At 52.9% G+C, this 57,671-nt stretch carries 53 protein-coding genes and 2 pseudogenes (1 of these 55 running past the window's edge); 30 read left to right on the forward strand and 25 right to left on the reverse strand.

Going from position 1 to position 57,671, the window contains the following annotated elements; translation table 11 throughout:
* The 4 genes from NBA72_RS20740 to ybiB all read left to right on the forward strand — a co-directional run.
* Window positions 1-140 (forward strand): hypothetical protein (locus NBA72_RS20740; protein ID WP_164525752.1); only part of this gene is annotated, 140 nt, incomplete at its 5' end.
* Between the two features lie 181 nt (window positions 141-321).
* A complete protein-coding gene (gene rhlE, locus NBA72_RS20745) occupies window positions 322-1,686 on the forward strand; it encodes an ATP-dependent RNA helicase RhlE (protein WP_000007059.1) in 1,365 nt (454 codons plus the stop codon).
* A gap of 207 nt (window positions 1,687-1,893) precedes the next feature.
* Window positions 1,894-4,038 carry an ATP-dependent DNA helicase DinG gene (gene dinG, locus NBA72_RS20750; RefSeq protein WP_024157307.1) on the forward strand — a complete coding sequence of 715 codons (2,145 nt, stop codon included), beginning with the start codon at window positions 1,894-1,896 and terminating at the stop codon, window positions 4,036-4,038.
* A 29-nt stretch (window positions 4,039-4,067) separates the two neighbouring features.
* Window positions 4,068-5,042, forward strand: a complete 975-nt coding sequence (ybiB, locus tag NBA72_RS20755; RefSeq protein ID WP_023138452.1) for a DNA-binding protein YbiB — start codon at window positions 4,068-4,070, stop codon at window positions 5,040-5,042.
* 155 nt (window positions 5,043-5,197) lie between these two features.
* Here ybiB and ybiJ read toward each other — a convergent pair whose 3' ends face one another.
* Window positions 5,198-5,458: a DUF1471 family protein YbiJ gene (gene ybiJ, locus NBA72_RS20760; RefSeq protein WP_000849089.1), complete on the reverse strand. Its 261-nt coding sequence runs from the start codon at window positions 5,456-5,458 to the stop codon at window positions 5,198-5,200.
* Window positions 5,459-5,742: 284 nt separating this feature from the next.
* Window positions 5,743-6,009 (reverse strand): DksA/TraR family C4-type zinc finger protein, encoded by a 267-nt coding sequence (locus NBA72_RS20765; protein WP_000146328.1) that lies wholly within the window; start codon window positions 6,007-6,009, stop codon window positions 5,743-5,745.
* A gap of 204 nt (window positions 6,010-6,213) precedes the next feature.
* Between NBA72_RS20765 and rlmF the strand changes: the two genes are divergently transcribed.
* Window positions 6,214-7,140: a 23S rRNA (adenine(1618)-N(6))-methyltransferase RlmF gene (rlmF, locus tag NBA72_RS20770; RefSeq protein WP_001275964.1), complete on the forward strand. Its 927-nt coding sequence runs from the start codon at window positions 6,214-6,216 to the stop codon at window positions 7,138-7,140.
* On the opposite strand, the gene ybiO is transcribed toward rlmF, so the two are convergent.
* The 6 genes from ybiO to rhtA form a co-directional block, all read right to left on the reverse strand.
* Complete coding sequence (gene ybiO, locus NBA72_RS20775; RefSeq protein ID WP_023201443.1) at window positions 7,137-9,356, reverse strand: mechanosensitive channel protein; 2,220 nt, start codon at window positions 9,354-9,356, stop codon at window positions 7,137-7,139. The two genes, rlmF and ybiO, sit on opposite strands and share 4 nt — an antisense overlap.
* Window positions 9,357-9,474: 118 nt before the next feature.
* Complete coding sequence (glnQ, locus tag NBA72_RS20780) at window positions 9,475-10,197, reverse strand: glutamine ABC transporter ATP-binding protein GlnQ (protein ID WP_000569093.1); 723 nt, start codon at window positions 10,195-10,197, stop codon at window positions 9,475-9,477.
* Window positions 10,194-10,853 carry a glutamine ABC transporter permease GlnP gene (gene glnP, locus NBA72_RS20785; protein ID WP_001159076.1) on the reverse strand — a complete coding sequence of 220 codons (660 nt, stop codon included), beginning with the start codon at window positions 10,851-10,853 and terminating at the stop codon, window positions 10,194-10,196. The genes glnQ and glnP overlap by 4 nt, the downstream gene beginning before the upstream one ends.
* A gap of 145 nt (window positions 10,854-10,998) precedes the next feature.
* Window positions 10,999-11,745: a glutamine ABC transporter substrate-binding protein GlnH gene (gene glnH, locus NBA72_RS20790; protein WP_000838671.1), complete on the reverse strand. Its 747-nt coding sequence runs from the start codon at window positions 11,743-11,745 to the stop codon at window positions 10,999-11,001.
* Window positions 11,746-12,221: 476 nt separating this feature from the next.
* Entirely contained in the window at window positions 12,222-12,725 is a 504-nt protein-coding gene (dps, locus tag NBA72_RS20795; protein ID WP_000100805.1) for a DNA starvation/stationary phase protection protein Dps, read from the reverse strand.
* Between the two features lie 302 nt (window positions 12,726-13,027).
* Window positions 13,028-13,915: a threonine/homoserine exporter RhtA gene (gene rhtA, locus NBA72_RS20800; RefSeq protein WP_001119554.1), complete on the reverse strand. Its 888-nt coding sequence runs from the start codon at window positions 13,913-13,915 to the stop codon at window positions 13,028-13,030.
* A gap of 353 nt (window positions 13,916-14,268) precedes the next feature.
* On the opposite strand from rhtA, the gene ompX reads away from it, so the two are divergent.
* Window positions 14,269-14,784, forward strand: a complete 516-nt coding sequence (ompX, locus tag NBA72_RS20805; protein WP_000716763.1) for an outer membrane protein OmpX — start codon at window positions 14,269-14,271, stop codon at window positions 14,782-14,784.
* Window positions 14,785-14,846: 62 nt separating this feature from the next.
* Here the strand turns inward: ompX and NBA72_RS20810 are convergent, their stop codons facing one another.
* Together NBA72_RS20810 and mntS are read right to left on the reverse strand one after the other, a co-directional pair.
* Window positions 14,847-16,427, reverse strand: a complete 1,581-nt coding sequence (locus tag NBA72_RS20810) for a phosphoethanolamine transferase (RefSeq protein ID WP_042949803.1) — start codon at window positions 16,425-16,427, stop codon at window positions 14,847-14,849.
* 264 nt (window positions 16,428-16,691) lie between these two features.
* Window positions 16,692-16,820: a manganase accumulation protein MntS gene (mntS, locus tag NBA72_RS20815; RefSeq protein WP_001001755.1), complete on the reverse strand. Its 129-nt coding sequence runs from the start codon at window positions 16,818-16,820 to the stop codon at window positions 16,692-16,694.
* 185 nt (window positions 16,821-17,005) lie between these two features.
* On the opposite strand from mntS, the gene mntR reads away from it, so the two are divergent.
* Together mntR and NBA72_RS20825 are read left to right on the forward strand one after the other, a co-directional pair.
* A complete protein-coding gene (gene mntR, locus NBA72_RS20820; RefSeq protein WP_000533542.1) occupies window positions 17,006-17,479 on the forward strand; it encodes a manganese-binding transcriptional regulator MntR in 474 nt (157 codons plus the stop codon).
* Window positions 17,476-18,588, forward strand: a complete 1,113-nt coding sequence (locus tag NBA72_RS20825; RefSeq protein WP_023181375.1) for an anion transporter — start codon at window positions 17,476-17,478, stop codon at window positions 18,586-18,588. Before mntR ends, NBA72_RS20825 begins: the two co-directional genes overlap by 4 nt.
* A 43-nt stretch (window positions 18,589-18,631) precedes the next feature.
* On the opposite strand, the gene ldtB is transcribed toward NBA72_RS20825, so the two are convergent.
* On the reverse strand, window positions 18,632-19,552 hold the full coding sequence (gene ldtB / locus NBA72_RS20830; protein ID WP_001056404.1) for a L,D-transpeptidase: 921 nt from the start codon (window positions 19,550-19,552) through the stop codon (window positions 18,632-18,634).
* Between the two features lie 217 nt (window positions 19,553-19,769).
* Between ldtB and NBA72_RS20835 the strand changes: the two genes are divergently transcribed.
* Both NBA72_RS20835 and NBA72_RS20840 read left to right on the forward strand, forming a co-directional pair.
* Window positions 19,770-21,362: an ABC-F family ATPase gene (locus NBA72_RS20835; RefSeq protein WP_000961479.1), complete on the forward strand. Its 1,593-nt coding sequence runs from the start codon at window positions 19,770-19,772 to the stop codon at window positions 21,360-21,362.
* Window positions 21,363-21,761: 399 nt separating this feature from the next.
* Window positions 21,762-22,505, forward strand: a complete 744-nt coding sequence (locus NBA72_RS20840) for a DUF4261 domain-containing protein (protein ID WP_010988985.1) — start codon at window positions 21,762-21,764, stop codon at window positions 22,503-22,505.
* A gap of 28 nt (window positions 22,506-22,533) precedes the next feature.
* Here NBA72_RS20840 and NBA72_RS20845 read toward each other — a convergent pair.
* Window positions 22,534-23,258, reverse strand: a pseudogene (locus NBA72_RS20845) (Cof-type HAD-IIB family hydrolase); the annotation flags it as partial.
* On the opposite strand from NBA72_RS20845, the pseudogene NBA72_RS20850 reads away from it, so the two are divergent.
* A pseudogene (locus NBA72_RS20850) lies at window positions 23,249-23,332 on the forward strand (hypothetical protein); the annotation flags it as partial. The pseudogenes NBA72_RS20845 and NBA72_RS20850 sit on opposite strands and share 10 nt — an antisense overlap.
* Before the next feature lie 121 nt (window positions 23,333-23,453).
* Here the strand turns inward: NBA72_RS20850 and NBA72_RS20855 are convergent.
* On the reverse strand, window positions 23,454-24,719 hold the full coding sequence (locus NBA72_RS20855; protein ID WP_001586229.1) for a DUF1479 domain-containing protein: 1,266 nt from the start codon (window positions 24,717-24,719) through the stop codon (window positions 23,454-23,456).
* Window positions 24,720-24,980: 261 nt separating this feature from the next.
* Between NBA72_RS20855 and NBA72_RS20860 the strand changes: the two genes are divergently transcribed.
* Window positions 24,981-25,790, forward strand: coding sequence for a Cof-type HAD-IIB family hydrolase (locus NBA72_RS20860; RefSeq protein ID WP_000217910.1), 810 nt, complete (start codon window positions 24,981-24,983; stop codon window positions 25,788-25,790).
* A 77-nt stretch (window positions 25,791-25,867) separates the two neighbouring features.
* Here the strand turns inward: NBA72_RS20860 and NBA72_RS20865 are convergent, their stop codons facing one another.
* The 4 genes from NBA72_RS20865 to moeA form a co-directional block, all read right to left on the reverse strand.
* Complete coding sequence (locus NBA72_RS20865; protein ID WP_000192661.1) at window positions 25,868-28,300, reverse strand: glycyl radical protein; 2,433 nt, start codon at window positions 28,298-28,300, stop codon at window positions 25,868-25,870.
* Window positions 28,301-28,305: 5 nt separating this feature from the next.
* A complete protein-coding gene (locus NBA72_RS20870) occupies window positions 28,306-29,205 on the reverse strand; it encodes a glycyl-radical enzyme activating protein (RefSeq protein WP_000576947.1) in 900 nt (299 codons plus the stop codon).
* 277 nt (window positions 29,206-29,482) lie between these two features.
* Window positions 29,483-30,232 (reverse strand): molybdopterin-synthase adenylyltransferase MoeB, encoded by a 750-nt coding sequence (moeB, locus tag NBA72_RS20875; RefSeq protein ID WP_000829286.1) that lies wholly within the window; start codon window positions 30,230-30,232, stop codon window positions 29,483-29,485.
* Entirely contained in the window at window positions 30,232-31,467 is a 1,236-nt protein-coding gene (gene moeA / locus NBA72_RS20880) for a molybdopterin molybdotransferase MoeA (protein WP_000395784.1), read from the reverse strand. The genes moeB and moeA overlap by 1 nt, the downstream gene beginning before the upstream one ends.
* A 203-nt stretch (window positions 31,468-31,670) precedes the next feature.
* On the opposite strand from moeA, the gene iaaA reads away from it, so the two are divergent.
* The 5 genes from iaaA to gsiD are packed head-to-tail and all read left to right on the forward strand — an operon-like array spanning window position 31,671 to window position 37,960.
* Window positions 31,671-32,612 carry a beta-aspartyl-peptidase gene (gene iaaA / locus NBA72_RS20885; protein ID WP_001030490.1) on the forward strand — a complete coding sequence of 314 codons (942 nt, stop codon included), beginning with the start codon at window positions 31,671-31,673 and terminating at the stop codon, window positions 32,610-32,612.
* Window positions 32,613-32,622: 10 nt separating this feature from the next.
* Window positions 32,623-34,494 carry a glutathione ABC transporter ATP-binding protein GsiA gene (gene gsiA / locus NBA72_RS20890; RefSeq protein WP_001120594.1) on the forward strand — a complete coding sequence of 624 codons (1,872 nt, stop codon included), beginning with the start codon at window positions 32,623-32,625 and terminating at the stop codon, window positions 34,492-34,494.
* 32 nt (window positions 34,495-34,526) lie between these two features.
* Complete coding sequence (gene gsiB / locus NBA72_RS20895) at window positions 34,527-36,065, forward strand: glutathione ABC transporter substrate-binding protein GsiB (RefSeq protein ID WP_000191440.1); 1,539 nt, start codon at window positions 34,527-34,529, stop codon at window positions 36,063-36,065.
* Between the two features lie 60 nt (window positions 36,066-36,125).
* Window positions 36,126-37,046 carry a glutathione ABC transporter permease GsiC gene (gene gsiC, locus NBA72_RS20900; protein ID WP_000936066.1) on the forward strand — a complete coding sequence of 307 codons (921 nt, stop codon included), beginning with the start codon at window positions 36,126-36,128 and terminating at the stop codon, window positions 37,044-37,046.
* 2 nt (window positions 37,047-37,048) lie between these two features.
* Window positions 37,049-37,960 (forward strand): glutathione ABC transporter permease GsiD, encoded by a 912-nt coding sequence (gsiD, locus tag NBA72_RS20905; protein ID WP_001236020.1) that lies wholly within the window; start codon window positions 37,049-37,051, stop codon window positions 37,958-37,960.
* A 90-nt stretch (window positions 37,961-38,050) separates the two neighbouring features.
* Here gsiD and rimO read toward each other — a convergent pair whose 3' ends face one another.
* A complete protein-coding gene (rimO, locus tag NBA72_RS20910; RefSeq protein ID WP_000073317.1) occupies window positions 38,051-39,376 on the reverse strand; it encodes a 30S ribosomal protein S12 methylthiotransferase RimO in 1,326 nt (441 codons plus the stop codon).
* A gap of 230 nt (window positions 39,377-39,606) precedes the next feature.
* Here rimO and bssR point away from each other — a divergent pair, with 230 nt between their 5' ends.
* Window positions 39,607-39,990, forward strand: a complete 384-nt coding sequence (gene bssR, locus NBA72_RS20915; protein WP_000259651.1) for a biofilm formation regulator BssR — start codon at window positions 39,607-39,609, stop codon at window positions 39,988-39,990.
* A gap of 117 nt (window positions 39,991-40,107) precedes the next feature.
* Window positions 40,108-41,229, forward strand: a complete 1,122-nt coding sequence (locus tag NBA72_RS20920; RefSeq protein ID WP_024157309.1) for a PQQ-dependent sugar dehydrogenase — start codon at window positions 40,108-40,110, stop codon at window positions 41,227-41,229.
* On the opposite strand, the gene NBA72_RS20925 is transcribed toward NBA72_RS20920, so the two are convergent.
* Window positions 41,226-41,852: a glutathione S-transferase family protein gene (locus NBA72_RS20925; protein WP_000631907.1), complete on the reverse strand. Its 627-nt coding sequence runs from the start codon at window positions 41,850-41,852 to the stop codon at window positions 41,226-41,228. The genes NBA72_RS20920 and NBA72_RS20925 overlap by 4 nt on opposite strands.
* Window positions 41,853-42,095: 243 nt before the next feature.
* On the opposite strand from NBA72_RS20925, the gene dacC reads away from it, so the two are divergent.
* A complete protein-coding gene (dacC, locus tag NBA72_RS20930) occupies window positions 42,096-43,298 on the forward strand; it encodes a serine-type D-Ala-D-Ala carboxypeptidase (protein ID WP_000195712.1) in 1,203 nt (400 codons plus the stop codon).
* Between the two features lie 44 nt (window positions 43,299-43,342).
* Here dacC and deoR read toward each other — a convergent pair whose 3' ends face one another.
* Together deoR and ybjG are read right to left on the reverse strand one after the other, a co-directional pair.
* The gene (deoR, locus tag NBA72_RS20935) at window positions 43,343-44,101 is read right to left on the reverse strand and encodes a DNA-binding transcriptional repressor DeoR (protein WP_000450103.1); all 759 of its coding nucleotides are present in this window, start codon (window positions 44,099-44,101) and stop codon (window positions 43,343-43,345) included.
* A gap of 71 nt (window positions 44,102-44,172) precedes the next feature.
* Window positions 44,173-44,781, reverse strand: coding sequence for an undecaprenyl-diphosphate phosphatase (gene ybjG, locus NBA72_RS20940; protein WP_024157310.1), 609 nt, complete (start codon window positions 44,779-44,781; stop codon window positions 44,173-44,175).
* 312 nt (window positions 44,782-45,093) lie between these two features.
* Here ybjG and NBA72_RS20945 point away from each other — a divergent pair, with 312 nt between their 5' ends.
* On the forward strand, window positions 45,094-46,326 hold the full coding sequence (locus NBA72_RS20945) for an MFS transporter (RefSeq protein WP_001181284.1): 1,233 nt from the start codon (window positions 45,094-45,096) through the stop codon (window positions 46,324-46,326).
* 53 nt (window positions 46,327-46,379) lie between these two features.
* Here NBA72_RS20945 and NBA72_RS20950 read toward each other — a convergent pair whose 3' ends face one another.
* Complete coding sequence (locus NBA72_RS20950) at window positions 46,380-47,195, reverse strand: Cof-type HAD-IIB family hydrolase (protein WP_024157311.1); 816 nt, start codon at window positions 47,193-47,195, stop codon at window positions 46,380-46,382.
* Window positions 47,192-48,403, reverse strand: coding sequence for an MFS transporter (locus NBA72_RS20955; RefSeq protein ID WP_024157312.1), 1,212 nt, complete (start codon window positions 48,401-48,403; stop codon window positions 47,192-47,194). The genes NBA72_RS20950 and NBA72_RS20955 overlap by 4 nt, the downstream gene beginning before the upstream one ends.
* A gap of 167 nt (window positions 48,404-48,570) precedes the next feature.
* Between NBA72_RS20955 and NBA72_RS20960 the strand changes: the two genes are divergently transcribed.
* Window positions 48,571-49,191 carry a TetR/AcrR family transcriptional regulator gene (locus NBA72_RS20960; protein WP_024157313.1) on the forward strand — a complete coding sequence of 207 codons (621 nt, stop codon included), beginning with the start codon at window positions 48,571-48,573 and terminating at the stop codon, window positions 49,189-49,191.
* Window positions 49,192-49,307: 116 nt separating this feature from the next.
* Here NBA72_RS20960 and NBA72_RS20965 read toward each other — a convergent pair whose 3' ends face one another.
* Window positions 49,308-50,993 (reverse strand): aspartate:alanine antiporter, encoded by a 1,686-nt coding sequence (locus NBA72_RS20965; protein ID WP_001024852.1) that lies wholly within the window; start codon window positions 50,991-50,993, stop codon window positions 49,308-49,310.
* Window positions 50,994-51,263: 270 nt separating this feature from the next.
* On the opposite strand from NBA72_RS20965, the gene NBA72_RS20970 reads away from it, so the two are divergent.
* Window positions 51,264-51,641 carry an inner membrane protein YbjM gene (locus NBA72_RS20970; RefSeq protein WP_000680850.1) on the forward strand — a complete coding sequence of 126 codons (378 nt, stop codon included), beginning with the start codon at window positions 51,264-51,266 and terminating at the stop codon, window positions 51,639-51,641.
* A gap of 31 nt (window positions 51,642-51,672) precedes the next feature.
* On the opposite strand, the gene NBA72_RS20975 is transcribed toward NBA72_RS20970, so the two are convergent.
* A complete protein-coding gene (locus NBA72_RS20975) occupies window positions 51,673-51,936 on the reverse strand; it encodes a GrxA family glutaredoxin (protein WP_000495513.1) in 264 nt (87 codons plus the stop codon).
* Window positions 51,937-52,105: 169 nt separating this feature from the next.
* Between NBA72_RS20975 and NBA72_RS20980 the strand changes: the two genes are divergently transcribed.
* From NBA72_RS20980 to potH, 7 genes are all read left to right on the forward strand, one after another.
* On the forward strand, window positions 52,106-52,396 hold the full coding sequence (locus tag NBA72_RS20980) for a YbjC family protein (protein WP_001259137.1): 291 nt from the start codon (window positions 52,106-52,108) through the stop codon (window positions 52,394-52,396).
* Entirely contained in the window at window positions 52,380-53,102 is a 723-nt protein-coding gene (gene nfsA, locus NBA72_RS20985; protein WP_024157314.1) for a nitroreductase NfsA, read from the forward strand. Before NBA72_RS20980 ends, nfsA begins: the two co-directional genes overlap by 17 nt.
* Before the next feature lie 57 nt (window positions 53,103-53,159).
* A complete protein-coding gene (gene rimK / locus NBA72_RS20990) occupies window positions 53,160-54,062 on the forward strand; it encodes a 30S ribosomal protein S6--L-glutamate ligase (RefSeq protein ID WP_000684361.1) in 903 nt (300 codons plus the stop codon).
* A 96-nt stretch (window positions 54,063-54,158) separates the two neighbouring features.
* Window positions 54,159-54,635, forward strand: coding sequence for a YbjN domain-containing protein (locus NBA72_RS20995; RefSeq protein WP_000624814.1), 477 nt, complete (start codon window positions 54,159-54,161; stop codon window positions 54,633-54,635).
* 348 nt (window positions 54,636-54,983) lie between these two features.
* Complete coding sequence (potF, locus tag NBA72_RS21000) at window positions 54,984-56,096, forward strand: spermidine/putrescine ABC transporter substrate-binding protein PotF (protein ID WP_000125769.1); 1,113 nt, start codon at window positions 54,984-54,986, stop codon at window positions 56,094-56,096.
* Window positions 56,097-56,183: 87 nt separating this feature from the next.
* A complete protein-coding gene (gene potG / locus NBA72_RS21005) occupies window positions 56,184-57,317 on the forward strand; it encodes a putrescine ABC transporter ATP-binding subunit PotG (RefSeq protein ID WP_001000698.1) in 1,134 nt (377 codons plus the stop codon).
* A 9-nt stretch (window positions 57,318-57,326) separates the two neighbouring features.
* A protein-coding gene (gene potH / locus NBA72_RS21010; RefSeq protein ID WP_000105453.1) for a putrescine ABC transporter permease PotH crosses the window boundary here: on the forward strand, window positions 57,327-57,671 show its 5' portion. The gene runs 609 nt beyond the window's last position; the window shows 345 of its 954 coding nt (coding positions 1-345); the start codon lies at window positions 57,327-57,329; its stop codon lies off the right edge, out of view.

Raw genomic sequence — 57,671 nt, forward strand, 5'->3', positions numbered from 1 at the left:
TCCTGGCACACGTTGACAAACTGTCTGAAGATGCCTTCGATGACCAGTGCACCGGCGCTAACCCGCGTTATCCGCTGGTATCGGAACTGCGCCAACTGCTGCTGGCAAGTTTCTACGGCGAGGCGTTTGCTGAACAATAACGCATGGATCCCCGCCGCGGGGCGTCATTTTCCCCGCGGCTCACCGTAAGGATAATTTATGCGCCGCATCACAAAAACTGCTACACTCCGCCCCTTCATGACATTGTGGTTTTTGTCATTCCAAATTTGAGCATCTCCCTGAAAACTACACCGGCAACGGTCGGGGCGGTCCGGAGTAGTTATGTCTTTTGATTCCCTGGGATTAAACCCTGATATCCTGCGCGCCATTGCCGAGCAGGGTTACCGTGAACCTACCCCTATTCAGCAACAGGCGATTCCCGCCGTGCTGGAAGGCCGCGATCTGATGGCCAGCGCCCAGACCGGAACCGGTAAAACGGCGGGTTTTACCCTGCCATTGTTGCAGCATCTGATTACCCATCAGCCGCATGCTAAAGGTCGTCGCCCGGTGCGTGCGTTGATCCTCACGCCAACCCGCGAGCTGGCGGCGCAAATTGGCGAAAACGTCAGAGATTACAGTAAATATCTCAACATTCGCTCGCTGGTGGTATTTGGCGGCGTAAGCATCAATCCGCAGATGATGAAACTGCGCGGCGGCGTGGATGTGCTGGTGGCGACGCCGGGACGTCTGCTCGACCTGGAACATCAAAATGCCGTGAAGCTGGATCAGATTGAGATTCTGGTACTGGATGAAGCCGACCGTATGCTGGATATGGGCTTCATTCACGACATTCGTCGCGTGCTGGCGAAACTGCCGGCGAAGCGTCAGAATCTGCTGTTCTCCGCCACGTTCTCCGACGACATCAAAGCGCTCGCCGAAAAGCTGTTGCGCAACCCGCTGGAAATCGAAGTGGCGCGCCGCAACACGGCCTCAGAGCAGGTAACGCAGCACGTGCACTTTGTCGATAAAAAACGTAAGCGCGAACTGCTGTCACAAATGATTGGCCAGGGCAACTGGCAGCAGGTGTTGGTCTTCACCCGCACCAAGCATGGCGCGAACCATCTGGCGGAACAGCTTAATAAAGACGGTATTCGCAGCGCGGCGATCCACGGTAATAAATCGCAGGGCGCACGTACCCGCGCGCTGGCCGATTTTAAATCCGGCGATATTCGCGTGCTGGTAGCGACGGATATTGCAGCGCGTGGTCTGGATATTGAAGAGCTGCCGCACGTGGTCAACTATGAGCTGCCGAACGTGCCGGAAGATTATGTACACCGTATTGGCCGTACCGGTCGCGCGGCGGCAACTGGCGAGGCGCTGTCGCTGGTCTGTGTTGACGAGCATAAATTGTTGCGTGATATCGAAAAGTTGCTGAAAAAAGAGATCCCACGCATTACGACGCCGGGCTATGAGCCGGACCCGTCGATTAAAGCGGAGCCGATTCAGAATGGTCGTCAGCAGCGCGGCGGCGGCGGCGGTCGTGGACGTGGACAAAATCAGGGAGGAGCGGGGCGCAGTCAGCAGCCGCGACGTCAGGATAGCGGGGCGGCGAAGGCGAAACCAAAACCGCGCACAGGCGAGGGGAAACCCGCTGGCGACAAAGCACGTCCGCCGCGTCGCCCGCGCAGAATCACGCCTGCCCAGTAAATTTTATCCGGCAACATGCCCGGTAGCGCGACGCTTACCGGGCCTACGGACTATGCAAATACGTAGGCCGGATAAGGTGCTTGCACCGCCATCCGGCAAAATACACATCGCGTTGCGAGCCGCCTTCCAGAACCGGTAAAAAAGGTACTTCCCGCCCCTGAAATGTGACACAATAGTGGCTGTTTATACAGTACTTCAGGTTTTCTCATGGCATTGACCGCTGCGCTGAAAGCGCAAATCGCCGCCTGGTATAAGGCGCTTCAGGACCAGATTCCCGACTTTATTCCCCGTGCGCCGCAGCGGCAGATGATTGCTGACGTCGCCAGAACGCTGGCCGGGGAAGAAGGGAGACATCTGGCTATTGAAGCGCCGACCGGCGTCGGGAAAACCCTCTCCTATCTTATTCCCGGTATTGCCATTGCCCGGGAAGAGCAAAAAACACTGGTGGTCAGTACCGCTAACGTGGCGTTACAGGATCAGATCTTTAGCAAAGATTTGCCGCTGCTACGAAAAATCATCCCCGATCTGCGCTTTACCGCCGCCTTTGGCCGCGGGCGTTACGTGTGTCCGCGAAACCTGGCGGCGCTCGCCAGTAGCGAGCCTACGCAGCAGGATCTGCTCGCCTTTCTTGATGACGAACTGACGCCTAACAACCAGGAAGAGCAAAAGCGCTGCGCCAGGCTGAAAGGGGATCTTGACGGTTACAAATGGGATGGTCTGCGGGATCATACCGACATTGCTATTGACGACGATCTGTGGCGGCGATTAAGTACCGATAAAGCCAGTTGTCTGAACCGCAACTGTCACTATTACCGCGAATGTCCATTCTTTGTCGCCCGACGTGAAATACAGGAAGCGGAAGTCGTGGTGGCGAATCACGCGCTGGTAATGGCGGCGATGGAAAGTGAAGCCGTACTGCCGGAACCAAAGCATCTGCTGTTAGTACTGGATGAAGGTCATCATCTGCCCGATGTCGCTCGCGATGCGCTGGAGATGAGCGCGGAAATTACCGCCTCCTGGTATCGCTTGCAGCTGGATCTGTTCAGCAAACTGGTGGCGACCTGCATGGAGCAATTTCGCCCTAAAACCACGCCGCCGTTAGCGAATCCTGAGCGACTTAACGCCCATTGCGAGGAGGTGTACGAACTGATCGCCTCGCTCAATGCCATTCTTAATCTGTATATGCCCGCAGCGCAGGAGGCGGAGCACCGTTTTGCAATGGGCGAGTTGCCTGATGAGGTCATGGAAATCTGCCAGCGACTGGCGAAGCTGACCGAGACGTTGCGTGGGCTGGCGGAATCCTTTCTCAACGATCTCAGCGAAAAAACCGGGTCGCACGATATTGTGCGTTTGCATCGGGTGATTTTACAGATGAACCGGGCGCTGGGAATGTTCGAGGCGCAAAGTAAATTATGGCGGCTGGCTTCGATGGCGCAGTCTTCAGGCGCGCCGGTGTCCAAATGGGCGACGCGTGAAATACGCGAAGGGCAACTCCACGTCTGGTTCCATTGTGTCGGTATCCGCGTCAGCGAGCAGTTGGAAAGATTGTTATGGCGCAGCGTACCGCACATTATTGTCACCTCGGCGACACTGCGCTCGCTCAATAGCTTTTCGCGCCTGCAGGAAATGAGCGGCTTAAAAGAAAAAGCCGGCGACCGCTTTGTGGCGCTGGATTCGCCGTTTAATCATGTGGAACAGGGGAAACTGATGATTCCTCAGATGCGCTACGAACCCACCATTGATAACGAAGAGCAGCATATTGCCGAAATGGCGGCCTATTTTCGTGAGCAACTGGAGAGCAAAAAACATCATGGTATGCTGGTACTGTTCGCCAGCGGGCGGGCGATGCAGCGTTTTCTGGAGCATGTCGCTGATGTGCGCTTACTCCTCCTGGTCCAGGGTGACCAGCCGCGTTACCGGCTGGTAGAGCTGCACCGTAAACGGGTGGAGAGCGGCGAACGCAGCGTGCTGGTTGGGCTTCAGTCTTTTGCCGAAGGGCTGGATCTTAAAGGCGAGCTGCTTACGCAGGTCCATATCCATAAAATTGCCTTCCCGCCGATCGACAGCCCGGTCGTGATCACCGAAGGCGAATGGCTAAAAAGTCTGAATCGTTATCCGTTTGAGGTACAAAGTTTACCAAGCGCGTCTTTTAATTTAATTCAGCAGGTAGGGCGATTGATCCGTAGCCACGCCTGTCGGGGAGAAGTGGTCATTTATGATAAGCGTTTGTTGACCAAAAACTACGGACAGCGTTTACTGAATGCCTTACCTGTTTTTCCGATAGAGCAGCCTGCCGTGCCAGACGTTATAGTAAAACCAAAAGCAAAACCTGCACGCCGCCGACGGCGTTAATGCTGTGAGCACACTTCAAGGAGCTTTCAATGGATTATCGCAAGATCATCAAAGAGATCGGGCGAGGTAAAAATCACGCCCGCGATCTGGATCTGGATACCGCGCGCGGTTTGTATACCCGAATGCTGAATGGCGACGTCCCCGACCTGGAGATGGGCAGTATATTGATGGCGCTGCGTATTAAAGGCGAAGGCGAAGCCGAAATGCTGGGCTTTTATGAAGCCATGCAGAATCATACCATCAAACTGACACCGCCCGCAGATAGGCCGTTGCCGGTCGTTATTCCCAGCTATAACGGCGCGCGTAAACAGGCGAATTTAACGCCGTTGCTGGCTATCCTGCTGCATAAATTGGGCTTTCCAGTTGTAGTACACGGCGTCAGTGAAGATCCGACCCGCGTACTGACGGAAACAATATTTGAGCTGATGGGGATTGTGCCCACCCTACACGGCGGACAAGCACAGGCCAAACTGGACGGGCGCCAGCCGGTGTTTATCCCGGTGAGCGCGCTCTGCCCGCCGCTGGAAAAACAACTGGCGATGCGCTGGCGGATGGGCGTGCGCAACAGCGCGCATTCACTGGCCAAGCTGGCGACGCCATTTGCTGAGGATGCCGCGCTGCGTTTATCAAGCGTTTCTCACCCTGAATATGTCCCGCGTGTGGCGACCTTTTTTAGCCGCATTGGCGGGCGGGCTTTGCTGATGCATGGTACCGAAGGCGAAGTCTATGCCAACCCGCAACGCTGTCCGCAAATCAGCCTGATTGATAGCCGTGGCGTGCAGGTACTGCATGAGCGCCAGAGCGACACGTACGACGAGCCGCTTTCACTGCCTGCGACTAAAGATCCTGAAATCACCGCGCGCTGGATTGAGCGCTGCCTTGCCGGCCACGAGTCGGTGCCGCAATCATTAAAAACGCAAATGGCCTGTTGTCTGGTTGCGACGGGAGAGGCGGCGACGTTAGAAGACGGGCTTGCGCGCGTCGAACAGGCTTTTAGCGAATAAAAAAAGCCCGTCCAGTGGCGGACGGGCAAATAAGGGTAACAAACAGGGTTAATGAGGGTTGGAGCAGTGGGTCTGTTGGCAAACAGACGAGGGTAATACCCGTCAGAATTCAAACAACAGCGATGTTACAGCCTGAAATCTGGCGGGCAGGTAAATTATTTATAAATCACCGCAGTGCCGCTCATTTTGTCATTACCTACGGCGGAGGTGATGTTATAAGCGCTTGCGCCAGCAGCGGCGGCTTTTTCAGCCAATTTAGCTTCCAGGCCATCCAGCGTGGTGGCGCCATCGGCAGACACTACGCCGATTTTATGCAGGTTTTGCGTCTGAGACGCGCTAACCGGTTCTGCGGCAAAAGCGCCAAAAGAAAGGGTGGAAAGCGCGATGGCTGCAACAGCATATTTAATGGTTTTCATGATTAATCTCTCGCAGGTTATTCTGTTTATGGGACGATGTTCCGTCGATGTGATGAGTATCACGGTTTTTTGCGAAAGATAAAATCGAATAGAATTGACGGCCTTGCTCAAAATTTTTGAATGACAAATAACCTATTGATTATTAATTAATTCAACGGTTGAATTTACCTTTCTTGTCATCTGGCTTTACAGAGTCGAGGTTAACGGCACATTCTGCGACGCAGAACGCTAAAAAGCATGAGCGTAAAGGAATGGATAATACTGGCGGTTTCGGTAAAGAAAAGTCAGCGTAACTGGCTGTCTTTTGAACCTCTACGATTATATCCTGAAAATGTTGCGTTATGTAAATCTTTCTCCTGTTGGCAGGCTATGCATAACCGAACGCCCGGTACGGCTTTACGCCGCGCTTCAGGGATAGGGGCGCCGCAAGATTCGCATTCATCGCGACTTTCGCCGTGAGGAAGTTCGCCGCGAGCGCGGGCAACGGCATCTTCAATGGTATTGTTGATTTGTTCATTCACTGCGTCGTCATTTGCCCAGCCGGATGCCATCACGCTCTCCTGATTTTAGGGTACCTGAGGTTAAGTGTAGCGCCGTCAGGCGAAAAAATCGCATCGCGCGATCTTTTCAGACCATGAGCAGAGCCAATGTCATTCAGATATCCGATCAAACGAGCGAGGCAGGGAATTCGCGGTGGTATATTTACCCCGTGGCGTTATACGGGTATCTTACGCCGCTGCTAAAAGGAGAATGCCATGTCCGCCCAGAAACCGGGGTTACACCCGCGCAACCGCCATCAACACCGTTATGATCTCGCCGCACTGTGTCAGACCACGCCGGAATTGACGTCCTTTCTTATCCGCACGCCCGCCGGTGAACAGAGCGTTGATTTTGCTAATCCGCAAGCGGTAAAAGCGCTCAATAAGGCATTGCTGGCGCATTTTTATGCCGTCACACACTGGGACATTCCGCCAGGGTTTTTATGTCCGCCGGTGCCTGGTCGTGCGGATTATATCCATCATCTGGCGGATCTGCTTGGCGAAACGACAGGGAGTATTCCGGCGCAGGCAACTATTCTGGACGTGGGCGTGGGCGCCAATTGTATTTATCCGCTTATCGGCGTCCATGAATATGGCTGGCGATTTACCGGTAGTGAAGTCAGCGACGCAGCGATGTCCAGCGCGCAGGCTATCATTCAGGCTAATACGGGGTTAAGCCGCGCCATTCGTCTGCGTCGGCAAAAAGATCCGGCGGCCATTTTTACCGGTATTATTCATAAAAATGAATTTTATGACGCAACGCTTTGTAACCCGCCTTTTCACGACTCCGCCGCCGCAGCCCGCGCGGGCAGCGAGCGTAAGCGCCGCAATTTGGGGCAGAATAAAGATGATGCGCTGAACTTTGGCGGTCAACAGCAGGAGCTATGGTGCGAAGGCGGCGAAGTCGCCTTTATTAAAAAAATGATTGCTGAAAGCCAAACCTTCCGCCGTCAGGTGTTGTGGTTTACGACGTTGGTGTCGCGCGGCGAGAATTTACCGCCGCTTTACCGGGCGTTGACGGAGGCTGGCGCGGTGAAAGTGGTGAAAAAAGAGATGGCCCAGGGGCAAAAGCAAAGCCGCTTTATTGCCTGGACCTTTATGGATGACGACCAGCGTCGCCGTTTTATCACCCGTAAACGCTAAATCGTCGGTTCGCGCGGCGGCAGTGAATCAGGCGACGGGCCGCCAGCGGGGGCGGGTAGAACCTGATACGTTTGCACCGGCGCGCGCACATTGGCCAGATCAAAATGCTTTTTCACCTGGCTATCAAGGGCAAAACGCACCGTCCACTGCTTGAGCGGTAGGGTGGTGAACGATACGCGTAAAGTAAACGCTGTGTTCGTTAAACCGACAATACCGGCGAACGTGGGTTCGCCGATAATCAGCCCGCGAATATCCTCCGTCTCCATCAGCGCCGTTACCGCGTCTTTCAGCGCCTGATTCGCTTTATCCGCATCCTCATGGCGATCCACGTCATAGTTGGCGACAACTGAGCCGATACCGCGCACAAAGTTGGCGAAAGTGGTGATCGAGGACCACGGGATAATATGGTATGCCCCGGTATCCTGCCGCACGCCGACGGAACGAATCGACATTCTTTCGACCGTCCCCGTCAGCGGGCCTATGGTGACTAAGTCGCCGGTATTCATCCCGTTTTCAAACTGAATAAAGACGCCGGTAATAATATCTTTCACCAGGGTTTGCGAACCGAAAGAGATAGCCAGACCTAACGCCCCCGCGCCAGCCAGCAATGGCGCGATATTGACGCCGATTTCCGATAACACGATCATGATGGTTATGGTACTGATAATCACTGCCAGCGCATTGCGGAACAGCGTCAGCAGCGTGCGCGTGCGGGCGCTGGGTAGCGGGCGACCATGAATATCGGAGGCCAGGCGATTCTCAATCAGACTGGCGAGAATCGTCCATCCCACGGCGGAGAAGAATAAGATTAACGCGATACGGATGAGGATATCGACCATCTTTTCCCCCGCGCCATAATGTAGCCAGTGCCAGAAATCGAATAATCCCCAGGCGTTGAGCAACAGCATAACGGCGACGCAGACGGTCAAAAAGCGTGCGACTTTTAGCGCCGAGGAGAGCCAGCCGTTAAGCCGCTTTTGTAATTCCGGGTAATTGCGCTGCGTATGGGGCGACAGGGTGATGGTTTTCGCTATCCAGCGGGTAAACATACCGGAGATAAACGCGGCGATACCAATAATCGCCAGACTGCGCACGGTCGCGCCCATCATAAACTTCAGGCTATTGCCTGGGTCGAATAACGAGAAGAAAAACAGCACGATAAAGTAAGCGCTGGCCAGCCAGTGCCACACCAGCGCAAAGGCGCGGATAAACAGGCTAAAAAAGGCTAATGATCGTTCCGCCAGACTTAATAAATGTTGCGTAATCTCCGCTTTGTTTTTAAAGATCAGGTACAGCGCCCAGATGGTGATGCAGAGCATGATCGCCACATTAGCCATCGCGCCAACCTGAACATTCACCTGGTTGGAAATAATCGGAACGGCAACAATCAGCCCGTAGCCAATCAAACTGCTAAGGGAACTCATACGGCGATTCCAGTAACGCGCTGTCGCATCCTGAATCGCGAATGGGCGTAATTCCGGTACATTAGGGCAAAAAATAAGCCGCAGAATCGCTTTAAAGAACTCTATCAGCGCGAAGGCATTCAGGAACAGGCTTTGCTGAAAAGCGATAGTTCGACTTCCCGCATGGAAATTATCACTGAGCATCTGACCGATAAATAAGGTGAGCGCCAGTAGCAGCAGGTCGATAATAAACGCGCCGACGATCATCGCCGGGAGCTGTAACCAGTTGCTGCGTTCACGGTTTTTCTTGCGCGCCCACAGGCCCATTTTTCGATATAACGGCAGGGCGCAAAGCCGTATCACGCTATAAAAACCAAATACCGCGGCGGCCAGAAATAAAAAGTGGGTTAACGCGTTGGTGAAGGTTTGCGAGTTAAATGGCTTGTGCGGCGCATCGGTGATGTTGCGATAAAGCTGGGCGAAACGGGTAGCGAAAGCATCGCCGTACTGACGGGTAACGGTGGTGACGTTCTCCAGTACCGTTTTCTCATCTTTGGCCGCAGGCGGCGCAAGCGCTGGTGCCGGCTCGGTCGGCGTGGTTGATGCTTCGCGGAGTTGCGCTATCAATTCGTTACGTGAAGCCTCGTTCTCCAGTACGTCAGCCAGGGCCGCATAGGCCGCTTTTTTTTGTTCAGGACTGGGCTCTGGCGCTGCTTGCTGGCTGGTTGATGTCCCCGTGGTCACGCCGGGTATGGCGACCGCATGGGCAGGCGTGCCCAGTAGACAAAAAAGGATGAACAGGGTCCACCGCATGACTCCTCCAGTGAGAAAAGAGACGCAAAACACTAAGTATAGATGGCGCAGGGGAGGGAAAATGAAATGGGACTATTCTATGATGCCCTCCCTGCCGCAGGGCAGGAAGGGCGATATCTCAGGAGACGTGCTGTAAAAATTCCTGTAAACGTGGGCTTGGCGGGTTTTCGATCAACGCCTGCGGACTGCCATCTTCGGCAATACGGCCTTTATCGATGAAAATCAGCCGTGAGGCGACTTTTTCGGCAAAGCCGATTTCGTGAGTGACAATGACCATGGTCATGCCTTCTTCCGCCAGATCCTGCATGACTTTCAGCACTTCATGGCGCAGTTCAGGGTCCAGAGCGGAGGTTGGCTCGTCAAAGAGCATCATTTTCGGCTTCACTGCCAGCGCTCGGGCAATAGCGACGCGCTGTTGTTGACCGCCGGAAAGCTCGGAGGGGTAGTGGTGCGCACGTTCCGCCAGTCCAACTTTCGCTAACAGAGCTTTCGCCTGTTTTTCCGCTTCTTCTTTCTTTACGCCGCGCACGCGCAGAGGACCGAACATCACGTTTTCGAGCGCGGTCAGATGCGGGAACAGATAAAACTGTTGAAACACCATGCCGGCTTCCTGGCGAATCAGCCGTTCGTCTACTTTAGGATCGTTGACTTTCAGACCATCGACAATCAGATCGCCGGAGGTGATCTCTTCCAGTTTATTGATACAGCGTAATAACGTGGATTTACCCGAACCGGAAGGGCCGATAATCACAACCACTTCGCCCTGACGGATGTTTAAATCAATGTTATGCAGCACCTGGGTGGGGCCAAAGTGCTTGGAGACGTTTTTAAATTCAATCACAGGATTTTCATCCTTCTTTCAAGACGACGCAAAATAAAGCTCAGCACCAGCGTAATGATCAAATAGAAGACGGCCACGGCGCTCCAGATTTCCAGGGCGCGAAAGTTACCGGCAATAATTTCCTGGCCCTGACGGGTCAGCTCGGCTACGCCGATAACAATAAACAACGAGGTGTCTTTGATGCTAATGATCCACTGGTTGCCCAGCGGCGGCAGCATACGGCGCAGAGCAAGCGGTAAAATAACATGGCGGATGGTTTCCCGGCGAGAAAGGCCCAGCGCCAGACCCGCTTCGCGAAAACCTTTGTGAATGGATAGTACTGCGCCGCGAGTAATTTCCGCGATATAAGCGCCGGAGTTAATCATAATTGTCACGACCGCTGCGCTGAACGGATCAATACGCAAATCATTAAATGCCATCGGCAGGGCAAAGTAGATAAACATGACCTGGACAACGATGGGCGTGCCGCGAATAATTTCAATGAAAACCAGGGCGATGTGGTTAGCGAACCAGCCGCCAAACGTACGGGCAAAACCTGCCGCCAGTCCAATAACCAGGCCGCCAGCCAGACCGAGGACCGAGATCCACAGGGTCATTTTAGCGCCCTCAAGCAAAAGCGGAATGGCGGGCCAGATGGCGCTCCAGTCAAACTGCATATGTCGTTCCTGTTACCGTGGTGTAAATAGTCAAATGCTCTATCCGGCGCGGAAATGGCGTGAAAGTGTCTTATCCGTCACGGAAAAGAGCTGTAGGCCCGGTGAGCGTCATCACTACCGGGCCACAAGCCAACATCAGGTCGTTTTATTTAGGTTCTGTACCGAACCATTTTTTGTAGATTTCGTTATAGGTGCCATTCTCACGCAGCGTTTTCAGCGCGCCGTTGACTTTCTCGCGCAGTTCATCGCTGCCTTTCGGGAAGGCAACTCCGTATTGCTGTGCTTCCAGCGATTCGCCTACCGCCTTGAACTGGCCGTTGCCTGCGGTTTTGATAAAGTACAGGATGTTCGGCGTATCGTGCAGAACGGCGTCTGCGCGGTTGGTGCCTAATTCCATGTACGCGTTATCAATGTTCGGAAACTGACGCAGGTCTTTGGTTTTGATATTCGCTTTCGCGTAATCCACCGACCCGGTTCCGCTCTTCACGGCAACGACTTTGCCATCAAGGTCTTTAACGCTTTTAATATCGTTATTGTTGGCTTTCACCATCACGAGCAGACCGCTTTTGTAATAGCCATCGGAAAAGTCGATCGCTTTTTTACGCTCGTCCGTAATCGTAATACCCGCCAGCGCCAGATCGATATTTTTGGTTTGTAATGCCGGAATAATGCCGCTGAAATCCATCGGTTTCAGGGTGTAGTCCAGCTTCAGTTCTTTCGCGATAGCGTCCCACAGATCAACATCAAAACCGACGTATTTGTCGCCCTGTTTAAATTCAAACGGAACGAACGCCGTATCGGTTGCCACCACGAGTTTCTTATCCGCAGCGTGCGAAGACACCGCAAAAGCCAGGGTAAGTGCAGCCAGTGAAACTTTTAATAGAGACTTCATAGCATTTCCTTTTCTATCCACGGGGCGATCCCCTGCGAGAACATGTAGCGTAATGAAAAAATCATGCCAATTATGTAACTCATTGTTTTAACAGAAGCGTGAACCATTCCTGTGCACAATAAGTCGGGCAAAACCAGTATGCCGCACCGTTTTGGGGCACTGATTTAGTGCATGAATAACAAAGTAGAGATACAGGGTCTATTTAGCGTAAAAATTGTTGTTAAAACAATCTTTAATTAACGATTGTGTGATGTAATTATTACAAATAATTCACTTTTATCGGAGGGGAGTACAAGACGTGTGCACTATTTAAGTGCAAAACCCCTGTGCCAGGCAGGGGTATAGGGATGACTTATATACCTGTGTACATCAAGTTGCAGGTGCGTTCGCTTCAGTTACCGACGGAAGTCAGGCTTCTGCGGATTCGCTGCGTTTGTACCTTCCTGCAACTCGAAGTATTCAGGGTAGAGATAGATTTATTCGATGTTGGATTCGATAAACCACAGGAATTTATCGAGGTCGCGTGATGCGGCGGTAAAGATATCGGCAGTGTCTTCATCTTTGGCTTCACCGATAGCTTTGCGAACATCATTAGCGACAACAGCGTAGCGATCGGCCAGTTCTTTTAAGTGATCCTGCACGTTATGGATATCGAGCGGATAGCTTTTCAGTGGAGTTTTGCTGTTGATAACTTGCGTGGTGCCTAACGCCACACCGCCAAGCTGTACGGCGCGCTCGGCCATAGTATCCAGATGATCGGTCAGTGCGGTACGGAAGCCATCCAGCATCTCATGAACGGCAATAAAGTTAGCACCGCGCATGTTCCAGTGGGCCTGTTTCGTGATCAGCGACAGGTCAATGAACTGGATCACCTGACGATTAAGCAACTCAACCGTCGCTTTTTTATCGCTCTCTGATACATCGTTACGGGTATAAAGCAGATTAGACGCTTTTGTTTTTACCAGTTTAGCGGTACTCATAATCTCATATCCTCTTGATGTTTGTGTCCCAGGTAATTAACGAAAATAAGTATAGCACCGGTTTTTAACTTTGCTTTTTTGAATTTACCTATCACTTTAATAGTACAGACAAGATTTAATATTTATTTTGATTAAAAATCAATTGGTTAGACGAGTTTGCTGTTTGGTGGGTAATAATTCTCATTTTAATGTAAAAAATGAGAAAAAATATGACAAAAAATGACGAAGTAATAGCGCGATAATAAAAGGTGAATAACGAGGTGATATTCTGCATGATTATGCACATCATGCAGAATAAGAAACTATTTTACGTCAACTTGTTTAATTTGCGGTTCGCGGCGAATCGTTAGGGTAGAGCCCATTGAGGCGGCAATGATGGCGCACAGGGCCAGGATTTGTATGCCCGTAAGCGTTTCGCCCAGAAAAATCATCCCGGAAACGGCGGCCAGCGCGGGTTCCATGCTCATCAGCGTACCGAAGGTGCGGGTTGGCAGGCGCGTCAGCGCAATCATTTCCAGTGAATAAGGCAGCGCCGTAGAAAGCACAGCGACCGCTAACCCTAAGGGAAGAATCGACCAGTGCCATAGCGCGTCGCCAGCCTGAACTGCGCCAATCGGCACGAAAATGATGGCGGCAATCAGCGAGCCTACCGCCACCGTGGCCGGACCATGTTCCGCGCCTGCTCGCTGGCCGGTAAGAATATAGACAGCCCAACAGGCGCCAGCGCCGAGCGCTAACGCGGCCCCGGTAAGATCGACGTGAGACATATCTTGCCCTAATGGCAGCAGGAACCAGAGCCCAAGCACAGCCAGTACGACCCAAATAAAATCTACCGGCCGCCGGGATGAAAACAGCGCGACCGCCAGAGGACCGGTAAATTCCAGCGCGACCGCAATACCCAACGGCACCGTCTGAATCGACAGATAGAATAGATAGTTCATCCCGCCCAGCGACAGACCATAAAACAGTAAAGGCAGCCGCTGCTCTTTGGCAAAACGCAAACGCCAGGGTTTGAAAAAGGCGATAAGGATAAGCGTTCCCAACGCCAGACGAAGCGCCGTTACGCCCGGCGCGCCGACAAGAGGAAATAACGATTTCGCCAGTGAAGCGCCACTCTGAATAGAGGACATGGCAATGAGCAAAACCAAAATGGGCAACCAGACTGGTAGTTTACGTGTTGACCCCGGCATCCTTTCTCCTGTCAAAAAATGTCAGTACGAGTAAAGGTGGCAGTGTAATGGAAATTCCCCGTGGCGGTTGAGGATTCGTTGAAAAAAAATTTCCAGGATTCCATAAAATGAACTTAAATTGATGGATAAATAGACTGTTAGTTTAGGAATAATCTGGATGAATGTATCGCGTCGCACGCGCATTATTGGTGCAATCAGCCGGAAAAGTGATGTTAATTGAATAAGATAGCGCGATATGGAAACGTTCTGTTACATGAAAGGCGCCCTTAGACACCGTGAATCGCAAAGAGTTTCCCATTAATTTTTGATATATTTAAAACTTAGGACTTACTTGAAGCACATTTGAGGTGGTTATGAAAAAAATTGCATGTCTTTCAGCACTGGCCGCTGTTCTGGCTTTTTCCGCAGGTACTGCAGTAGCTGCTACTTCTACCGTTACCGGTGGTTACGCTCAGAGCGACGCGCAGGGCGTAGCGAATAAAATGAGCGGTTTCAACCTGAAGTATCGTTACGAGCAGGACGACAACCCGCTGGGCGTAATCGGTTCCTTCACCTACACCGAAAAAGATCGTACTAACGGTGCGGGCGATTACAACAAAGGTCAGTACTACGGCATCACTGCCGGCCCGGCTTACCGTCTGAACGATTGGGCGAGCATCTACGGTGTAGTCGGTGTGGGTTACGGTAAATTCCAGACGACCGATTACCCAACCTACAAACATGACACCAGCGATTATGGCTTCTCCTATGGCGCTGGTCTGCAATTCAACCCGATGGAAAATGTTGCTCTGGACTTCTCTTACGAGCAGAGCCGTATTCGTAGCGTTGACGTTGGCACCTGGATTGCTGGCGTGGGTTACCGCTTCTAATCACGTCGGTGAAAATGAAAAATCCGCCTTTCGGGGCGGATTTTTTTTGCCTGAAACATGCATTATTTTAGTGAAAAAATATCGCTGCCCAGATGGTTATAGTCCACTTTCTGTAATTTGAAATTGGTGATATAAACGGGCCCGGCTTTCTGCTCCGAAATAAAACGATAGCGATTTTTGATCTCTTTAGCGCTAATTCCTGTCCATTGCGAGAAAAAACTCAGAAAATCGTTCGCGGAACGGCGAGCTTTAATGATCCGATGCGCTTTACTGTCGCTTGATAGCACCATAAACGGCACCTGGAAGTTTTGCTGGAATTTGTCGTCATGCGCCAGGTACTGTACCGCTTTGCCGCGCTCTTTAAACGCCAGCCCGTGATCGGAGAAATAGACGAGCGAAAAACTGTCGCCGCTATGACGAAGCTGAGTATAGAGCTGACGGAGCAAATCGTCGGTTTGCGTCATGGTGTATAAATAACAAGACGTCTCTTTCGACTGGACAAACGTCGCGTATTTTCCCTGAGTACGGTCGCAGGCCTGGGGATGCGACCCCATTAAATGCAACACAATCAACTGCGGTTGCGTGCGTTCTGTCGCCAATACCTGCGCCGTCATGGTTAACAGCGCGTCGTCGCGAGTATTTTTATCCGCTTCAAAATCGCCGTTTTTCAGGAAATGCGCTTCATCGGCGCGTTTGGCGATACTGGCGATGGCCGTGTCGTATTCGCCGATTTGCCCCTGATTGGAAAACCACCATGTCTGAAAACCGGCGCGGTTAGCCAGCGTGACGAAGTTATCCTGATACTGCGGTTTGTTATCCACCACGCGATTGAGCGTTAAACCGAGCGATTTTTGCGTTGAGCCGCTGGCGGCGATGTAATCCATAAAGAAGTCGCCATTCACATGGCTGGCGAAGGGGGTATTATCCCAGTGGCCGCCGAAAGCGCCCATGGCATCCCGTCGCGCGCTTTCACCAATCACCACGACATAGATGTGATATCTGGGTTTCACCGCAGTAACCGTCCAGCTATCTTTTATGCCGGATAGCTGCGCCATACGGTGCTGCTCTTCAATGACTTCGTTGTTATTGACGATAACGTCTTTAGCGAAGCGAAAAACCGGATAGCCGGTATCAATAACCTTAAAAACGCCGCCCCACGCCAGATTTTGTACCGGCGCGACGAAAAATGCCGCGACGCTAATCAGCAGGCACAGGCTGTCGAGGCTATTCCAGCGCGGCCTGACCTCTTCTTTTCGGCGACGAAGCGCAATAATACCCAGCGCAAAAATAAAAAGTCCGGTCAGGTAGCTATACCACGGGAAGATGGTCAGGATTTCGCTCGACTCTTCCATATTGGTGGAGTGCAGCGCCAGCAGCGTATTAAAGTTCGGCGCGCCGTAAGCCTGTCCAAAGGGAAAATAGCAAGCGGCTACCAGCGAACAGATGCCGAGCAGCGCTTTTTGTCCGCAGGGCAGGTAGCGCCAGAGCAGCAGCAACAGGCAGGTAAACGCCGCGGTATAAAGCAGGCTAAAGGGGTAGCCGAGCGCGAGGTTAATCAGCAGCGACTGTAAAAAGTAGAGGCCCGCCCACGGGCTTACAGCCCGACGACGGGCCAGAAGTGAATCGATAAGGGTTGAATTCATATGCCACTATTGCAAAAACGCCATGTGCTAACCCTGGCGCGAAGGGTCATTACCTGCCTGATTATGCGTAAAAAAGGTATTGGGTTCGCAACAGCGAGTCGCAAAATATTCAGGGCTGCCAGAAGATAGAGCGTGCGGGTAAGAAGGTCAACCGCCGGAAAGAAAATGTTTTGCGAAGAGAATAGCAAAACCACAAAAAAACAGGGGAAATGGGCGCCATTTCCGTTGAGGATGCAAAATAAAGCGGCGTACCGCACCGCCGCGTTATTTCGTGGAAGGGTTATCCTGCTCCGGTTTGCCGTTGATCATATCGCACAACATAGAGAGCAGCATTAACCGGACTTTAAAGGGAGAGTGACTGAACACGCGTATACACCTCTTAAATTCGTTCATATAAACCTCCTGATGTTTCTATCCCATCGATCCGTGAGGGATGTCTGCATTACATACAGATATAGCACAGGCTATGTTTTATAGCTATTGCTAAAACGTTAATTTTTTGTGCCCGGACAACTCTGGTTTACAATGAGCGCTCTGTCAGCTGACGCGTTAACGCGTCACAGAAACGAGGAAGCAAAATGGGTCGTCGCGCAGGTACGCCAACAACAAAAAAAGTGACGCAATTGGTGAACGTAGAAGAACACGTTGAAGGATTTCGTCAGGTCAGAGAGGCGCATCGCCGTGAGTTGATAGACGATTACGTTGAGCTGATTTCCGATTTAATTATTGAGGTAGGGGAAGCGCGTCAGGTGGATATGGCGGCGCGGCTCGGCGTCTCCCAGCCAACTGTGGCCAAAATGCTTAAGCGCCTGGCATCGTTAGGATTTATTCAAATGATCCCCTGGCGCGGCGTTTTTCTGACGCCGGAAGGGGAGAAGCTGGCGCAGGAAAGCCGCGAGCGGCATCAAATTGTCGAAAATTTTTTACTGGTATTAGGCGTAAGCCCGGAAATCGCGCGTCGTGATGCGGAAGGGATGGAACACCATGTCAGCCAGGAGACATTAGATGCCTTTTTGGCCTTCACGCAACAGCATGGAACATCTGCAGAATGAATCTGGCCTTTTTACGGGCGCTGCGGCGTGACCGTTTTTTTCAGTTGTTGATCATTGTGGGGATGGCGTTAAGCCTGTTTGTTCCTTTTGCGCCCCGCGACTGGCCTGGCGCGATTGACTGGCACACCATTATTACCCTCAGTGGGTTAATGTTGCTCACTAAAGGCGTTGAGCTGAGCGGCTATTTTGATGTGCTGGGACGCAAGATGACGCGCCGATTTCATACCGAGCGGCAACTGGCGATGTTCCTGGTGCTGGCTGCGGCGGTGCTGTCGACCTTTCTGACAAACGATGTCGCGCTGTTTATCGTTGTGCCGCTGACGATAACGTTGAAAAAACTGTGCGCGATTCCGGTCAACCGATTGATTATTTTTGAAGCGTTGGCGGTGAACGCCGGTTCGCTGCTGACGCCTGTCGGTAATCCGCAAAATATTCTGTTGTGGGGACGCTCCGGCTTAACCTTTGCTGAATTTAGCGGGCAAATGGCGCCGCTTGCCGTCATGATGATGCTGACGTTACTGCTCCTGTGCTGGTTTTGTTTTCCGGGTAGGGCGTTACAGTACCATACCGGTACGCGTTCGCCGCAGTGGCAGCCCCGTCTGGTGTGGAGTTGCCTGGGGTTATATGTCGTTTTTCTTACCGCGCTGGAGCTCAGGCAAGAGTTATGGGGACTGGTGTTGGTGGCTGCTGGGTTTATTGTGCTGGCGCGCAGGGTGATAGTCAGCGTGGACTGGACGCTGCTGTTGGTATTTATGGCGATGTTTATTGATGTCCATCTACTAACGCAATTGCCGGCGTTGCAGGGCGTTTTCAACCAGGTTGGCGCACTGTCTCACCTGGGACTTTGGCTAACCGCTATCGGCTTGTCTCAGGTTATCAGTAATGTGCCCAGTACCATTCTCCTGCTGAACTATGTACCGGCCTCGACGCTGCTGGCGTGGGCGGTGAATATCGGCGGGTTTGGTCTGCTGCCGGGGTCGCTGGCAAATCTTATTGCTTTACGGATGGCGAACGATCGCCGAATCTGGTGGCGGTTTCATTTCTATTCGCTGCCGATGCTGGCATGGGCGGCGCTGGTGGGATATGGATTATTGCAACTGATGCCGTAAGAGAAGCCCGATAGTATCTATCGGGCTTCGCAGGCAGAGTCTGTCAGTTCAGACGAACCGGCATCCCGGAACGATCCTGAACCGCCTGTTGTACGACGGTCTGATCAACGTCAGGCTCGTTGGTGACGGCCAGGATGCTCTTATTAAGCGTGATCGGCACCGCTTCCTTACCTTCAAACTGCGCTTCCGTCGTTGATAGCGGGTTATGCACCTCAATGTAACGGCTACCGTCCGGCTCGGTGGTGGCTTTTACCGGTTCATCGATAAACTGCACGCGGGTACCGACCGGCACATTTTCAAACAGGAATTTGATATCGTCGTTGCGCAGACGTACGCAGCCGTGGCTCACGCGAAGCCCGATGCCGAAGTTGGCGTTGGTGCCGTGAATAGCATACAGGCGACCGATGTACAGTGCGTACAGACCCATCGGGTTATCCGGGCCCGCAGGCACGACGGCAGGCAGCGGCTCGCCGGCGGCGCGATATTCAGCGTGCATTTTTGCCGTAGGCGTCCAGGTCGGACCGGCTTTTTTACGTTCAACTTTGGTCGTCCAGTTGATAGGCGTGTCTTTACCTAACTGACCGATCCCAATCGGCAGGACGATAACGGTGTTTGTGCCTTTCGGGTAGTAATAGAGGCGCATTTCCGCGCTATTGATGATAATGCCTTCGTGTACGGTATCCGGCAGGATCAGCTGCTGCGGAATATTCAGCACGGTACCGCCCTTCGGCAGGAAGGTATCCACGCCCGGGTTGGCTTCCAGCATGTTGGACAGCCCCATCTGATACTCCGCGGCAAAATACTCCAGCGGCTGGGTATTGCCCTCAGGAACGGTGATGACCTGATTTTGCCCAATTAAACGGCTACCATCGGTAGGCAGCGGGTAAGTGACTGCTGAGGCTGTTTTACAAAAACCAACTACAGCGAAAGCCGCCGCGAAAAGCGTTGTTAATTTCATATTCATGTTATGCGAGATTCTGTGCCAAGCAGGCTAGTAGGTTGAGAATTCTGTCATGTTGGGAGCGCATTATAGGTGCATTCCAGTAAACAGGGAATTCAGATGTGTACGAAATCACGTTTTTTTCCTTACGGTTCAGTGTAGCCCTTTGTACAGGGCGCGATCTTATTTCAGACTTGTGGCATAATAAGCGGTTTGTCACATCTTTTTTCAGGATAAGCCTGTGTTAGTTTCCAGCAACGTTACCATGCAGTTCGGCAGTAAGCCGCTGTTCGAAAACATTTCCGTCAAATTTGGCGGCGGCAACCGTTACGGCCTGATTGGCGCCAACGGTAGCGGAAAGTCCACTTTTATGAAAATCCTCGGCGGCGACCTGGAGCCGACGCTGGGCAATGTTTCCCTCGATCCGAATGAGCGCATCGGTAAGCTGCGTCAGGACCAGTTCGCTTTTGAAACATTCACCGTACTTGATACTGTCATTATGGGGCATGGCGAACTGTGGGAAGTCAAGCAGGAGCGCGACCGTATCTACGCCTTGCCGGAAATGAGCGAAGAAGACGGCTATAAAGTCGCCGATCTGGAAGTAAAATACGGCGAGATGGACGGTTATTCCGCTGAGGCGCGCGCGGGCGAACTGCTGTTGGGGGTGGGCATCCCGCTGGAGCAGCATTACGGTCTGATGAGTGAAGTCGCGCCAGGCTGGAAATTGCGTGTGCTGCTGGCGCAGGCGTTATTCTCTAATCCGGACATCCTGTTGCTCGACGAACCGACCAACAACCTGGATATTGATACTATCCGTTGGCTGGAGCAGGTGCTGAACGAGCGCGATAGCACGATGATCATCATTTCGCACGACCGTCACTTCCTGAACATGGTTTGTACGCATATGGCGGATCTGGATTACGGCGACTTGCGCGTCTATCCGGGTAACTATGATGAGTATATGACGGCGGCGACCCAGGCGCGTGAACGTCTGTTGGCCGATAATGCGAAGAAAAAAGCGCAAATTGCCGAGCTGCAATCTTTTGTTAGCCGTTTTAGCGCCAATGCCTCTAAATCGCGTCAGGCAACGTCGCGCGCGCGGCAGATTGATAAAATCAAGCTGGAAGAGGTGAAAGCCTCCAGCCGTCAGAACCCGTTCATCCGTTTTGAGCAGGATAAAAAACTGTTCCGTAACGCTCTGGAAGTGGAGGCGCTGACGAAAGGTTTTGATAACGGTCCGCTGTTTAAAAATGTCAATTTGCTGCTCGAAGTCGGCGAGAAGCTGGCGGTACTCGGCACCAATGGCGTGGGTAAATCTACGCTGCTGAAGACGCTGGTTGGCGATCTGGACGCCGATCACGGCACCGTTAAATGGTCGGAAAACGCGCGTATTGGTTACTACGCGCAGGACCACGAATATGAATTCGAAAATGACCTGACGGTGTTTGAATGGATGAGTCAGTGGAAGCAGGAAGGCGACGACGAGCAGGCAGTGCGCAGTATTCTGGGCCGCCTGCTATTTAGCCAGGATGATATCAAAAAGCCTGCGAAAGTCCTCTCCGGTGGCGAGAAGGGCCGTATGCTGTTCGGCAAACTGATGATGCAAAAGCCGAATATCCTGATCATGGACGAACCGACTAACCACCTGGATATGGAGTCGATCGAATCGCTGAATATGGCGCTGGAGCTGTATCAGGGCACGCTGATCTTTGTTTCGCACGACCGTGAGTTCGTCAGCTCGCTGGCAACTCGCGTCATTGAAATTACGCCGGAGCGCGTGGTGGACTTCAGCGGCAACTACGACGATTATTTGCGTAGTAAAGGGATCGAGTAAGTTATTGTCTGTAACCCCGATAGCGTCGGGGTTACAGAATGTTAACAAGGTAATTTTTATTTTTTCCGAATGCAATGTGAAAATTATATATACTCTTAATATTCGATTTTAAAATTAAATGAAAGAAGAGGAACTATCATAAAAATTGCGAATATATTTTGTGGTAAACATATTGTAATGTTATTTTCTTTATAAGAATTCAAGTGCTATTTTATATTCCTTTATTGTTCAACAAAAGGAATAAATATGAGCATTTTGGAACGCTTTTTTGGCCGTAAAGAAAAAAACTCATCTAATATACAAGGTGTTTTAGTAGCGAATGCTGAAATTGATAACCCACTAAGTTTAGTTGTTGTATTTGATACTCTCCCGGAAAATAATTCAAAAGAACTCACCCGCTTGTTGCGTAATTATCATTCCAGTATGAAACAGGCAACGTGTGAACTTGTCCCTGAACTGGATTTTTTTGGTTTAGCAGGATGGGGTAAGCATGTAATATCGATGGTTGGATTTAAAACGCCTTACCCTCAGGAATCAATCGAACAATGCGTCGCGCCAGCTCATTATCCCCAGGAAGTAAAAGAGCAAGTACGGGCAACCAGTGCAAATATTATTTTATATTATAAGGGGTATGATACTTCACCTTTAGAGCAATATGTTGCGTTGGCTGTGGTTGCAGGTGCATTAAGTAACATGGGGGCTGTCGCTGTATTAAATGAATCGGCTCACACTTCATTACCTGCGGGGGTATTTAAATCTCAGGAGTTGGGTAAGCATAGTCTGGAGATGTTGCGTGAAGGTTTCCCGCTGACCTCTCTATTTTGTGGATTTGTGAAATATGAAGTTGAGGATATCGAAGGCGTATGGATGCGTACCTATGGTGCTGATTGCTTTGGGCTACCAGATTTCGCAGCACACGCACAAGGCCATCACGAAGGGCAAAAATATTCTGATATTTTCAATAATGTTCTGCGTTACCTGCTTGAAAGTGGAGCAGAAATGGCTGCCGGTCATACCATGCAAGTCGGTAAAACGACATTTATGAAACTGCGCGATCCCCTTGACGATGAATATTACTTACAGGGGCCTGGAACCACATTAGTGGTTGAACTGATTGAAGAAGATGAGTGTAATGCTCATTGAGAAATCGGGGCAATTGCCCCGACTCTCGTTAAAGTGTAAACGGCACCTTATTTTCCAGCACCGCCTGAATCACATTCAGTGCGCCTTCATGCTTATTATCATCGGTAGCGTAACGGGCGATTTGTTTAATGTTTTCTGCGGCATTGTCCATCGCAAAGGAATAACGCGCCATTTTAAGCATCTCTGCGCCATTGCCGCTGTCGCCAATCGCTACCACATTTTGTGGCGACAGATCCCAGCGTTTCAGTAACCGCGAAATACCGTTTGCTTTATGCAGGCCGGGAATAATCAGATCGATAAAGTCAAAACCACTTGTGACGGGCTTCATAATGCCATCGAGCGTAACGTGTAGTTTTTCGATCACTAACGGGATTTGTTCATCCGGTAGGTTGAGCGAAAACTTGAACAGTACGTCATCAATCTCCTGATAATCTTTTACAGGTTTCAGGCGATGGTAGTGTTTTGCCATCAGGGTAACGAGTGCTTCTGGCGCATTTTCGCTGACATATGCACTTTGCAGACCGCAGGCGACAAAATTAAGTTGCTTATTTTTCAGCAACTCGCCAATCACAATCCGCGATTCATGCCGGGTCAGTTCGGCGTGGAACAGTTGCTTGCCATGTTCGTAAACCAGTGCGCCGTTTTCCGCGACAAAAGAGATCTCATCCTTTAGCTCAGGAAAGAGCGAAATAAGCTGGTAATACTGACGCTGGCGACAACGAACTCAATGCCGCGCTTTTTCAGTTCCTGAAATTACGCCGGAGCGCGTGGTGGACTTCAGCGGCAACTACGACGATTATTTGCGTAGTAAAGGGATTGAAAGCTAAACACTGACGCCCGGTGGCGTTGTGTTTACCGGGCCTACGTATCCTGGCGCGTAGGTCCGGTAAGACGGGTGCGCCCAGACAAAGGGCGCACCGCAGTTAAGCGGGCAGGGCGGTACGACCGTCAAACGTCCATACCTAATGCCCGTTTACCGTGAATATTCAGATCGCGCAGCGTGAAGCGCCCTTCCCAGGTGGTTTCATAGTCCTCGCGCGGGAAATCGCCCGGTGATGCGCCTGTCTCCAGCGCAGCTTTCACCTTACGCGCATAGGCCAGATTCTTCTCACACATTGGCGCGGCAGGAATGTACATCACATTGCCCCAGCCCTGCTGATTTTCGACGGGGGCGACGGAGTGGATGACATCGCAATGCCACCACACGGAATCCCCGGCTTCCAGTGGCGGAATGCTGGTTAACGCCGCCATCAGTAAAGGATGCCACTGTTCAGAAATCGGCAGCACCCGGCCCGGCGCGACGCCGCATAATTCATCTTCCGGGACATCATCCAGCAGCGGGCGCAGCAGAATATACGCCATCGCTTCCGGGATAGGGACGACATGAAGCAACCCCTGACCGGGCAGCATATCGGAGAGCGCGGTCCAGCCCTGGAAGGTGCGAAATACCGAGCATTTGGTGGTGTTATCCACCGTATACTCTTCAACTTCGGTACGGTGCGCCGCATTCCACGGATCGTACTGCTCGACGTTGCCGTTAAACACGCTGGCGAATACCTGCTGATAGGCTGGCAGCAGCCAGCGTTCCAGCGCGCCGGAGTCGGTATGCGCTCCCAGTCCTTTGGATGTGGTGCCCGGCGGGCGGCGACGGATGCGATCCGGATAAATGATGCTGATATCCGGATTAAACCATCGCTTGCCGTCGTGCTCTACCTGCCACAGACGGTTGAGGAACGACTGCGCCAGCGCCATCTCTTCACTTTGGCGGGCCTGCATTTGCGCCTGCGACCAGTAGACAGGATAGATTTCAGGCCGGGAGGCGCTCAGCGTACCGAAAAAATTATCCCCCGGTCCTTTATACACCTCGTCAAAATGGTTCTTGTCCAGATAGTCGAGCATCGACTGGTCCCATGCCAGCGCCTGTTCGCGTGGAAAATGACCTTTAATCACCGCGCACCCGCGGCGCTTAACCTCGGCGCGGGTGGCATCGCTAATGTTGCCCATCGCCAGTTCGCTAAAAGGGATAATTGGCCATACCGGCTGTCCCTGCGCTTTCAGATCGTTAATTTCCGCCACCCGGGCTGCTATGGTGGCACTCAAACGGTCGAACACCGCCTGTACGTCGCCGATTTGCGCGCGTAGCGCCTGCTTCATTTGACGAATGGCCGCTTTTGGGTCGGCGGGCAGCGTTTCGTGGGTAAAAGGAGTCGTCATATCAACCTCATCATCTTTCGTTCGAAAGTAAAATTAGTTACATGTGATACTTTAAGTTAAAATAAGGTTAATGCAAGTTTAAAATATTGCAGGGGAACACAAAGAGGGAAGCGAGAGGAAAACGTAAGGTGGCCAGGACGCCTTAATGTCTTATGCGGCTATTCCTTTCGTTCAGCCACTTTTCATTCGAAATAAATTTGTGGTTCTGCTCACATTGTTATTAAAATGTTTCTGGTCGCAGTTACAGCCAGGAGCTTAAGTATGACCGTTAACGTTGTCGTTACAGATATGGACGGCACTTTTCTCGACGATGCCAAGCAGTACGATCGTGTACGCTTCATGGCGCAATACCAGGAACTGAAAAAACGTAATATCGAATTTGTGGTCGCCAGCGGTAATCAGTACTACCAGTTGATCTCCTTCTTCCCCGAGCTGAAAGACGAAATTTCCTTTGTCGCAGAAAATGGCGCGCTGGTGTATGAACATGGCAAGCAGTTGTTTCACGGGGAGCTAACCCGACATGAATCGCGTATTGTGATTGGCGAACTGCTGAAGGATAAGCAGCTTAACTTCGTCGCCTGTGGTCTGAAAAGCGCTTATGTCAGCAAAAACGCTCCCGAGACTTTCGTGGCGCTGATGGCCAAACATTATCACCGCCTGCAGCCGGTAAACGATTATCACGACATTGACGATATCCTGTTTAAGTTCTCCCTGAATTTGCCGGATGAACAAATTCCGCTGGTTATCGACAAACTGCACGTATCTCTGGATGGCATCATGAAGCCCGTCACCAGCGGCTTCGGTTTTATCGACCTGATTATCCCGGGACTGCATAAAGCGAATGGCATCAGTCGTCTGTTAAAGCGCTGGAACAGATCGCCACAGAATGTCGTCGCCATTGGCGACAGCGGTAATGATGCGGAAATGTTGAAAATGGCGCATTACTCTTTTGCCATGGGCAATGCCGCAGACAATATCAAAGCGCTTTCACGTTATCACACTGATGATAATAACCATCAAGGCGCGCTCAACGTCATTCAGGCCGTGCTTGACGGCACCGATCCCTTCTGATTAACAGGCCTGCGTAGGCCTGTTAAACGTAGCGCCATCAGGCAGTTCGGACATATTGCCGATGGCGCCAGGGAAAATTACAGCATATGTTCGGTACGGGCGATGATATCGTCCTGCGCATCCGGCGACAGCGCGGTGAAGAAGGCGGAGTAGCCTGCCACACGCACGACCAGATCGCGGTACTGGTCCGGATGTTTTTTCGCATCCAGCAGCGTTTCGCGTGACACGATGTTGTACTGAATATGCCAGCCTTTATGCACCTCAAAGAACGTCCGTAGCAGAACCATCAGTTTCTGTTTGTCGGACTCGTTTTCCAGCGTCGTTGGGTTCAGTTTCTGGTTGAGCAGCACGCCGCCGAGAATGGAACCGGTAGGTAATTTGCCTACGGAACCAATCACCGCCGTCGGGCCGAGATGATCCGTACCTGATGCAGGGCTTGCGCCTTCCGCCAGCGGCGTATGCGCTTTGCGGCCATCCGGGGTTGCCATAGTCGCGGCGCCAAATGGCACGTTTGCTGAGATAGAGGACGTACCGGCGTAATAGTTGCCGCCCACAGGGCCACGACCGTAGCGCGGGTTATGATATTGCTTCAGCTCATCAATATAGGTCTGATAAGCGCGCGCCAGCAAGGTATCGACACTGTCATCGTCGTTACCGTACTTCGGCGCGCCGTTAATCAGACGCTGGCGCAGCTGCTCATGGGTCAGTCCGTCAAAGTCATCGGCCAGCGCGGCGGCAAGCTGCTGTTGACCGATAACGCCCTGTTCGAAGACCAGTTTTTTCACGGCGGCGAGGCTGTTGCCCAGGTTGGCGATACCGACCTGGAGACCGGATACCCAGTCATATTTAGCGCCGCCTTGCTTGATACTCTTCGCGCGTTCAATACAGTCATCTACCAGCGCTGAGCACAGAATATCGTGGACGTTCTCTTCCAGCATGGTGTCGACCACATACTCAATTTCGATCGATTTGCGCGTGTAGTAGCGAATTTGGGTATCCCAGGCGGCCATCACTTCGTCAAAATTGTTAAAGTTGCCTGCGGAGAGCGCCTTTTCCTGCGGCAGAAATACCTTGCCGCTGGTGGCGTCGCGACCGCCTTCCAGCGCCGCCAGCATGACGCGGGCGAAGTTAATAAAGCTCATGCCGGTGCAGCGATAACCCCATTTCCCGCCGACGGCGGTTTCGATACAGCCGATCGCCGCGTAATCGTAAGCGTCCTGTGGTTCGATCCCCAACTTGATAAATTCCGGGATGACGATTTCATCATTGTTAAACGCCGGCATCCCAAAGCCGCAGCGGATGACCTGGACGCAGGCGTCAAGGAAATCGTTACTCATTCCGGCGTGATAACGCACACTGAGGTTGGGCTGGGTAGAACGCAGACGTCCACAGGACTCCAGAATGGCGTAAGACAGCGGATTCACTGCGTCCATTGGCTGACCGTTGATGAGATTCTGACCGCCAATGGTGACGTTTTGATATAGCGGGCTGCCTGCGGAAGCTTTAGAGTGCGAACCGGAGCGGATCTTGTTTACTTCCAGCAGTTTCAGCCAGCAGCTGTGCAGCAGTTCAATGGCGTGCTCACGATCCAGCGTCTGGTTTAGTTCGACATCGCGACGATAATAGGGGTAAAGATACTGGTCCATACGACCAAATGACACCGAGTGACCGTTAGACTCAATTTGTAGAATCAGTTGGATGAAGTAGCACAATTGCAGTGCTTGCCAGAAGGTCTGCGGCGGTTGGTGGGCGATCACCTCGCAGTTTTCGGCGATGGTAAGTAGCTCTTTACGACGGCTTTCACGGGACTCTTCGCCCGCCATCTGGCGCGCCAGCGCGGCAAAGCGCGTGATATGCTGGCTTACCGCGTCGAGCACAATATCAATCGCCTTCAGGAACTGCTCGCCATGCAGATCTTCCAGCACGGTCAGGTTGATGCGTGAGCGGCGCTCGGCGACTTTATCGCGCAGGCCATCAAGCCCTTTTTCCAGCAGCAGCGGGAAGTTCACCGCCAGGTGCGCGTCACCGGAGGTCATATTGCCTTCGGCTTTGATAATGCCAGTCGCCAGAAGCCCTTTTTGTTCATCGGTAAACATGCCGTAGCAGCGATCCTGGACGGTTTGACCGCGCCACCACGGACAGACGTCGTGCAGAATACGTTTGTTTTCTTCACTTACGGAAAAACCTGCGCCGGGCCGGTCTGCCAGGTCGTCGATCTCTTTTTCAATCCACGAGACGGTATATTCCGGGAAAATCGGCGCGGCGCGGACTTCACTTGCCTGGTTGCCGACGATCAGTTCATCGTGTTTTATCCAGATAGTGCGTTCCGCCAGGTGATGGGCCAGCGCCAGCGCACGGCGTACCGGAATCGGTTTATCCAGATGCTGCTGATACATTTCGGTATAATGCTGCGCGCGCTCGGTACAGACCGGCGGTTTCACGATATGTACCAGCGCGGTTTTGTGCGCCTTAATGCGGTCACTGAGCGTGTCCAGTTTCAGTTGGGTCATGATAATTATCCTCGTAGGGTCGCGGTTAAACCTTTTTGGCAGGCGTACTTCTGGGCAAAATCAAGTAACGCCGGCGCATCCAGTGGTTTATCCGGGGCATGATAGGGTTGACTGAGTAAGTGGTATTTATTGATGCCCAGCGTGTGGTAGGGCAGAAAATGAATTTCCCCGACGTGCAGTTCGTCGGCGGCAAAGTCGGTAATGGCTTTAATGGCCTCCTCATCGGCATTAAATCCCTGAATCAGCGGGACGCGAATCACCATTTTTTTGCCCGCGGCGGCGAGTTTCCTGAGATTTTCCAGCACCCGCGAGGCGCTGCCATCGGTCCACTGCTTAAACGGCCCGTCGGCGACATGCTTCAAATCAGCCAGAAACAGATCGATATAAGGCAGTGAGGGCGCAATGTATTTCCATGGAACATGCAGACAGGTCTCAACCGCTGTATGAATACCGGCGTCATGGCTGGCTTTAAACAGCTCTGCCGCCAGCTCCGGCTGCATAAACGGTTCGCCGCCGGAAAGCGTAAGACCGCCGCCGCTGCGATCGTAAAAAGGTTTATCGCGCAGTACCGTCGCCATGATCTCATCCACGCTTTTTATTTCGCCGCACACGGTTAACGCCTGTGTGGGGCAGCAATGCGCCAGGATGGAAAAATGGGCGTCGGTCAGTTTCTCGCGATGGATGAGCAGGCCGTTTAGCGCGCGCTCAATGACGTCCGGCGCGGCTTGCGCGCACAGGTCGCATCCTTCGAGACACAGCCGCGCGTCGTATAACAGATCCTGAGCGCGGGCGCGGCTTTCCGGGTTCTGGCACCAGCGACAGCCCAACGAACAGCCTTTGAGAAATACTACGGTACGGATACCGGGGCCATCGTGGGTGGAATAGCGCTGAATATTGAAGATCATAAACGGCCTCTCTTATTTCATATAAAGATTAAATTACTTTCGAATGAAAGTTGTCTTGATGTGCGTCAACGAATGGAGAGGTTCTGACAAAGAGGCGATAAATGAGGTACAACATCACGGTTTGAGGTTGTGGTATGGCGTTTAAGATGATGCCGCGCTGCTTGAGCCGATCGTCAGTCGGAGCTTGGGTAAGCTGGCTTTGCGTCTGATGACAGTAATTATCTGTTGATACAGCACGGCCATAAACCGTGCTTTGGTATGTTTATCCGTAAAGTGGCTACTGTCCGCAGACTTCACAGCCGGGGTTGCGCATTAACTTCATTTCGCGGAACTGACAGGTCATCGCATCGTACATGACGATTTTTCCGCTAGCGGGCTGACCGTAATGCGCCAGCAGCTTAATGGCCTCCATTGCCTGTAGCGAACCGATCACGCCAATCAGCGGCGCCATCACCCCTGCCTCTACGCAGGTCAGAGCGTTTTCGCCAAACAGACGGCTCAGGCAGCGGTAACAGGGTTCGTTTTCCCGATACGTAAAGACGGTAACTTGTCCTTCCATACGAATTGCCGCGCCGGAGATTAGCGGCACTTTCGCGGTATAGCACCCGGCGTTAAGTTGATTACGTACGCTAACGTTATCAGTACAGTCCAGTACCAGCGAATGCCCGGCAATCAGGCTGGTCATAGCGTCGTCGTCCAGCCGCGCGTTAACGGGCGTAATGGTAATATGCGGGTTGATTCGCGCCAGCGCGTCGCGGGCGGACTCTACCTTTGGCTGCCCGACCGTGGCGTCGCTGTGCAAGGTTTGACGCTGGAGATTGGAAACGGAAACGGTATCAAAATCGAGTAGCGTCAGTTGCCCGACGCCAGCGCCGGCCAGATACTGCGTTGCCGCGCAGCCGAGTCCGCCCAGCCCGACCACTAATACCCGCGCCTCTTTTAACGCTTCCTGCCCTTCAAAATCGAAGCCGCGCAGAATAATTTGTCGGTTATAGCGCAGCATCTCCTGGTCGCTAAGTTCCGCCATTACAGGCCTCCGAACAGAGCATTAAACGGCTCGACTTCCACCCATTCTCCCGGCTCAACATTGCCGCGTTCACGCTCCAGCACAATAAAGCAGTTGCCCAGACTAAACGAGCTGAAAATATGTGAGCCCTGGTGTCCGGTGGTCGTGACCTCCAGTTCGCCGTTGGCGCTACGTTGCAGGATGCCGCGCTGGAAATCGAGACGCCCCGGCGTTTTCTTCAGGCGAGATGTTGTGCGTACACGCTGGCGCGGCGGTACAGCGCTTGCCGTATTGCCGCCAAGCTTCGCCAGTAAGGGCTGAACTAGTTGATAAAACGTGAGCGCCGCAGAGACTGGATTCCCCGGCAGGCCACAGAACCAGCTATTACTGAGTTTGCCGAAGGCAAACGGTTTGCCTGGCTTGATAGCCAGCTTCCAGAAGGCGATTTCGCCCAGCTCCTCAAGGATGGTTTTGGTATAGTCCGCTTCACCAACCGAGACGCCGCCGGAGCTTATCACTACATCGGCCTGGCTGTCGGCGTCGACAAACGCGGCGCGAAGCTTACCGGGATCGTCAGGAATAATGCCTAAATTGATCACTTCGCAGCCAAGCTGTTGCAGCATCAAATGTATAGTTAGACGGTTAGTGTCATAAATTTGTCCCGCCTCCAGCGGCTGGCCCGGAAGCTGGAGCTCGTCGCCGGTCGAGAACAGCGCTACGCGCACTTTACGTACAACCTGTGCATCGGCAATTCCCAGCGACGCCAGCACTGGCAGTTCGGCAGTAGTCAGGCGCGTACCGGCCGGAAAGACCACCGCATCCTGGCGAATATCCTCGCCGCGGCGGCGGATGTTTTGTCCGCAACGAACATCGGCGGTAAAACGCACGCCGTCATCGGTTTGTTCCGTCTGCTCTTGCATAACTACCGCCTCGCAACCTGTCGGCACCGGGGCGCCGGTCATAATGCGAATGCAGGTGCCCGCAGGCCACTCTCCCTGGTAAGGCTGACCGGCAAATGCTTTGCCGGCGACGGGCAGCGGCTTATCGGCGGACAAATCCGCCATACGTACCGCATAACCATCCATAGCTGAATTATCAAAGCCGGGGACATCAAGGGGAGATACGATATCGGTCGCCAGGATGCGGCCAAAGCAGTTCACCAGCGGCAACGTTTCTACGGCGGTGAGCGGGGTAATACGTGAAAGCATCTGGGTCAGCGCCGTTTCAAGCGGCATCAATCCGGCGGAAAATTCCATGAACATACTCCTGCGAGGCAAAATCGAATCCGGCTATTATGTCAGAAAACAGTGGCGGGCAGTATGCTACCTCGGTCTTAGAGACGGCCTTGCGCCTTTACATACCTTACGCATCTTTCTATATTCAAAAATCGAATGAATAACTCACAACAATTCTGATAGTTATAGTAAAAGTTGTGTGCCACCGTTAATGGACCCTAAAAATGAATAAAGCAGTGATTGCGATTCACGGCGGCGCAGGCGCGATTGCTCGCGCGCAAATGAGCCATGAGCAGGAGCTACGCTATATCCAGGCGCTGTCAGAGATTGTCGAAAGCGGGCAAAAGATGCTGGAAGCGGGTGACAGCGCGCTTGATGTAGTGACGGAAGCGGTGCGCCTGCTGGAAGCGTGTCCGCTCTTCAATGCGGGTATCGGCGCGGTCTATACCCGAGACGAAACTCATGAACTGGATGCCTGCGTGATGGACGGCAATACCCTGAAAGCCGGAGCCGTCGCGGGCGTGAGTCATGTTCGCCATCCTGTGCTCGCCGCCAGACTGGTGATGGAGCGCAGCCCGCATGTACTCATGGTGGGGGAAGGGGCGGAAAACTTTGCCTTTTCACAGGGGATGGCGCGCGTTTCGCCGGATATCTTTTCCACCCCGGCGCGTTACGAGCAATTGCTGGCGGCGCGTGCGGCGGGCGAAATGGCGCTCGATCACAGCGGCGCGCCGCTGGACGAAACGAAAAAAATGGGTACAGTCGGCGCGGTGGCGCGGGATAAATTCGGCAATCTGGCGGCGGCAACGTCTACCGGCGGGATGACCAATAAATTGCCCGGGCGCGTCGGCGACAGCCCGCTGGTCGGCGCCGGGTGTTATGCCAACAACGCCAGCGTCGCCGTTTCCTGTACCGGAACGGGAGAGGTCTTTATTCGCACGCTCGCGGCTTACGATATCGCCGCATTGATGGAATATGGCGGACTCAGCCTTGCCGACGCCTGTGAGCGCGTGGTGATGGAAAAATTACCGGCGCTGGGCGGCAGCGGTGGATTAATCGCCGTTGATCACGAAGGTAATGTCGCGTTGCCGTTTAACAGCGAAGGGATGTATCGCGCCTGGGGATATGCCGGGGATACGCCTACCACAGGAATTTACCGGGAATAAGGAGCCGCAGGTGCCGCACAGCGATGAACTGGATAGCCGCGATGTTCTGTCCGTCAGTGGCCTGAATATCGCGTTTCACCACGAAGGGCAACAGGTAGACGCCGTGCGTAATGTGTCATTACGCCTGAAGCGTGGAGAGACTCTGGCGATTGTCGGCGAGTCGGGCTCGGGAAAATCGGTGACGGCGCTGGCGTTAATGCGGCTGATTGAGCAGTCGGGCGCGAACGTGCGCTGCGGCGAAATGCTGTTGCGTCGGCGTAATCGCCAGGTGATTGAGCTGTCTGAGCAGAGTGACGCGCAGATGCGGCGTGTGCGCGGCGCGGATATCGCCATGATTTTCCAGGAGCCAATGACCTCGCTCAACCCGGTATTTACCGTTGGCGAGCAAATTGCCGAATCTATTCGTTTGCATCAGGGCGCCAGCCACGAAGAGGCGCTGGCGGAAGCGAAACGTATGCTCGATCAGGTACGGATCCCGGAGTCGCAGGCGATTTTATCGCGTTATCCGCATCAGCTTTCCGGCGGGATGCGCCAGCGGGTCATGATCGCGATGGCGCTATCCTGCCGTCCGGCGGTATTGATTGCCGATGAACCCACCACGGCGCTGGATGTCACTATCCAGGCGCAAATTCTGCAACTTATCAAAGTGTTGCAGCAAGAGATGTCGATGGGCGTGATTTTTATCACCCACGACATGGGCGTCGTGGCGGATATTGCCGATCGCGTGCTGGTGATGTATCAGGGCGAGGCCGTGGAAACCGGCAGCGTAGAGCAGATTTTCCACGCGCCGACGCATCCTTATACCCAAACGTTGCTGGCCGCCGTCCCTCAGCTTGGCGCGATGCGCGGCCACTCGCTGCCACGCCGTTTCCCGTTGATTTCCGCTGACGAACCGGCCCTTTATGAATCGCAGATTGAGCAAGACACGGTGGTGGAAGGCGAACCTATTCTCCAGGTTCGGGGGCTGGTGACGCGATTCCCGCTGCGTAGCGGTCTCTTTAACCGCGTTACGCGTGAAGTTCATGCCGTTGAGAATATCAGTTTCGATCTCTGGCCCGGCGAAACGCTATCGCTGGTGGGCGAGTCCGGTAGCGGAAAATCGACGACCGGACGCGCGCTGCTGCGGTTGGTTGAATCCCGGCAGGGGGAGATTATCTTTAACGGCCAGCGCATTGACTCGCTGTCTGCGGGTAAACTCCAGCCGTTGCGCCGCGATATTCAATGTATTTTCCAGGACCCTTACGCCTCGCTCGACCCGCGCCAGACCGTGGGGTATTCCATTATGGAACCTTTACGGATTCATGGCCTGGGGCAGGGGGACGCTGCGGCAAAGCGCGTGGCCTGGTTGCTTGAGCGTGTCGGATTACGTCCTGAACATGCCTGGCGTTATCCGCACGAGTTTTCCGGCGGTCAACGTCAGCGCATCTGCATAGCTCGCGCGCTGGCATTGAATCCTAAAGTGATTATTGCCGATGAGGCGGTCTCCGCGCTGGATGTTTCCGTTCGCGGACAGATCATTAATTTACTGCTTGATTTACAACGGGAAATGGGGATCGCCTACCTGTTTATTTCGCATGATATGGCGGTCGTGGAGCGAATTAGCCATCGCGTGGCGGTGATGTATCTTGGTCAAATTGTTGAGATGGGGCCGCGGCGCGCCGTTTTTGAAAATCCGCAGCATCCTTATACGCGTAAATTGATGGCGGCGGTGCCGGTTGCCGATCCCTCCAGACACCGGCCGCGGCGCGTTCTGCTATCAGATGATATACCCAGCAATATTCATAAACGTGGCGAAGAGACGCCCGCCGTTTCATTACAGTTGGTCGGGCCGGGACATTATGTTGCGCGGCCGCTGCAGGATAATGCGCTCTCGCGCTTATAACATTCAGACAGGCAGGGTTTCAGGAGAACAACATGACGCAATTTATTACGCATAAATGGCTGGCGGCGCTGGGACTGGCCTCATCCATTGCGGCTTTTCCGGCCCTGGCGGCCAAAGATGTGGTGGTGGCGGTAGGGTCTAATTTCACCACGCTCGATCCGTATGACGCCAACGATACACTCTCGCAGGCGGTGGCGAAGTCATTTTATCAGGGGCTGTTTGGCCTGGATAAAGACATGAAGGTAAAAAACGTCCTAGCGAAAGGCTATACCGTTTCTGATGACGGTCTGACCTACACCATTACCCTACGGCAGGGGGTGAAATTTCAGGACGGCGCGGATTTTGATGCGGCGGCGGTGAAAGCGAATCTCGATCGCGCCAGCAATCCGGATAACCACCTCAAGCGTTATAACCTGTATAAAAATATCGCAAAAACGGAGGTCGTCGATCCGGCAACGGTAAAAATTACCCTGAAACAGCCGTTCTCCGCTTTCATTAATATTCTGGCGCACCCGGCGACGGCGATGATCTCGCCGCAAGCGCTGGAAAAATATGGCAAGGATATTGGTTTTCATCCGGTCGGTACCGGTCCATACCAGCTTGAAACCTGGAATCAGACCGACTTTGTCAAAGTGAAGAAGTTCGCCGGTTACTGGCAGCAGGGCTTACCCAAGCTGGATTCTATTACCTGGCGTCCGGTTACTGACAACAATACCCGCGCGGCGATGCTGCAAACCGGCGAAGCGCAATTTGCTTTTCCTATCCCTTATGAGCAGGCCGCGTTATTGGCGAAAAATAAAAACCTCGAACTGGTCGCCAGCCCGTCCATTATGCAGCGTTATATCAGTATGAATGTGACGCAGAAGCCGTTTGATAATCCTAAGGTGCGTGAGGCGTTGAATTACGCTATCAATCGTCAGGCGCTGGTTAAAGTGGCGTTTGCCGGATACGCCACGCCGGCGACGGGCGTGGTGCCGCCGTCGATAGCCTATGCGCAAAGCTATCAGCCATGGCCCTATGATCCGGCTAAAGCGCGCGAACTGTTGAAAGAGGCGGGGTATCCAGACGGTTTCAGTACCACGCTGTGGTCATCGCATAACCATAGCACCGCGCAAAAAGTGTTGCAGTTTACCCAACAGCAACTGGCGCAGATTGGCGTTAAAGCCCGGATAACCGCGATGGACGCCGGCCAGCGCGCCGCGGAAGTCGAGGGCAAAGGGCAAAAAGAGAGCGGCGTGCGAATGTTCTATACAGGCTGGTCGGCGTCGACGGGCGAAGCTGACTGGGCGTTATCGCCGCTCTTCGCATCACAAAACTGGCCGCCGACGCAGTTTAATACCGCTTTTTACAGCAACAAGCAGGTCGACAGCGATTTGGCGGCGGCCTTAAAGACCAACGATCCGCAGGAGAAAACACGATTGTACAAAGAGGCGCAGGATATTATCTGGAAAGAGTCGCCCTGGATACCGTTGGTGGTGGAGAAATTGGTTTCTGCGCACAGTAAAAATTTGACCGGTTTCTGGATTATGCCGGATACCGGTTTCAGCTTTGACGATGCGGATTTGAAGTAAGTAATGCGATGGGGCTGGATGGCGCGCGCGTTGTCCGCCATCCGGTAAAAGGTTCGTGTGATGCTTAACTATGTTCTCAAGCGCCTGCTGGGATTAATTCCTACGCTGTTGATTGTGGCAGTGCTGGTGTTTTTATTTGTTCATTTGTTGCCCGGCGACCCGGCGCGGCTGATAGCCGGACCGGAAGCCGACGCGCAGGTGATCGCGCTGGTTCGTCAGCAGCTGGGGCTTGATCAGCCGCTTCATGTCCAGTTTTGGCATTACATCACCCATGTTTTACAAGGCGATTTCGGGACGTCAATGGTTTCCCGCCGCCCGGTTTCTGAGGAGATCGCCAGCCGCTTTTTGCCGACGCTGTGGCTGACGATAACCAGTATGATATGGGCGGTGCTGTTTGGCATGGCGATCGGCATCGCCGCCGCCGTGTGGCGTAATCGCTGGCCTGACCGGGTAGGAATGACGCTTGCCGTGACCGGCATTTCTTTCCCGGCTTTTGCGCTGGGAATGTTGTTAATGCAGATTTTTTCCGTGGATCTGGGCTGGCTACCGACCGTGGGGGCGGATAGCTGGCAACATTATATTTTACCCTCCCTGACGCTTGGTGCGGCGGTGGCATCAGTCATGGCGCGTTTTACGCGCTCCTCGTTTGTCGATGTGCTGAGCGAGGATTACATGAGGACCGCGCGGGCGAAAGGCGTTAGTGAAACGTGGGTGGTGTTAAAACATGGCCTGCGCAATGCGATGATCCCGGTCGTCACCATGATGGGACTGCAATTTGGCTTTCTGCTTGGCGGATCGATCGTCGTCGAAAAAGTGTTTAACTGGCCGGGGCTTGGGCGATTACTGGTCGACTCCGTCGACATGCGCGACTACCCCGTGATTCAGGCGGAAGTGCTGCTGTTTTCTCTGGAATTTATTCTTATCAACTTAGTGGTGGATGTCCTCTATGCCGCCATTAATCCGGCTATCAGGTATAAGTAAGGATGCGATTATTTAACTGGCGCCGTCAGGCGATTTTACATGCTATGCCGGTGATAAAACCCGACCAGATACGCACGCCGTGGCGGGAGTTCTGGCGTCGTTTTCGCCGCCAGCATGTCGCGTTGGTCGCCGGGGGATTCGTACTGGCGTTAATTCTGGTGGCGATTTTTGCCCGTTGGCTGACGCCCTACGATGCGGAAAACTATTTTGACTACGATAGCCTGAACAATGGCCCCTCTTTGCAGCACTGGTTTGGCGTTGACTCGCTGGGAAGAGACATCTTTAGCCGGGTTCTCGTTGGAGCGCAGATCTCACTGGCGGCGGGCGTGTTCGCGGTATTTATCGGCGCGATAATCGGTACGGTGTTGGGATTGCTGGCGGGATATTATGAAGGCTGGTGGGATCGTTTTATTATGCGCATTTGCGATGTGTTGTTCGCCTTCCCCGGCATTTTGCTGGCGATTGCCGTTGTGGCGGTGTTAGGCAGCGGTATTGCTAATGTGATCGTTGCGGTGGCGATTTTCTCTATTCCGGCGTTTGCACGTCTGGTGCGCGGAAATACCCTGGTCTTAAAACAGCAGACGTTTATTGAGTCTGCCCGCAGTATCGGCGCCAGCGACACGACGATTTTGTTTAGCCATATCTTGCCGGGGACGGTCTCGTCAATTGTGGTTTTCTTTACGATGCGTATCGGTACGTCAATTATTTCCGCGGCAAGCCTGTCATTTCTCGGGTTAGGCGCGCAGCCGCCAACGCCGGAGTGGGGAGCGATGCTTAATGAAGCGCGGGCGGATATGGTCATCGCGCCGCACGTAGCGCTCTTCCCGGCGGTGGCGATTTTCCTGACTGTGCTGGCGTTTAACCTGTTAGGCGACGGGTTGCGCGATGCGCTGGACCCGAAGATTAAGGGGTAAGCCAGCCCGGTGGCGTTGACGCCTGGCGGGCCTGGAACGGGCTCGCCAGGCGGGATAACACATCCGGCACCCGCGCCGGGGGAGGTGGCGTTAAACCCGACTGCCCCACAAATCATATTCGTCGGCGTTTTCCACTTTCACGCGCACGATATCGCCCGGCTTGACGTTGGTTTCGCCGTTCAAATAGACCGCGCCGTCAATTTCCGGCGCATCCGCCATGCTACGCCCGATAGCGCCTTCTTCGTCAACCTCATCGACGATCACCAGAATTTCGCGGCCCACTTTTTCCTGCAAGCGCTCAGCGGAGATTTGCTGTTGCAGTTGCATAAAGCGGTTCCAGCGCTCTTCTTTCACCTCTTCCGGCACCTGATCCGGCAGCTCATTCGCGCCTGCGCCTTCCACCGGGCTGTACTTGAAGCAGCCTACACGATCGAGGCGCGCCTCTTTCAGGAAGTCGAGCAGCATCTGGAAGTCTTCTTCCGTTTCGCCGGGGAAGCCGACAATAAAGGTGGAGCGTAGGGTCAGTTCCGGGCAGATTTCGCGCCACTGCTTAATGCGCGCCAGCTGGCGGTCAACGGAACCAGGACGTTTCATCAGTTTAAGAATCCGCGGGCTGGCATGTTGCAGCGGAATGTCCAGATAAGGCAGGATTTTGCCTTCCGCCATTAGCGGAATCACATCATCAACGTGTGGGTAGGGGTAGACGTAGTGCAGACGTGTCCAGACGCCCAGTTTTGATAACTGCTCGCACAGGCTCACCATACTGGTTTTCACCGGTTCGCCATTATGGAATCCGGTGCGGTGCTTCACATCTACGCCGTAGGCGGAGGTATCTTGCGAAATCACCAGAATCTCTTTGACCCCGGCATCAACCAGACGTTTCGCTTCGCTTAATACGTCGCCAATCGGGCGGCTGACCAGATCCCCGCGCATCGACGGGATGATGCAGAACGTGCAGCGGTGATTACAGCCTTCAGAAATTTTCAGATACGCATAATGGCGCGGCGTCAGTTTTACACCCTGTTCTGGTACGAGGCTTAAAAATGGATTGTGCTTCGGCTTCGGTACGTAATGATGTACGTGCTGCAGAACTTGCTCATAGCTATGCGGCCCGGTGATTTCCAGTACTTTCGGATGCACTTCGCGGATCTGATCTTCTTTTGCGCCCAGGCAGCCGGTGACGATTACCTTACCGTTTTCGTTCAGCGCTTCGCCAATGGCTTCCAGTGACTCTTGTACCGCGCTGTCAATAAAGCCACAGGTATTAACGATAACCATATCCGCATCGTCATAGCGTGGCACAACGTCATAGCCTTCGGTACGCAGCTCAGTCAGGATGCGTTCCGAATCAACGAGGTTTTTCGGACAGCCCAGGGAAACGAAGCCGATCTTTGGCTGGTGGGTTACATTACTCATAGCTTAAAAAGTGTTCATTTATTGGAATGGTCAGGGCAGGGATTCTACAGATATCCGAACAAAAATTGTATCGTAATCTCATCGGGAGCGGCGGCATCAACCGTTGTGGTTATCAGCAAAAGGTGAAAAAGGGCAATTCTAAGAAAATTCTTGATCTCTGACACCCCTTTGTCTAAAAAACGACCATACTATTAAGTTGAACCCTGGTAGAAAAGAGGAGGAAAAAAGGTATGGTCGTTGACAGACTGAGAACCGATCTTCTCAACAAGCTGATAAACGCGCGTATCGATCTTGCCGCTTATCTGCAATTGCGAAAAGCGAAGGGGTATATGTCAGTCAGCGAAAGTGACACTCTGCGTGACAATTTTTTTGAACTGAATCGCGAGCTCCACGATCACGCTTTACGGCAGGGACTGCATCTCGATCAGGAAGAGTGGAACGCGCTGCGCCGTGCCGAAGGCGCGCTTGCAGCCGCCGCCGTTTGTTTAATGAGCGGACACCATGATTGTCCGACCTTTATTGCCGTCAACGCAGATAAACTTGAAAACTGTCTGACAACTTTGACGCTGAGTATTCAGAGTCTGAAAGCACATTCACCGCTTACACAGGTCTGAATAAGGGGGAGGCGACTCCCCCTTTTTACCGGACCGCGCCGTTTAATGTTTTGTAAAAATAAACCGACCTCTTGCGATGCTGACTACGCTTTAACGCAGAGCCCTGAAGGAGGCGGTATGCGTCGAATACTTCTCGCGATAGTTTCATTCTCTCTTTTCTCTTCATGGGCGAACGCCAATCTTGCGCCGGTGAACGTTGAGGTGCTGCAAACCCGACTCGATCACCCGTGGTCGCTGGCTTTTTTGCCGGATAACCGTGGGATGCTCATTACCCTGAAAGGGGGACAACTGCGCCACTGGCAGACGGGGAAGGGACTTTCCGATCCGCTGGCTGGCGTACCGAAAGTGTGGGCAAACGGGCAGGGAGGTTTGCTGGACGTCGTGCTGGCGCCTGACTTTGCCCAGTCGCGCCGCGTCTGGCTGAGCTATGCTGAAGCTGACCGCGAAGGAAACGCCGGTACGGCAGTCGGTTTTGGACGGCTGAGCGACGATCTTCAGCGTCTGGAGCATTTTCGTACCGTGTTTCGCCAGATGCCTAAGCTGTCTACCGGCAACCATTTCGGCGGACGTATGGTATTCGATGCGCAAGGGTTTCTTTTTATTGCCCTGGGTGAAAATAACCAGCGCGCTACCGCGCAGGATTTGGATAAATTACAGGGTAAGCTGGTGCGCCTGACCGGGCAGGGCGAAATTCCGCCGGATAATCCGTTTGTGCATCAGGCGGGCGCGCGTTCGGAAATCTGGTCTTACGGTATTCGTAATCCGCAGGGGCTGGCCATCAATCCCTGGAGCGGCGCGCTATGGCTGCATGAACACGGTCCGCGCGGCGGCGATGAAATTAACATCCCGGAAAAAGGCAAAAATTATGGCTGGCCGCTGGCCACATGGGGCGTCAACTATAGTGGTCTGAAAGTGCCGGAAGCCAAAGGTGAAATTGTCGAGGGAACGGAGCAACCGGTTTACTACTGGAAGGATTCTCCGGCGATCAGCGGGATGGCTTTTTATGCCAGCGACGTTTTTGCGCCGTGGCGGCACAAACTGTTTATCGGCGCGCTAAAAGATAAAGAGGTCATTGTGATGCGCGTCGATGGCAATACGGTGACGGAAGAAGGCCGTATTCTGGGTGACAGAAAGCAGCGTATTCGGGATGTGCGTGTCGGACCTGACGGCTACTTATATGTGTTAACCGATGAGTCCGACGGGCAGTTACTCAAGGTAAGTCCTGCAGTCACGCGTTAGGTCACCGGGATCATCACCACTTTGCGAAAAGCAGGGCGCTCGGTAAGCTGCTGATACCAGCGTTCCAGATTCGGGCGCGGCGTCCATTTCAGACCCACGTTCAGCAGGTTATAGACGAAAGGCGCAATAGCGATATCGCCGGTGCCAAAGTTATCCCCGGAAAACCACGGCTGGTGGGCCAGCGCATCATCAAGAAGCGCAAACAGGCTGTCACACTTTTCGATACCGGCTTCAATTGCCGCCTGATCGCGTTTTTCCGGCGGGGTTCTGACCAGTCCCATCAGGATCACGCGGTGCGCCGGGCTTAACGTCTGATTCGCCCAGTCCATCCATTTTTCGCCCTCCGCACGCCGCGCCGGATTATCAACCCATAGCCGGTTCTGGCCGTATTGCGCCGCCAGATAGCGGACAATGGCATTGGATTCCCACAATAACAGGTCGGTTTCATCATCTTTAAGCAGCGGCACCAGCCCATTAGGATTCATCGCCAGATAGTCGGCATCCTGGTTAACGCCGAATTTTCCGCCTGCCAGAATTTGATCGTATGGCAGTTCCAGCTCTTCAAGCGTCCACAACACTTTTTTAACATTAGTCGAGTTGTTCCGGCCCCACAGCGTAATCATATTAACCCCTTCCGTTTTATCAGGATGATGACAGTAATCGGCCTACCGTGAGATAAACCTAACATTTACACAATGGTCTGTAAAAAAATCGTTATGAAGGAAGCGTAACGGGATGTTATTGCATAAACTTTAAAAACTTTACCAAGTTACGGTTTCTTTAACGTCGTGAGTGCGTTATTACTCACCGCACTTATTACACGGTGGTGTGACGTGTGTTTTTGGAATGGATACTCGGGTGGTACTATGACGCAATACGCTTCTTCCCTTCGTAGCCTCGCGGCAGGTTCGGTTCTCTTATTCCTTTTCGCTTCGCCTGTAAAGGCAGAGGAACAAACGATCGCGCCGCCGGGCGTTGATGCGCGAGCCTGGATCTTAATGGATTACGCCAGCGGTAAAGTACTGGCGGAAGGCAACGCCGATGAGAAACTTGACCCTGCCAGTTTGACAAAAATTATGACCAGCTACGTGGTGGGCCAGGCGCTGAAGGCAGGGAAAATCAAGTTGACCGATATGGTAACGGTGGGCAAAGATGCCTGGGCGACGGGGAACCCGGCGCTACGTGGGTCGTCGGTGATGTTTCTGAAGCCAGGCGATCAGGTGTCGGTTGCGGATCTTAATAAAGGCATCATCATTCAGTCAGGTAACGATGCCTGTATCGCGCTTGCCGACTACGTCGCCGGAAGCCAGGAGTCCTTTATCGGCCTGATGAACGCTTATGCGAAACGACTGGGATTAACGAATACAACCTTCCAGACGGTACACGGTCTTGATGCGCCAGGGCAGTTCAGTACCGCTCGCGATATGGCGCTGCTCGGCAAGGCCTTGATTCACGATGTGCCTGACGAATACGCCATTCATAAAGAAAAAGAATTTACTTTTAATAATATTCGTCAACCGAACCGCAACCGCCTGTTGTGGAGCACCAATCTGCATGTCGACGGCATGAAAACGGGGACAACGGCAGGGGCTGGATATAACCTTGTCGCCTCCGCCACCCAGGGCGATATGCGCCTGATCTCTGTCGTGCTGGGGGCGAAAACGGACCGTATTCGTTTTAATGAGTCAGAAAAACTGCTGACCTGGGGTTTCCGCTTCTTTGAAACGGTCACGCCGATTAAACCTGACGCGACATTCGTGACGCAACGGGTCTGGTTTGGCGATAAGCGTGAGGTCAATTTGGGGGCGGGCGATGCGGGGTCTGTGACGATTCCGCGTGGGCAGCTTAAAAACCTGAAGGCCAGCTTTACGTTGAACGAACCACAGCTCACGGCGCCGTTGAAGAAAGGGCAGGTTGTCGGCACCATCGATTTCCAGCTTAACGGAAAATCCATTGAGCAACGCCCGTTAATGGTGATGGAAAACGTCGAGGAGGGGGGATTTTTCAGCCGGATGTGGGATTTTGTGCTGATGAAACTCCATCAGTGGTTTGGCAGTTGGTTCTCGTAAAATAACCCCATTGCCGGGTGCGCGTCGCATCCGGCAACGGGCGGTTAATACATCAGAGTAATTTGTTGCGCTTTAGCGTAGGCCACAAAGGCCTCATCGGGACGGCGGTCGCTGATAATCGTATCAAAGCGTGATAATTCCCCCATCCGCGCCGGACGTACCTTGCCGAATTTACTGTGATCCACCACCAGTACATGGCACTGTGCCATTGTCATTGCCCAATGTTTTACCGGCAGCTCTTCCAGATTAAAGCAGGTAGCGCCTTTACTGGTATGAACGCCGGCGGCGGAATAAAACGCGATATCCGGACAAATATTGTTTAACGTTTCATGGAAATCAAGCGGCTTGAAAATGGCGTTGCTGGCGTGAAACTCCCCGCCGCTGAGGATGGCGCGGCAATGGGGTTTGTCCTGCAGCGCCAGGAAGGTATTAAGTGAATAGCACACCGCCGTAAAGGGAAGGTCATTATCAATGGCTTCGATGATCCACGGCGTGGTGGTGCCACAGTCAATAAATACCGTCTGATGCGCTTGTACCAGGCCTGCAGCCAACTGAGCGGCTCGGCGTTTTTCTTCCACCAGACGAGATTTTTGATCGCTTAACAGATAATGACTGGCGCTGCGGGGCTCCAGTACGATATAGCCGCCCAGCAACACGACAGGCGCGCTTTTATGGTTCAGGTCGCGACGAATGGTCATTTCAGAGACGCCCAACAGGGTCGCGGCTTCTTTAAGATGAAGTTTATCGCTGCGTTTTAAGGCCTGCAGCAATTGACCAATACGCTCGTCGCGTCGCGTTTCCATAGTTCCCCTGGAGAGTTAAATAAGCGCTCCGCACCATACAGAGCGCTTAATATTACTCTTTTTTTCGCTATTTAGTCACGTACCCAGCCTTTTCGAATGGGCAATGCGAAACAGAAACGGTAACAACGTTGCAGCGCCTGGTAGAGCGGCGCGCCGTACCATTGCCAGATCAGCTGTGCGCTCAGGCAGCCAAGCATCGCTACCAGCAGCGCGCCAATCATATCTAACGGCCAGTGTACGCCGAGATAGACGCGCGACCAGGCGATGGTCATGGCTATCGCCATCATCACGATGCCTGACCAGAGGCGGTGCCAGAACAAAAACGCCAGCGCAAAGGTAAAAATCACCGTACCGTGATCGCTGGGGAACGAGTCATCGGCGGCATGATGCAGGAAGTTATAGCCGATATGATCGACAAACGGACGGTCGTGCGGGAAAAGGTGTCCCATTGTCCAGGAGACCGCCAGACTGATAATCAGCGCGATGCCGATTTTAACGATCAGCTGACGCTGGGCGCAGACCCGATCGCGGGGCCCCCACAGCCAGAGTACCACGGCTAAGAGCGGGACGATGTTGATGACATCTTTGGCGATAAAGATAGCGAGCGAAACTGTCCACTGCGCGGAATCAGGCGTGGCGTTAATAAAATAAAACAGCGAGTTGTTAAGGTTTTCCAGCATAACATCCAGGCTCGGAGCAATGAAATCAAAAGGGATAGCCAGCTCATCCCCGTGCAAACTGAGCATAAATGCAGCGTAACAGGGAGGAAAAGCAGTATTGTCTTATTTGGCGGCAACATGAAGAGATTTAAGACAATGGCATAAAATAACATTGATGATAACGGCGCAAACTTAAATTAACCTTAAAGTATGCAAGCGCTAAGCGGCTTTCTGTAAAAATGTGCGCTATTTCCCTTGCAGCCTCATAATTCGCTATCTCAGTTCCCCGACTTTCATTACACTCTGCGCGGTTTTTATTGGCGAAGAGATGGTATGCAGAATCGTTTACAATCAGGCGGCAGGCTGGGACGTCAGGCGCTGCTTTTTCCTCTCTGTCTGGTGCTGTACGAGTTTTCTACTTATATTGGCAACGACATGATCCAGCCGGGTATGCTGGCGGTGGTTGAGCAGTATCAGGCGGGCCTGGACTGGGTTCCGACGTCCATGACCGCTTATCTGGCGGGCGGTATGTTCTTACAATGGCTGCTTGGCCCGTTGTCTGACCGGATTGGCCGTCGTCCCGTGATGCTGGCGGGCGTCGTGTGGTTTATTGTCACCTGCCTGGCGACGTTACTGGCGAAAAACATCGAACAATTTACATTCCTGCGTTTTTTGCAAGGGATTAGCCTGTGTTTTATCGGCGCTGTAGGGTATGCCGCGATTCAGGAATCCTTTGAGGAAGCGGTGTGTATAAAAATTACCGCGCTGATGGCGAACGTGGCGTTAATCGCGCCGCTACTGGGACCACTGGTTGGAGCGGCATGGGTGCATGTTCTGCCGTGGGAGGGGATGTTTATTTTATTTGCCGCACTGGCCGCTATCGCCTTTTTCGGGCTACAGCGCGCAATGCCGGAGACCGCCACGCGGCGGGGCGAAACGTTGTCATTTAAGGCGCTGGGCCGGGATTATCGGTTGGTGATAAAAAATCGGCGGTTCGTCGCAGGGGCGTTAGCGCTGGGATTTGTCAGCCTGCCGCTGTTGGCCTGGATTGCGCAGTCGCCGATTATCATCATTAGCGGCGAACAGCTCAGCAGCTATGAATATGGTCTGCTGCAGGTGCCCGTTTTTGGCGCGCTCATTGCCGGTAATCTGGTGTTGGCGCGTTTAACCTCCCGGCGTACGGTTCGCTCGCTGATCGTGATGGGCGGCTGGCCTATCGTCGCGGGGCTGATCATCGCCGCGGCGGCGACGGTGGTTTCATCCCATGCTTATTTATGGATGACGGCGGGATTAAGCGTATACGCTTTTGGCATTGGGCTGGCGAATGCCGGACTGGTGCGTCTGACGCTCTTCTCCAGCGATATGAGTAAAGGAACGGTCTCGGCGGCGATGGGAATGCTACAAATGCTGATTTTTACCGTTGGCATTGAAGTAAGTAAACACGCCTGGTTAAGCGGCGGCAATGGGCTATTTAGCCTGTTTAATCTGGCAAACGGTATTCTTTGGCTACTGCTGATGCTGGTCTTCTTAAAAGATAAGCGGACGGGGAATTTGCAAACAGTCTGAGAGAGCGGCTACGCCTGATAAGCTTTCTGTTATCAGGCATAGAGAGGCATCCGCTAGACGTTGAACGGCGGCTCGTTGTTTAATACGCTGTCGATAATATCCAGCACGCCTTCCTGGTTGTTCGATCCGGCGCGGTATTTCGCCGCCGCCGCGACCGCTTCGCTGGCGTGCGACATGGTAAAACTAAACCCGGCCTGACGCAGCATCTCAATATCGTTGCCGCCGTCGCCGAATACCACCACTTCACTATCATGAATGCCCCAGCGCTGCTGTAACAGACGCAGGCCGTTGGCTTTATGCACGCCGGGAATTATTAAATCAATACTGCCATAGCCGGTATGAACGGGGACCATGATATCGCCAATGGCGTCGTGCAGCGCCGCCTGTACTTCCGGTATCCGTTCATCGGTAATATTAAGGCCGAATTTGAAAAAGACATCGTTGATATTATTAAAATTATCCACAAACTCCAGACGATGATAATACATTGCCGCAACGGCTTTTAACGCATCGTTGTACCGTTTCAGCGTATAGGCGCTGTTTTTTCCACAGGCGATAATCTCCACATCGGCGCGTGTGAGCAGGTGTTCGACAACCGTCTGGAAGTCGGCTTTTGTCAGCTCGCCGTTAAAAATATCCTCTCCTTCGCTGACCACCCAACCGCCGTTTTCCGCGACAAAAGCGATTTCGTGCGCAATTTCCGGAAAGAACGAGATTAACTGGTAATACTGGTTGCCGCTGGCCACGACAAAGCGAATGCCTTGCCGCTTCATTTGTTGGTACTGCGCCATAAACCGGTCACGGTTATAGGTTTTTTGATCGCTCAGAAACGTGCCGTCCATGTCGACGGCGATTAATTTAATACTCATGCGTTATGCTCCATCACCGGTTGCGGAGTCGATACAGGTTTGGCGACGGCCTTCGCCACCAGCGCCGCCAGAATAACCAGCGCCAGCACAACCATCATGGCGCTGCGTAATCCATAGTGCTCTCCCAGATAGCCCAACAGCGGCGGCCCGACCAAAAACGCCAGATAGCCGGTCGTGGCGACAACGCTCACGCGCGTCGGCGCGTCGGGACCGGTATCGCTGGCGGCGGAAATGGTCAGCGGGAAGCCGAGCGAAGCGCCTAAGCCCCAAAGAATGACCGAGACGCCGGCAACCCAGTCGCTATCGACAAAAATAATCAGGCCAATGCCCAGCGCTCCCATCAACGCGCTGGCGCGAACAACCGTCACCCGGCTATAGCGGTCAATAAACCAGCCGCCGGTAAAGCGGCCAACGGTCATACCAAGCGTGAAACCGGCGTAGATCAGAGAGCCGGAGGTTGGGCTAAAACCGTGTCCGTCTACCATCAGTAGCGGCAGCCAGTCATTCGCAGAGCCTTCGGCGAATGCCATTGCCAGCACCACCACGCCAATAAGCAAAAGCTGGATGTCCCGATAAAAAGGTAATCCTTTTTCCTGAAGGTGAGCATCTTCCGATGCGTTTTTACCCGTACCGTCAGGGATCGCCCGAATGGCGATAAAAATGGGCGCGATCGCCACGGCAGCCGCGAGGATGATATGGATGTTAGCCGGGACGCTTAATGCGGTTAACGCCATGCCGACACCAGCGCCCGCCAGCGTGCCGAAACTGTAAAAACCATGCATCATCGGCAGAACGGTTTTATTCAGCTCGCGTTCGACCGCCGCGCCTTCGACATTAATCGCCACTTCGGCGGCGCCAAAACTGGCGCCGAAAACGGCTAATCCAAGGGCAAAAATCAGCGGCGAGGCGCACCACAGCGCGACGCTAAGACTAACCATCCCGGTTACTGCGCAGGTCATCGTCGTGCGAATAACCTTCCGGGTGCCAAATCGTTTCACCAGCCAGGCGGAACAAAGAATACCGCTCATTGAACCGATAGAAAGCCCGAATAAGACCGCCCCCATTTCCGCGGTAGAGACGGAAAGAATATCCCGAATAGCAGGCGTTCGGGTTGCCCAGGAGGCCATCAGCAGTCCGGGTAAAAAGAAGAACATAAACAGCGCCCAGGTACGGCGTTTTAAGGCGTTACGTGAGGAGAGGACGGTCATAGCGTCAGGCCAGAAAATAGAAGCGAGAGGTAAACATTAGCAAGCTTGTGTACATTTGTACATATCGTCGTCATACTTCGTTGTGCAGACAGTTTTTACTGTCTGTTTTTTCAGCGTAAGCGGCAGGCTACTATCGCCTGCATCCTGAATGAGATGTGGAACTCATCATGAAAGAAAATGCCATAAGACGCGCCAATGATCCTAAGCGACGGGAAAAAATAATTCAGGCCACACTGGAAGCGGTAAAGACCTATGGCGTTCATGCCGTGACGCACCGGAAAATCGCCGCTATCGCTCAGGTGCCGCTTGGCTCGATGACCTACTATTTTGCCGGTATGGATGCGTTATTGAGTGAAGCTTTTACACTTTTCACCGAGAACATGTCGCGTCAATACCAGGACTTTTTTGCGCAGGTGACGGATGCGGAGGGGGCGTGCCAGGCGATAACGGAAATGATTTACGGCTCGCAGGTTACGACGCCGGATAATATGGCGTTAATGTATCAGTTATATGCCTATGCCAGCGATAAGCCAGCGTTAAAAATAGTCATGCAAAACTGGATGCAGCGTAGCCAGAATACGCTGGCGCAGTGGTTTGACGCACAGACCGCCCGCGCGCTGGATGCGTTTATCGAGGGGATGACGCTGCATTTTGTAACGGATCGAACGCCGCTGGCGCGTGAAGCGATTTTACAGATGGTAAAGCGAATCGCCGGAGTGTCAATGTCGTGTCACTCTGCGTCAGGCAACAAAAAACCCACCAACCTTGAACCGAAATGGCGGGGTTGATGGGCTCCACAAAATGGGGACATCAAAGAAAAGCAGTGGCAATAGGTATGACTGATGCTTTAACGAAAAGTTCGACCTATTGGCAAAATTTTTTCACTTAAAGGCAAACTTCAGTTTTATCCTAACCCCGGCCAGATGATGACAATAAGCGTCCCCGCCAGCGTTAGCAGAACGTTGGCGATGGCGTAAGTCCCCGCATAACCCAGCGCTGGAATATTGCTGCGCGCCGTATCGCTAATGATTTCCATCGCCGGGGCGCAGGTACGCGCGCCCATCATGGCGCCGAACAGCAGCGCCCGGTTCATGCGCAGCACATAAGCGCCAAACAAGAAGCAGATCACCACCGGTACCAGGCTGACGACAAGCCCGGCGATCAGCATTTGTCCGCCGACCGCGCCCAGACCGTTGTTGATACCGCTGCCGGCGCTTAAACCAACGCCTGCCATAAATACCATCAAGCCGAATTCTTTCACCATGTTAAGCGCGCCCTGCGGAATATAACCAAAGGTAGGATGGTTAGCGCGCAGGAAACCGAGCATGATCCCGGCGAACAGCAATCCGGCCGCGTTGCCGATGCCGAAACTAAAATTGCTGAACTGGAAGGTAATCATCCCGATCATTAACCCGATGATAAAAAAAGCGCAGAAGGCGAGCAGGTCCGTCACCTGGCTATGGATCGAAATAAAACCAATGCGATCGGCGATGGTTTTTACGCGTCTGGCGTCGCCGCTCACCTGTAACACGTCGCCTTTATTCAGCACGACGTTATCGTCGATAGGCATTTCGATCTGGCTGCGGATGACGCGGTTAAGGAAGCAGCCATGATCGGTCAGCTTGAGCTGAGCGAGGCGGCGACCGACCGCATTGTGGTTTTTCACCACAATTTCTTCCGTTACGATGCGCATATCAAGCAGATCGCGATCAAACACTTCCTTACCATTACGGAAGCTGGGATCGAGCCTGGCGTGCGCGTCCGGATAGCCGACCAGCGCAATCTCATCGCCCATTTGCAGCACCGCATCGCCATCCGGGTTCGCCAGAATACCGTTACGACGAATACGTTCGATATAGCAACCTGTCTGGCGGTAAATACCCAGCTCGCGCAGGTTTTTGCCGTCAGTCCAGGCCACCAGTTCCGGGCCAACCCGATAGGCGCGGATAACCGGCAAATAAACCTTGCGATTAGCATCGGTATCCAGACCGCGCTCGCGAGCAATTTGCTGGGCGCTGGTTTGCAAATCCTGATGCTGTAGTTTAGGCAAGTAGCGCGCGCCCACGATCAGACTGACCAACCCAATCAGATAGGTCAGGGCATAGCCCAGGCTCAGATTATCAAGAGCGGAGGAGAGTTGGGTGCTGGCGATGCCGGAATGTCGCAGGGTATCGCCTGCGCCAACCAGCACGGGCGTGGATGTCATTGAGCCGGCCAGCATACCGGCCGTCAGGCCGATATCCCAGCCGAATAGCTTACCAAGGCCTAAGGCGATTAGCAGAGCGCTACCGACCATGACCAGGGCAAGCATCAGATAATTTTTACCGTCGCGAAAAAAAATCGAAAAAAAGTTGGGGCCAGCCTCGACGCCGACACAAAAAATAAACAGCATAAATCCCAGATTTAGCGCGTCGGTGTTAATACTAAAGTGTTGCTGCCCTAATAATAGAGAGACCACTAAAACGCCAATGGAATTACCAAGTTGGACTGAACCCAGACGTAACTTGCCAAGACACAGGCCAAGAGCCAGGACCACAAATAATAACAGGATGTAATTCCCATTTAACAAATCTGCGACGTTTATATTCACGGAGACTAACTTCTTGTTTACGAGTAAGCTGTTGAAAGAAATGGTAATTTACGCTACTGTTTTTATCATGAATTAAGGGTGCAATCGTATTGCATACAGCATCCAAATAAAAACAACACAACAATATATCCTGCTAGTTTAATCTTATTGCGTACTAACGGCTATAAGAATCGTGCAGGTGTGTTTTTGGCATGGAATGCCACATGACTTTATCTGACTGGATGCCTCATGGCGGAAAGCGTGTTCGATAGAGAGTGTCAGGAGGAACGATTGAAACATAAACACGGGTGGGCAAGCGTTGTCTGCTGCTTTGTACTCTTTATTGTGGTGTGTCTTTCATTAACTATGCATGTACAAGGCGCTTTTCGCGCGGCAGGGCATCCTGAGATTGGACTGTTATTTTTTACGTTGCCTGGTGCGGTGGCCAGTTTTTGTTCTCACCGACGCGAGGTGATCCGACCGCTGATCGGGGCGATGCTGGCGGCGCCGTTTTGCCTGGTGTTAATGCGCGTGGTATTTATGCCTACCCGATCGTTTTGGCAAGAACTGGCGTGGTTATTTAGCGCCGTATTCTGGTGTGCGTTAGGCGCGCTCTGCTATTTGTTTATTAGCAGCCTGTTTAGCCACCGGCGAAAAAAACGCCGATAGCGCCCTCCGGTAGAGGGCGTTGCCAGAGCAATCAGGCGAAAAGATTCAGATTTTCTTTTGCCCATGCTTCAAAATCCGTACAGCCGCCGATATGTTTTTGATCGACAAAAATCTGCGGTACGGTTTCTACAGGTTTACCTACGGTTTTTTCCAAATCCGCTTTAGTAATGCCTTCAGCATGGATATCAATATAGCGGTAGTTAAAATCGTCGCGTTCTTTGCTCAGTTTTTCCGCCAATTCTTTTGCACGCACGCAATAAGGGCACCCTGGGCGGCCAAAAATAACAGTAAACATATCTCTCCTCGAACATAAAGCCAGACGGCGAACAGGTGTTATCATGCCGCGATTTACGGCAGATGAAAAGCAGGTTACGCCTGTTCCTTTGATAACCCAGGGCTATATCTGTTAAGCACGCCGGACCAGAACGTTCTACACTGTGCGTCAGTTAACCGGGAGGCTTGATATGCGCACGATTGGCGTGTTACCCAAAAGCGTACTGATACTGGAATACCTCGGTATGATTTTGCTGGCGCTTGCTCTGCTATCGCTTAATCATTACCTTACGCTGCCCGCGCCGTTCAATACGCCGCTGGCTGGCGTATTGATGGTTTTCCTCGGCGTCGTGTTGATCCTCCCCGCCGCGGTGGCGATGATGTGGCGTATTGCGCAGTTACTGGCGCCGCAGTTGATGAAACGTCCACCCGACATTTCTTCCCGTTCAGATAGAGAAAAGCATAATGAGTCCGACCATTGAACTTCTTTGTGGCCATCGTTCTATTCGCCATTTCACCGATGAACCCGTGACTGACGCGCAGCGAGAGGCCATTATTGCCGCCGCGCGCAGTACGTCCAGTTCCAGTTTTTTACAGTGCAGCTCTATTATCCGTATTACCGATCTGGCGCTGCGTGAGGCGTTAGTGCCCCTGACGGGCGGGCAAAAGCATGTGGCGCAGGCCGCTGAGTTCTGGGTATTTTGCGCCGATTTTAATCGTCATTTGCAGATCTGCCCTGACGCGCAGTTGGGGCTTGCCGAACAACTGCTGCTCGGTGTCGTCGATACGGCGATGATGGGGCAAAATGCGCTGACGGCGGCGGAATCACTGGGGTTAGGCGGCGTATATATCGGCGGCATCCGTAACAATATTGGGTCTGTTACCGAACTATTAAAATTGCCGAAGCATGTATTGCCGCTCTTTGGCCTGTGTTTGGGATGGCCTGCGGATAATCCGGATCTGAAACCGCGCCTGCCTGCCGAGCTTGTGGTTCATGAGAACCAGTACCAACCGCTTGATGAAAAGCTGCTGGCGCGCTATGACGAGCAGTTGGCTGAGTATTATCTGACCCGCGGCAGTAATACGCGACGCGATACCTGGAGCGATCATATCCGTCGCACCCTGATTAAAGAAAATCGCCCATTTATCCTTGAATATTTGCATAAACAGGGCTGGGCGACGCGCTAAAACCTGCGGGCCAGTGTATGATACGCGGGCTTTTCAGGGTTTTCAGCGAGGTGCAGGGTGAAAATTGCCATATTGTCCAGGGATGGAACGCTCTATTCTTGCAAACGTCTGCGCGAAGCGGCGATGCGGCGTGGCCATCTGGTCGAGATACTCGATCCTCTTTCCTGCTATATGAATATTAATCCTGCAGCGTCGTCGATCCATTACAAGGGGCGTCGTCTGCCCCATTTTGACGCCGTTATTCCCCGTATTGGTTCGGCCATTACCTTTTATGGTACCGCTGCGCTACGTCAGTTTGAGCTACTGGGTAGCTATCCGCTGAATGAATCCGTCGCCATTACCCGCGCGCGCGATAAGCTGCGATCGCTACAACTTCTGGCGCGCCAGGGGATCGATCTCCCCATTACCGGGATCGCCCATTCGCCGGATGATACCAGCGATCTTATTAAGATGGTTGGCGGGGCGCCGCTGGTCGTGAAGCTGGTAGAAGGCACGCAAGGGATCGGCGTGGTATTGGCGGAGACGCGTCAGGCTGCTGAAAGCGTTATTGATGCGTTTCGGGGGCTGAATGCCCATATCCTGGTTCAGGAATACATTGCCGAAGCTAAAGGATGCGATATTCGTTGTCTGGTCGTCGGCAATGAGGTTGTGGCGGCGATTGAGCGGTGCGCGAAAGCCGGTGATTTTCGCTCCAATCTTCATCGTGGCGGGGTGGCCAGCATCGCGACGATCACGCCCCGAGAACGGGATATCGCCATCAAAGCCGCACAGACGCTGGGGCTGGATGTGGCGGGCGTCGATATTTTACGCGCCGCGCGCGGGCCGCTGGTGATGGAGGTGAATGCCTCGCCGGGACTGGAAGGTATCGAAAAGACTACGGGCGTGGATATCGCGGGGCGAATGATTCAGTGGATAGAACGTCACGCTACGCCTGAATTTTGCCTTAAAATCGGCGGCTAATCGCAATCGTGGATTCCGCCGTAGTACGAAGCACGCTTTTTGCGTAAGCTGTGCCGGTAATTTTTTCATCGTCATCGTAAGAGGTAGCACATTATTATGATATCACTGGTCGTTCCCACTCTGGATACGTTGCGTCAATGGCTCGACGACCTGGGCATGAATTTCTTCGAATGTGATACCTGCCAGGCGCTGCATTTGCCGCATATGCAGAATTTTGACGGCGTCTACGATGCTAAAATCGATTTGGTGGACAACACCGTTCTTTTTTCCGCGATGGCGGAGGTCAGGCCTTCCGCGTTGCTGCCGCTGGCGGCCGATCTCTCTGCTATCAACGCCAGTTCGTTGACGGTAAAAGCCTTTCTCGATATGCAGGATGATAATCTGCCAAAACTGGTTGTGTGCCAGTCTTTATCCGTTATGCAAGGCGTCACCTACGAACAGTTCGAATGGTTTGTTCGCCAAAGTGAAGAGCAGATTTCTATGGTGATCCTTGAGGCCGGGGCGCATCAGCTTCTGTTTAACGCGGAAGAAGACGCGCAAAAAACCAGCGCGGTTGACCATTTTCTTCACTGATCCCTCGCGATAATCAGGCAGTCGCTGCCAGCGCGGCTGCTGTTTACGTTTTTTTATGCTGCTGTTAACCTTTATTTAAAGAATTATTCACCTCCTTTCTGACCATTTCGCTTTATCACATAGACAAAACCTGCATAAAAAATTGATAAAAGGCGTTTTTTAATCTGGGCTATAGCCTCAAACCTTAGCTAAAGTTATTCTTGCGAAGCTTCTATAGCGAGCTTGATGGCAGGGAGGGCGACCTCTCTTCTTCATTTGTATCAAATGAAAAGGTATGCACATTTCAGGCATGTTTTAAACCACGCCTAATGGGTTCATTTGTTAACGGATTTTAGAAGGAAAGCGATGATGACCGCCTTAAAGAAAAAATGGCTATCGGGTCTGGTTGCGGGTGCTCTGATGGTCGTCTCTGTCGGCACGCTCGCTGCCGAACAAAAAACGCTGCACATTTATAACTGGTCAGATTATATCGCGCCGGACACGGTGGCGAACTTTGAAAAAGAGACCGGGATTAACGTTATCTATGATGTCTTTGACTCTAACGAAGTGCTGGAAGGCAAGTTAATGGCAGGCAGCACCGGGTTCGATCTGGTGGTGCCATCGGCCAGTTTTCTTGAGCGCCAGCTCACCGCGGGCGTTTTTCAGCCGCTGGATAAAAGCAAACTTCCCGGCTGGAAAAACCTCGATCCTGAACTGCTGAAACTGGTAGCGAAGCACGATCCTGACAACAAATACGCCATGCCCTACATGTGGGCCACGACGGGCATTGGCTATAACGTTGATAAAGTGAAAGCGGTGCTGGGAGATGATGCGCCAGTGAATAGCTGGGATTTAGTCCTCAAGCCGGAAAATCTGGAGAAGCTAAAAAGCTGCGGTGTCTCTTTCCTTGATGCGCCTGAAGAAATTTTTGCCACCGTGCTGAACTATCTGGGTAAAGATCCGAATAGCAGCAAAGCGGATGACTACACCGGCCCGGCAACCGATCTGTTGTTGAAGCTACGGCCAAACATTCGCTATTTCCACTCCTCGCAATACATTAACGATCTGGCTAATGGCGATACCTGTGTAGCCATCGGCTGGGCGGGCGATGTCTGGCAGGCCGCTAACCGGGCGAAAGAGGCGAAAAATGGCGTCAATATCTCTTTCTCGATCCCCAAAGAGGGGGCAATGGCGTTTTTTGATGTGTTTGCCATGCCGGCTGACGCCAAAAATAAAGACGAGGCCTACCAGTTCCTTAATTATCTGCTGCGCCCTGATGTGATTGCCCATATTTCCGATCACGTTTTCTACGCCAATGCGAATAAAGAGGCGACGGCGCTGGTTAGCCAGCAGGTGCGCGATAACCCGGGAATTTATCCGCCGGCGGATGTGCGGGCCAAGTTGTTTACCCTGAAAGTGCAGGAGCCGAAGATTGATCGCGTCCGCACCCGCGCATGGACGAAGGTGAAAAGCGGTAAGTAATTGATTAACGGTATGGCCTGATAAGCGTGCGCTATCGGGCATTCCACCGTTTGTATCGTTTGATTGTGTTATGCCGGAGAGCGCCTTGTGAATGATGTCCCCCACCGCCCGCAGGTGAAAACCCGTAAAGCGCTGACGCCGCTTCTGGAAATTCGCAACCTGACGAAGTCATTCGACGGGCAACATGCTGTCGATGATGTCAGTCTGACTATCTATAAAGGCGAGATTTTTGCCCTGCTGGGCGCGTCAGGTTGTGGAAAATCGACTCTGCTACGGATGCTGGCAGGTTTTGAACCGCCGAGCAGCGGGCAAATTATGCTCGACGGCGTCGATCTGGCGCATGTTCCGCCGTATCAGCGTCCGATTAATATGATGTTTCAGTCCTATGCGTTGTTTCCGCATATGACGGTAGAGCAGAACATCGCTTTTGGTCTGAAGCAGGACAAACTGCCGAAGGCGGAGATTACCAGCCGCGTCAATGAGATGCTGGGTCTGGTGCACATGCAGGAGTTTGCAAAACGTAAGCCGCATCAGCTTTCCGGCGGTCAGCGTCAGCGCGTGGCCCTGGCGCGCAGCCTGGCGAAACGTCCTAAGCTGCTCTTGTTGGATGAACCGATGGGCGCGCTGGATAAAAAATTACGCGACCGGATGCAGCTTGAAGTGGTGGATATCCTTGAGCGCGTCGGCGTGACCTGCGTCATGGTGACGCACGATCAGGAAGAAGCCATGACGATGGCGGGGCGCATTGCCATCATGAACCGTGGAAAATTTGTGCAAATTGGCGAACCGGAGGAGATTTACGAGCATCCGACGACCCGCTACAGCGCCGAGTTTATCGGATCGGTAAATGTTTTTGAGGGCTTACTGAAAGCGCGTGAAGAGGACGGTCTGGTCATTGACGCGCCCGGTTTGGTTCATCCGTTAAAAGTCGATGCAGATGCCTCTGTCGTTGATAATGTGCCGGTATATGTGGCGCTACGTCCGGAAAAAATCATGCTCTGTGAGTCGCCGCCTGCCGATGGCTATAATTTCGCCGTCGGCGAAGTGGCGCATATTGCGTATCTCGGCGATCTGTCTATTTATCATGTGCGGCTAAAAAGCGGGCAGATGATCAGCGCTCAACTGCAGAATGCGCACCGTTACCGGAAAGGGTTACCGACCTGGGGCGATGAAGTGCGTTTGTGCTGGGAAGCGGATAGCTGCGTGGTCCTGACGGTATAAGGGGGAAACATGAGCACACTTGAACCTCCGGCACGCATCAGTAAACCTGGCGGCGCGGCGCTATGGTTGGCGCGAATGCAAATGAAACATGGGCGTAAGCTGGTTATTGCTTTGCCTTATATCTGGCTCATTCTGCTGTTTTTACTGCCGTTTCTTATCGTCTTTAAGATAAGCCTGGCGGAAATGGCGCGGGCGATCCCGCCGTATACCGATCTGCTGGAATGGGCTGACGGTCAGTTGTCGATTACGCTCAATCTCGGTAATTTTTTGCAACTGACCGACGATCCGCTTTATTTCGAAGCCTATCTGCAATCGTTACAAATTGCCGGTATTTCCACAATCTGCTGCCTGCTG

Origin of the sequence: Salmonella sp. NW1250 (assembly GCF_051812965.1) — a bacterium.
Taxonomy (GTDB): domain Bacteria; phylum Pseudomonadota; class Gammaproteobacteria; order Enterobacterales; family Enterobacteriaceae; genus Salmonella; species Salmonella enterica.

Bases quoted from the DNA above. Each gene is read 5' to 3' on its own strand.
- rhlE (WP_000007059.1), top strand. From the start codon at position 322: ATGTCTTTTGATTCCCTGGGATTAAACCCTGATATCCTGCGCGCCATT.
- dinG (WP_024157307.1), top strand. From the start codon at position 1,894: ATGGCATTGACCGCTGCGCTGAAAGCGCAAATCGCCGCCTGGTATAAG.
- ybiB (WP_023138452.1), top strand. From the start codon at position 4,068: ATGGATTATCGCAAGATCATCAAAGAGATCGGGCGAGGTAAAAATCAC.
- ybiJ (WP_000849089.1), bottom strand. From the start codon at position 5,458: ATGAAAACCATTAAATATGCTGTTGCAGCCATCGCGCTTTCCACCCTT.
- NBA72_RS20765 (WP_000146328.1), bottom strand. From the start codon at position 6,009: ATGGCATCCGGCTGGGCAAATGACGACGCAGTGAATGAACAAATCAAC.
- rlmF (WP_001275964.1), top strand. From the start codon at position 6,214: ATGTCCGCCCAGAAACCGGGGTTACACCCGCGCAACCGCCATCAACAC.
- ybiO (WP_023201443.1), bottom strand. From the start codon at position 9,356: ATGCGGTGGACCCTGTTCATCCTTTTTTGTCTACTGGGCACGCCTGCC.
- glnP (WP_001159076.1), bottom strand. From the start codon at position 10,853: ATGCAGTTTGACTGGAGCGCCATCTGGCCCGCCATTCCGCTTTTGCTT.
- glnH (WP_000838671.1), bottom strand. From the start codon at position 11,745: ATGAAGTCTCTATTAAAAGTTTCACTGGCTGCACTTACCCTGGCTTTT.
- dps (WP_000100805.1), bottom strand. From the start codon at position 12,725: ATGAGTACCGCTAAACTGGTAAAAACAAAAGCGTCTAATCTGCTTTAT.
- rhtA (WP_001119554.1), bottom strand. From the start codon at position 13,915: ATGCCGGGGTCAACACGTAAACTACCAGTCTGGTTGCCCATTTTGGTT.
- ompX (WP_000716763.1), top strand. From the start codon at position 14,269: ATGAAAAAAATTGCATGTCTTTCAGCACTGGCCGCTGTTCTGGCTTTT.
- NBA72_RS20810 (WP_042949803.1), bottom strand. From the start codon at position 16,427: ATGAATTCAACCCTTATCGATTCACTTCTGGCCCGTCGTCGGGCTGTA.
- mntS (WP_001001755.1), bottom strand. From the start codon at position 16,820: ATGAACGAATTTAAGAGGTGTATACGCGTGTTCAGTCACTCTCCCTTT.
- mntR (WP_000533542.1), top strand. From the start codon at position 17,006: ATGGGTCGTCGCGCAGGTACGCCAACAACAAAAAAAGTGACGCAATTG.
- NBA72_RS20825 (WP_023181375.1), top strand. From the start codon at position 17,476: ATGAATCTGGCCTTTTTACGGGCGCTGCGGCGTGACCGTTTTTTTCAG.
- ldtB (WP_001056404.1), bottom strand. From the start codon at position 19,552: ATGAATATGAAATTAACAACGCTTTTCGCGGCGGCTTTCGCTGTAGTT.
- NBA72_RS20855 (WP_001586229.1), bottom strand. From the start codon at position 24,719: ATGACGACTCCTTTTACCCACGAAACGCTGCCCGCCGACCCAAAAGCG.
- NBA72_RS20860 (WP_000217910.1), top strand. From the start codon at position 24,981: ATGACCGTTAACGTTGTCGTTACAGATATGGACGGCACTTTTCTCGAC.
- NBA72_RS20865 (WP_000192661.1), bottom strand. From the start codon at position 28,300: ATGACCCAACTGAAACTGGACACGCTCAGTGACCGCATTAAGGCGCAC.
- NBA72_RS20870 (WP_000576947.1), bottom strand. From the start codon at position 29,205: ATGATCTTCAATATTCAGCGCTATTCCACCCACGATGGCCCCGGTATC.
- moeB (WP_000829286.1), bottom strand. From the start codon at position 30,232: ATGGCGGAACTTAGCGACCAGGAGATGCTGCGCTATAACCGACAAATT.
- moeA (WP_000395784.1), bottom strand. From the start codon at position 31,467: ATGGAATTTTCCGCCGGATTGATGCCGCTTGAAACGGCGCTGACCCAG.
- iaaA (WP_001030490.1), top strand. From the start codon at position 31,671: ATGAATAAAGCAGTGATTGCGATTCACGGCGGCGCAGGCGCGATTGCT.
- gsiB (WP_000191440.1), top strand. From the start codon at position 34,527: ATGACGCAATTTATTACGCATAAATGGCTGGCGGCGCTGGGACTGGCC.
- gsiC (WP_000936066.1), top strand. From the start codon at position 36,126: ATGCTTAACTATGTTCTCAAGCGCCTGCTGGGATTAATTCCTACGCTG.
- gsiD (WP_001236020.1), top strand. From the start codon at position 37,049: ATGCGATTATTTAACTGGCGCCGTCAGGCGATTTTACATGCTATGCCG.
- rimO (WP_000073317.1), bottom strand. From the start codon at position 39,376: ATGAGTAATGTAACCCACCAGCCAAAGATCGGCTTCGTTTCCCTGGGC.
- bssR (WP_000259651.1), top strand. From the start codon at position 39,607: ATGGTCGTTGACAGACTGAGAACCGATCTTCTCAACAAGCTGATAAAC.
- NBA72_RS20920 (WP_024157309.1), top strand. From the start codon at position 40,108: ATGCGTCGAATACTTCTCGCGATAGTTTCATTCTCTCTTTTCTCTTCA.
- NBA72_RS20925 (WP_000631907.1), bottom strand. From the start codon at position 41,852: ATGATTACGCTGTGGGGCCGGAACAACTCGACTAATGTTAAAAAAGTG.
- dacC (WP_000195712.1), top strand. From the start codon at position 42,096: ATGACGCAATACGCTTCTTCCCTTCGTAGCCTCGCGGCAGGTTCGGTT.
- deoR (WP_000450103.1), bottom strand. From the start codon at position 44,101: ATGGAAACGCGACGCGACGAGCGTATTGGTCAATTGCTGCAGGCCTTA.
- ybjG (WP_024157310.1), bottom strand. From the start codon at position 44,781: ATGCTGGAAAACCTTAACAACTCGCTGTTTTATTTTATTAACGCCACG.
- NBA72_RS20945 (WP_001181284.1), top strand. From the start codon at position 45,094: ATGCAGAATCGTTTACAATCAGGCGGCAGGCTGGGACGTCAGGCGCTG.
- NBA72_RS20950 (WP_024157311.1), bottom strand. From the start codon at position 47,195: ATGAGTATTAAATTAATCGCCGTCGACATGGACGGCACGTTTCTGAGC.
- NBA72_RS20955 (WP_024157312.1), bottom strand. From the start codon at position 48,403: ATGACCGTCCTCTCCTCACGTAACGCCTTAAAACGCCGTACCTGGGCG.
- NBA72_RS20960 (WP_024157313.1), top strand. From the start codon at position 48,571: ATGAAAGAAAATGCCATAAGACGCGCCAATGATCCTAAGCGACGGGAA.
- NBA72_RS20975 (WP_000495513.1), bottom strand. From the start codon at position 51,936: ATGTTTACTGTTATTTTTGGCCGCCCAGGGTGCCCTTATTGCGTGCGT.
- NBA72_RS20980 (WP_001259137.1), top strand. From the start codon at position 52,106: ATGCGCACGATTGGCGTGTTACCCAAAAGCGTACTGATACTGGAATAC.
- nfsA (WP_024157314.1), top strand. From the start codon at position 52,380: ATGAGTCCGACCATTGAACTTCTTTGTGGCCATCGTTCTATTCGCCAT.
- NBA72_RS20995 (WP_000624814.1), top strand. From the start codon at position 54,159: ATGATATCACTGGTCGTTCCCACTCTGGATACGTTGCGTCAATGGCTC.
- potF (WP_000125769.1), top strand. From the start codon at position 54,984: ATGACCGCCTTAAAGAAAAAATGGCTATCGGGTCTGGTTGCGGGTGCT.